This is a genomic window from Luteimonas yanweni (assembly GCF_039548475.1).
Lineage (GTDB): Bacteria > Pseudomonadota > Gammaproteobacteria > Xanthomonadales > Xanthomonadaceae > Luteimonas.
The window spans coordinates 1-56821 of sequence record NZ_JBCLVC010000007.1 but is presented as its reverse complement, the minus strand read 5'-3'; the positions used below and the strand labels follow the sequence as shown (position 1 = coordinate 56821).

Here is a 56821-nt window from a genome sequence, read left to right as displayed (position 1 = left end):
GGCCGGCATCCTCGACGAGTCCGACGTGCTGCTGCACGTCTACGGCGACGAAGCGCGCTTCCGCGACCCGGTGTCGACCGCGATGGTCAGCAAGCTGGAAGTGCTGGACGTGAAATCGCCGGTCGAGGCCCTGCTGCCGGTGTTCGATGCCGGCAAGGTCGCGATCGTGACCGACGGCGACCGCTTCCTCGGCCTGATCACCCGGATCGACCTCCTCAACTGGCTGCGGCGGCGGGCTGGCTGAGGGCGGGCGGAAGTCAGCTTCGGCTCAGTTGCCGGCCGGGGGTGGCGAGCGCCGGATGATACAATTGGCGGTCTTTTCCAGTGGAAATACCGGCATGCAGGACGATCACGACCAGGCGGGCGCGGACCTCGCCCGATGGGGCCACGGCACGCGGGCGATCCATGCCGGGCAGTCGCCGGATCCCTCCACCGGCGCGGTGATGGTTCCGATCTACGCCACGTCCACGTATGCCCAGTCCAGCCCCGGCGTCCACCAGGGCTTCGAGTATTCGCGCACCCACAACCCCACGCGCTTCGCCTATGAGCGCTGCGTGGCCGGGCTCGAGGGCGGCAGCCGCGGCTTCGCTTTCGCGTCCGGCCTGGCGGCGTCCTCGACCGTGCTCGAACTCCTCGACAGCGGCGACCACGTGATCGCCATGGACGACCTGTATGGCGGCAGCTATCGCTTGTTCGAGCGCGTGCGCCGGCGCAGCGCGGGCCTGGACTTCAGCTTCGTCGACCTGACCGACCCGGCGGCCTTCGAAGCCGCGATCACGCCGAAGACGCGCATGGTCTGGGTGGAAACCCCGACCAACCCGATGCTGAAGATCGTCGACCTGCAGGCGATCTCCGCGATCGCTCGCAAGCACGGCCTGTTGATGGTGGTGGACAACACCTTTGCATCGCCGATCCTTCAGCGCCCGCTCGAGCACGGCGCCGACCTGGTGCTGCATTCGGCCACCAAGTACCTCAACGGCCATTCCGACATGGTCGGCGGCATGGTCGTCGTCGGCGACAACGACGACCTGGCCGAGCAGCTGGCGTTCCTGCAGAACTCGGTAGGCGCGGTGCAGGGTCCGTTCGACAGCTTCCTGGCGCTGCGCGGCCTGAAGACGCTGCACCTGCGCATGCGGGCGCATTGTGACAATGCGCTGGCGCTGGCGGAATACCTGCAGGGACACGCGGCGGTCGAGGGCGTGATCCACCCGGGGCTGGCCTCGCATCCGCAGCACGCGCTGGCCGCGCGTCAGATGGACGGCGGTGGCGGCATCGTCTCGGTGCGCATCAAGGGTGGCTTCGACGGCGCCAGGCGGGTGTGCGAGCGGCTGCAGCTGTTCACCCTGGCCGAGTCGCTCGGTGGCGTGGAGAGCCTGGTCAACCATCCCGCGGTGATGACGCACGGCTCGGTCCCGGCCGAGCGCCGCGCGGCGCTGGGGATGGGCGACAACCTGCTGCGCTTCAGCGTGGGCGTGGAAACGCTCGACGACCTGCGCCGCGACCTGGACGACGCGCTCGCATGAGGCAAACGCTGGGGCGCGGTGCGATCGAGCTCCTGCTGGAGCCGATGCACCACCTTGAGGCCCTGCCTGCGGATGGCGCCGCCCAGGCCTGGTCCGCGGTGGGCGTGGACCCGCAGTTCCTGGTGCGCCACCGCGGCGGCGACCGCTTCCGCGCGGGCTGGTACCTGCTGGAACTCGACATCGAAGTCGCCGACGGCTACTTCGACAACCCCTGCTTCTACCCCGACTACGGCGCGGGCGCCGGCGATGGCAGCCGCATCAACTTCGCGCCCACGGTGCAGGGAGGCAAGCCGCTGCGCGCGGTGGTCCGCCTGGACCACGACGTGGTTTCGCTGCGCTTCGACCCGTCGACGGCGCCGTGCAGCTTCACCATCCACCGCGCGGTGCTGGTGCCGATGGGCACGTTCACCGCGGCGGCACGCATGTGCGCCCGCCTGTGGGCGCGACTCAGCCGCGACCGGTCGCTGTGGTCGTTCGCCGCGCGCGAGGCCTTCGACAGCTTCCGCCAGGGCGGCGTGGGCGGCTTCGGCGACTGGCTGTACCTGATGCACGAGGAGCGCGCGCGCGGTGGCGTGGTGTCGCTGGATTACGCCGCCTGGATCGAACGCTTCGACCGGCTGTCGGATGCCGACGTGAACATGGTCCGGCAGCGCTGCGAGCGCCTGGCCCGTCGCCCGCTGGTCTCGGTGCTGGTGCCGGTCTACAACACGCCGGAGGACTACCTGCGCCGCTGCATCGAGAGCGTCCGCGCGCAGGTCTACCCGCACTGGGAGCTGTGCCTGGTCGACGACGCCTCCCCCGATCCCCGGGTGGCCGAGGTGCTGGCCGGGTACGCCGCGCTGGATCCGCGCATCCGCGTGATCCGCCGCGAGCGCAACGGCCATATCTCCGAAGCCTCCAACACCGCGCTGGAAGCCGCCCGTGGCGATTACGTGGCGCTGCTGGACCACGACGACGAGATCACCGCGCACGCGCTGTACCTGGTGGTGAAGGCGATCAACGAGCAGCCCGGACTGAAGCTGCTCTATTCCGACGAAGACAAGCTCGACGCGAACGGGACCCGCTTCGACCCGTACTTCAAGCCCGACTGGAACCCCGAGCTGCTGCGCAGCCAGAACTACCTGTGCCACCTGGGGGTCTACGAGGCATCGCTGGTGCGCGCCGTGGGCGGCTTCCGGCGCGGGTTCGAAGGCAGCCAGGACCACGACCTCGCGCTGCGCTGCGCGGCGCGCCTGTCGCCGGCCGAGATCGGCCACGTACCGCACGTGCTGTACCACTGGCGGGCGATCGAAGGCTCCACCGCGCTTTCGGGCAGTGCCAAGGACTACACCGAAGACGCCGGCCGCAGGGCGATCGAGGACCACCTGGAAGACACCGGCGACCACGGCGCGCGCGTGGAAGCCGTCACCGGTGGCTACCGCGTGCACTACGCGGTGCCGTCCCCCGCGCCGCGAGTCACCCTGGTGGTGCCGACCCGCGACCGGGTGGACCTGCTGCGCACCTGCATCGACAGCATCACCCGGCTGACCCGCTACCCGGACTACAAGCTGCTGGTCGTGGACAACCAGTCCAGCGATCCGGAGACGCTCGAATACCTGCGGGCGATCGACGGCAACGGCCTGGTCAGCGTGCTGCGCGACGGGTCGGCGTTCAACTACTCGCGCATCAACAATGCGGCGGTGCGCGCGAGCGACGGCGCCATCGTCGGCCTGGTCAACAACGACATCGAGGCGATCCACGCCGACTGGCTGGAGGAGATGGTCGGCCATGCCGTGCGCGCGCGCACCGGCGCCGTGGGCGCGGTGCTCTATCACCCCGACGACCGCATCCAGCACGCGGGCGTGGTCATCGGCCTGGGCGGCGTGGCCGGCCACGCCTACGTCGGGCTGCCGCGCGGCTACCCGGGGCAGCAGAACCGGGGCCTGCTCGCGCAGAACCTGACCGCGGTGACCGCGGCCTGCCTGCTGGTGCGGCGCGAGGTCTTCGACGAGGTCGGCGGGCTGGACGAATCGCTGGAGGTTGCGTTCAACGACGTCGACTTCTGCCTGCGCATCGCCGAGCGCGGCTACTACAACGTGTGGACTCCGTGGGCCGAGCTGTACCACCACGAATCAGCGTCGCGCGGCTACGAGGACAACCCCGAGAAGAAGGCGCGCTTCTCCCGTGAGGTGAATGCGATGGTCACGCGCTGGGGCAAGGCGCTGCGCTGGGATCCCGCCTACAACCCCAACCTGGGGCTGGAGGGCCACGATTTCCCGCTGGCGATCCCGCCGCGGCTGCCCCTGAAGCAGGCCCTGCGCGGCAGCGTGGCGGCCTGCGTCCGGCCGGATCCAGCGCTGCGCCGCGGCGTCGACATGTCGAGCCTCCGCCAGGCGGGCGGCTGACATGGGCGCGGTGCGTCCCCTGCCGTGGCCACTGGCGCCGTTCGGCGCGTTCGGCCGCTACCGCGACCTGACCAGGGAGCTCGTCAGGCGGGACATCCTCGGCCGCTACCGCGGCGCCAACTTCGGCATGCTGTGGTCGCTGATCGGCCCGCTGATGCTGCTGGCGATCTACACCATCGCCTTCGGCGAGATCCTGGGCAGCCGCTGGAACCAGGCGTCGGGCGACACGGCCGCGTTCGGCATCGTGCTGTTCCTCGGCATCATCGTGCACGGCTTCTTCGCCGAGTGCTTCTCGCGTTCGCCGCGGTTGATGATGGACAACGCGAACTACGTCAAGCGCGTGGTGTTCCCGCTGGACGTCCTCGCCTGGTCGGTGGTGCTGTCGGCGCTGTTCCACATGGTGATGAACCTGCTGGTGTTCGTGGTGCTGAACTGGCTGTTCTTCGGGCGGTTCTCGCCGACGCTGTGGCTGCTGCCGGCCGTGCTCGCGCCGCTGGTGTTGCTGACCGTGGCGACCTGCTGGCTGGTGTCTTCGCTCGGCGTGTACATCCGCGACATCAGCCAGGCGGTGCCGGTGGTGGTCACCGCGCTGCTGTTCCTGTCCTCGGCGATCGTGCCCGTCGACACCCTGCCGCCGAAGTACCAGTTCGTGTTCTCGCTCAATCCGCTGACCTTCTTCATCGACGAGGTCCGCGAAGTCGCGCTCTGGGGCCGCTACCCGGACTGGACGGGGCTGGCAGGCTACGCGCTTGGCAGCGTGGTGGCCCTCTACCTCGCCTACGCATGGTTCCGCGTCACCAGCAGGGGGTTCGCCGATGTCCTCTGAGGTGGTGCTGCGCCTGCGCGGGATCGGGAAGTCGTTCCCCACTGTCGACAAGCCCTACAAGCGCCTGGCCCAGGTGCTGCTGCCAGGCCTGGACACGGGCGGCGGGTTCCACGCCCTGCGCGACGTCGACCTGGAGGTGCGGCGCGGCGAGGCGATCGGCATCATCGGCCGCAACGGCTCGGGCAAGTCCACGCTGCTGCAGATCATTGCCGGCATCCTGCAGCCGACCACCGGCAGCCTGGAGGTGTCGGCGCGGATCGCGGCGCTGCTCGAGCTGGGCGCCGGCTTCAATCCCGAGTTCACCGGACGCGAGAACATCCGCCTCAATGCCAGCCTGCTCGGCCTTGGTGCGCGCCAGATCGACCAGCGCATGGACGCGATCATCGGCTTCGCCGAGATCGGCGACCACGTCGACCAGCAGGTCAAGACCTATTCCAGCGGCATGTTCGTGCGCCTCGCCTTCGCGGTCGCGGTGCATACCGATCCCGACGTGCTGATCGTGGACGAAGCGCTTTCGGTCGGCGACATCTACTTCCAGCGCAAATGCCACCGGCGGATCGAAGAGCTGCGCCAGCAGGGCTGCACCCTGCTGTTCGTGACCCACGCGATCGACTCGCTGCTCAGGCTGTGCGACCGCGGCGTGGTGATCGACGCCGGCCGGGTGCTGTACGACGGCGAGGTCGGCCAGGCGGTCAAGGAATACCTGCGACTGGTTTTCGGCGACAACAGCGGCGGCGGTGACGTGGACGGTGACCCCGCGCCCGCGCTGCGTGCGGAACCGGACACAGGCGATGGCGCCGCGGGCGGTGGCGACGACGAACTGGCCGCCTTCCTGCGTGGCGGCGGCCAGGATCGCTTCGCCAGCCGCGCCGGCTACAACCGCGACGAAACCAGGGTCGGCACCGGCGAAGCGATCACCTGCGACTACCTGGTCACCGGCAGCCACGGCCACGGGCCGATGGTCGCGGGGCGCGAGCCGTTCACGGTGCGCGCGCGCTACCTCCTGCCGTCCGCGACCGACAACCTCGTGTTCGGCGTCCGCCTGTGCACCATCAGCGGCACGGTGCTGTACAGCTGCAACACCATGATGGCCAGCGGCAACCTCTACCGGGCCGACGCGGGCACGGTTGCCGTTGCCACGTTCGACATGCGCTGCTCGCTGCTGCGCGGGCACTATTTCCTGACGGTGGGCGTGTCGCGCTACGACCGGTCGAGCGACGAATACGTGGCGCTGGACCGCCGCATCGATGCCATCGTGCTGACGGTGACCGGTGCCGGCACCGCTTCGGATGCCGATGGCCTGGCCGACCTGGAGGCCGAGATCGCGATGTCCGCGGCCGGCGCGGGCGCGATTGGAGTGATGCGGTGAGCGGATTGCTGCGGGACGTGCTGCTGGTGTCGTGCCCCAACGCCGGGGGCGGCCTGCTGCTGCTGGAAGGCGAGGGCGTGGAGCGCCTGTCCCGCGTGCCCACCACCGGCATCTGCGCGGTGCCCGGCGGCTTCCTCTGGGCGCGCCAGTCGGGCGACAGCAACGTGCTGCGCCGGGCGGTGGACGGCGGGCTGTCCGCTACTTTGCTGGCCGAGGACGTGCTCGACCTGCACGATGTCGCCTGGCATGGCGGCCAGGCCTACGCCGTGGCCACGGAGCGCAATGCCGTGCTCCGGCTCGACGGCGAGCTGCGCGAGACGCGGCGCTGGGCGCTGCGCGGAGAGCGCGACAGCGCGCACCTCAATTCGATCTGCTTCCACGACGGCCGCCTGCTTGCGTCGCGGTTCGGACGGTTCGACACGCATCGCGGCTACAAGGGCGCGACCGCCGGCGCCGGCGAAGTGTTCGACGTCGACAGCGGCGAGGTCGTGCTGGGCGGGCTGTCGCAGCCGCATTCGCTGACGTCTCACGAAGGCGCGCTCTGGCTGTGCGATTCCGAAGCCCGCCGCATCGTCTGCTGGCGCGGACCGGGCGAGCCGCTGCGGACGGTCGCGCTCGACGGCTATGCGCGCGGCCTGGCCTTCGGTCGCGAGCGCATCTACGTGGGCCTGAGCCGCAGCCGCAATGCGCCGGACCCCGCGCTGGCCCGGGCACGGATCGTGGTCCTGGAGCGGGCGTCGCTGGCCGTGCTCGGCACGGTCGAGCTTCCCGTGGACGAGGTCTACGACATCGCCATCGTCGAAGGCGGCGCGGATGCGCTGCACCGGTCGGCGCTGGCCGAGGCCGATGCCGAGCTGGCCGCCATGGAGCAGCAGCGCGATGCGGCCGATGCGGTCTTGGCCGAGCGCGATGCGCGCCTGTCCGGGCTTGCCGCGCAGCTGGCAGGGGCCAGCGACGCGCATGCCTCCGCACAGGCCCACGTGGTCGAGCTGTTGAACCGCCAGGAAGAGCGGGCGTTCCGCCTGGAATGCCTCGAGGCGGACGCAGCGACGCATGCGCGCTGGGCGGAGCTGCTGGAGGCCGAGGCCGTGCGCCTGCGCCAGGGCGTCGATGCGCTGGAGGAGGCACTGGGCGCGCAGTCCCGGCTGCTGCAGGCGTGGCAGCGCGCGCTCGATGCCGTGCGCGCCTCGCGCTCGTGGCGGATCACCCGGCCCCTGCGCTGGCTCGCGACGGTGCTTGGCCGGCCGGGGGAGGGCGAGGATCCGCCGCGGGCGCTGGCCTTGCCGGCCCCCATGGATCGCACGCAGCCCACGCGTGCCGGCCTGCCGATCCAGGGGCTGGAATTCGAAGCGCACGACGCACCGGTGGCCAGCATCGTGGTGACCGCCCACGGCGGCTTCGCGATGACCCTGGCCTGCCTGCGCGCGATCCGGCGCCACGCCGGCGATATCGCCTTCGAAGTGCTGCTGATCGAGGACGCGTCGGGCGAAGCGGAGATGGCGCGCTTCCGGGGAGTGCCCGGCCTGCGTTACGTCGAGAACGCGTCGAACCTCGGGTTCCTGCGCTCCGCGAACCAGGCGCTGTCGCTGGCGCGCGGCGACTACATGCATTTCCTCAACAACGACACCGTGGTCGGTGCACGCTGGCTGGCGGCGCTGCTGCAGACGTTCGCGCGCTTCCACGACTGCGGGCTTGCCGGCTCCAGGCTGGTCTATCCGGACGGCCGCCTGCAGGAAGCCGGCGGCGTGGTCTGGAACGACGGGCGCGCGCTCAACTACGGCCGCGACGGCGACCCGGCGCATCCCGACCATGCCTTCGTGCGCGAGGTCGACTATGTGTCGGGCGCCTCCATGCTGGTGCGCAGCGACCTGTTCCGGCATCTCGGCGGTTTCGACGAGCGCTACGCGCCGGCGTACTACGAGGACACCGACCTCGCGTTCCGCATCCGTGCGGTGGGCGGTCGCAAGGTGTATTACCAGCCGGAGTCGGTGGTCCACCACGTCGAGGGGGCCTCGCACGGCACCGACATCGACGCCGCCGGCAAGGCGTCGCAGGAGGCCAACCGCGCGGTGTTCGCCGCGCGCTGGCAGGACGTGCTCGCCCGGGAACAGCTGCCCGCCGGCGCGCACCTGTTCCTGGCACGCGAGCGCGCGCAGCTCAAGCCGGTCGTGCTGCTGGTCGACCGCACGCCCCCGCGCACCGACCGCGACGCCGGTTCGCGCGCGATCTGGCAGCTGATGCGGGTCCTCGGCCTGCACGGCATGCTCGTCAAGTTCTGGGCCGAAGAGCACGACGCGACGGGCGTCTACGCGGCCAACCTCGCCGCGCACGGCATCGAGCTGGCGTCGGATGGCGGCGGCGACTTCGACGCGTGGATGGCCGCCAACGGCGCCTATCTCGACCTCGTGGTGCTGAGCCGCCCGCTGGTGGCCGAGCGCCACGTGGATGCAGTGCGCCGGCACAGCACGGCAAAGCTGCTGTTCTACGGACACGACATCCACCACCTGCGATACATCAGCCAGATGCGCGTGGATCCGGATCCGGACCTCGCCGGCTTCGCCCACCATGCGCGCGAGATCGAGGAGTCGCTGTGGCGCCGCGCCGATCTGGTCGCCTACCCCTCGGAGGCCGAGAGCAGACATGCGGGCCAGTGGATGCGGGAGCACGACGCACCGGGCCAGGCCGTGGCGGTGCCGCTGTTCGCCTACGAGGGCCTGCCGGAGCGGGTCGGCGAAGGGCTGTCGGAGCGCCGGAACATCCTGTTCGTCGGTGGTTTCGCGCATGCGCCCAACGAAGATGGCGCGCTCTGGTTCGTGCGCTATGTCTGGCCCGTGATCCACCGCCAGCACCCCGACTACCGGCTGTGCCTGGTCGGGGCCGACCCGCCGGACACGGTGGTCGCACTCTCCCGCTCGGACGTGCTGGTGACCGGGCACATCCCCGAGCATGAGCTGGCCAACTATTACCGCAGCGCCAGGCTGGTGGTCGCGCCGCTGCGCTTCGGCGCCGGCGTCAAGGGCAAGGTGCTGGAAGCCATGCGTCACGGCGTGCCCTGCGTCACCACCAGCGCCGGTGCGCAGGGACTGGAGGCGGCGGACTGCCTGCGGGTGGCCGACGACCCGGCGACCTTCGCCGCCATGGTCGATGCCCTGGTGGTCGACGACGCGGCGTGGACGGCCGCGGCGCGCGGCGGCATCGAGTTCCTGGCTAGGCACTTCTCGGTCGAGACCGTGTGGCGCGCGCTGTCACCCGTGGTCGATGGCGCCGGGCATGCCGACGTCGCGGCCCGCCTGGCCGCGATCGAAGCCGCGCGGTCGCGGTCCGATGCCGGGACGGTCGGTTAGAATCGCCCGCCCGGGCGCCTTTGGCGTCCCGCAATTCCACGACAGGATTCCCGCATGACAACGCACTCCGCAGCACGCTGGCTCGCCCCCCTCGCACTCGCCCTGCTCGCAGGCTGCGGCCCGCAGGATGGCGGATCGGCCACCGGCCCCATGCAGGAGCCGGCGACGCCGGTCGCCGCATCGGCCACGGGCTTCGCCCCGATGACCCTGCCCGCGATGGACCCCGCGGCGGTCGCGCGCTGCTCGGTCGACAAGGTGGACGGACAGCCCAGGCAGCAGGCCGTTCCGGTGGTCGCCGGTGGCAGCGTCGTGGTGGAAGGCTGGGTCGCCGACGCGGCGCTGAAGGTCCCGGCGGCGTTCTCCGTGGTGCTGACCGGCCCTGGAACCTACGCGATCCCCGGCGAAGCCGGCGTCGCCCGCGAGGACGTCGCTTCGGCGCTGGCGTCGCCGGATCTCGCCCGGGCCGGTTTCGGCGTCAGCGGCGCGCTGTCCGCGGTGCCTGCCGGCGAGTACGCCGTCGAACTCCTGGTTGCGCATGGCGACGGCCGCAGCTCGCTGTGCCCCACCGGCGTGCGCTTGGCGGTCGGCCAGGCGGACTGAGCGAGCGGCGCCCGGTCAGCCGGGCGCGTGGCTGGTGTCGCGCGCGGACGGCGTCGCGGCACCGATGCCCTCGTCCCGGGCGTATTCCAGCTGCTGCATCCGCAGGTCGATGCGTTCGAGCAGCTTGCGGTTCACGGTGATCATGTCGGCGATCAGCGCGATCATCACCATCAGCGCACCCAGGATCAGCATCACCGCGCTGAAGATCAGCGACTGCACGTGGCCGCCACCGGAGCCGGTGGCGTAGTAGTAAAGGAAGCGGCAGGCCAGCAGCGTGCCGCCCAGCATCAACCCGAAGCCGGGCAGCATGAAGAAGGTCACCGGCCGGTAGATCACGAAGATCCTGAGGATGGTGACCAGCGAGCGCCGCACGTAGCTGGAGATGCTCTTCACCAGCCGCGAGGGGCGCAGGTCCTCGTTGGTGCGGATCGGCACCGAGACCACGCGCATGTTGCTCTGGCCCGCCTGGATGATGGTTTCCAGGGTGTAGGTGTAGGGATTGAAGACGTTCAGGCGCATGGCGGTCTCGCGCGAGATCGCGCGGAACCCGCTGGGTGCGTCGGTGACGTCGGTCTTGCTGGCCAGCCGCACCGCCCAGCTGCCCAGGTGCTGGAGCTGCTTCTTGATCCACGAGAAGTGTTCGGTGTCCGCGATCGGGCGCCCGCCGATGACCATGTCGGCCGTACCGGCGAGGATCGGCGCGGTCAGCTTGGGGATGTCGCGGGCCTCGTACTGGTTGTCGGCGTCGGTGTTGACGATGACGTCCGCGCCCAGGGTCAGGCAGGCCTTCAGCCCGGTCATGAACGCGGTTGCCAGGCCGCGGTTCACCGGATGGCGCACCACGTGGTCCACGCCCAGCCGGGTCGCGAGTTCGGCGGTGCCGTCGACCGAACCGTCGTCGATCAGCAGCCATTCCACGCGGTCGAAGCCGGGCACTTCGCGCGGCAGGGCGCCGATGGCGATGGCCAGGGTGCCCGCTTCGTTCAGGCACGGCATTTGGATGATCAGCTTCATCGCGCGTGGAGACCCGGATTCAAGGGGCGGACATGGTAGCCGATCAGTTGCAGCCCATCGGGCGCATGGCCAGGCGGCTGCCGTCCGCGGCCTCCACCGTCAGCGCGAGGTCGCAGGCGCCGGTGCCGGCGGGAACGTCCTCCACCACCACCTCGAATCCCGCCGTCCCGGCTTCCGCGCTGCCCAGGGCGGTGGCGACGTCGGGGCGCGGCATCCCGGTGCCGAAGCGGCCAAGCGCCCTGCCGCCGGCCTCGACCAGCACCGCGTCGACCGCGCACATGCAGCGGGTGTCGAAGGCCCAGCCCCGCAGGCGGGCGCGGCCATCGGTGACGTCCGCCTCGTCGACGTGGCCCTGCAGCCGCGCGGCCGGCGCCGCGGCCGGTGCGCTGGCGGATGTGGTCGCGCGTGCCTGGGCGATGGCCTGGTCCTGGTCCGCGAGCAGGCGCGGCGCCGACGACCAGAACGCGACGATGGCGCATGCGGTGAAGGCGACCGCGAACAGGCGCCGCGGCCGGCGGCGCGTCTCGAGCAGGAACGGCGGCATCCACAGCCCCGGCAGCAGGAACAGGAAATAGCGCGGCTGCAGGCCGGCCAGCAGTCCGCTGGCGCGGTAGCCCGCGTAGGTCACGTACCAGTGGACCAGGGCCATGCCGAGGATCGCCAGGCCGAAGGCATCGGTGGCGCGCGCGACGGCGGGCACCACGCCGCGCCGGGCCGCGCGCGGGCGCGCGTACAGCCATGCCAGGACCGGCAGGACGAACATCAGCTGCAGCACGTGTTCGGCGGCGGGCGTGAACGGTTTGAACGGCGCGTGCGACATCACCAGGCCCAGGCGGTCGAACATGATCTGGGCGTAGCGCTGGGCGAAGCGCGCGGGGACCATCGGGTCGTCGCCCGGGACGGCCGCGGCGTACAGCGTGCCGGGAGCCGGCAGGAACGAGCCATGGGCGATCCAGGCGTAGGCATACCATGCCGCGCACAGGAGGCTGGCCGAGCCCAGCCACGCCACGCTGGCGGCATGCCGGCGCAGCAGCGCGGGCAGGTCCCGCCACAGCGGCGCCAGGCTGGCGGCGACGAACATCACCATGAACACCGCGACGGTCGCCTTGGTGAGCACGGTGACCACCAGCCCGGCGGCCATCGCCATGCGCGCGCTCCGGCCGGGCCGGCCGGACACGAATTCGCGGGCCGCGCCCAGCAGGAACAGCGGCGGCCCAACGGCCGCCAGGGTGTCGTTGTTCACGCTGCCGGCCAGGAACCCGTACATCGGCACGGCGGCGGTCGCCAGCGCCAGCAGCCACTGCACGCCGGGTCGCAGGCCCAGCTCGCGCCCGAGCAGCAGCCACAGCGCGAACGCGCAGGTGGCGAACAGGGCGCTGGCCGCGCGCAGCGGCACGTAGGCGGAGAAGGGATCGAAGCCGCCCACCGCCGCCACGGCACCGATCACGCTGTAGTACAGCGGCGGGTGCGTCAGGTAGTTGGCCTGCGCCGAGTCGTTGATGCGGCCCGCCGCGTAGTCCGGCAGGCCGCTCGCCGCGGCGTCGCGCACGTAGGACATGTGCGCCAGCTCGTCCGGTGGGATTCCCGGGGGCGTGGCGTGCAGCAACACCCAGGCCTGCATCAGGATGAACAGCGCGGGCAGGAGCACCCACCAGGCGGGCCAGCGCCGGGCGGGCGCGTCGGGGATCGGGTTCATCGGGCGGACTCGGCAGCGGAGCGGCAAGGATGCCGGGAAGCCCGGGTCAAGTCGAACCGCGGCATTGTCCGAAGGGGCGATGGGCGCCGCGGCGTGCACGGCTAGAATGTGCTGTCCGGTCACTCGAGGATCCACCATGGTTGAAGCCAGCTCCCAGCCGTCCGCCGGAAAGGTCCGGTCCGGCGCCGCCGCGGCCCTCGCCGACATCGTCGCCGACGGCCAGACGCTCGCGGTCGGCGGGTTCGGCCTGTGCGGCATTCCCGAAGCGCTGATCGCCGCCCTGCGCGATTCGGGCGTGAACGGCCTGACCGTGATCTCCAACAACGCCGGCGTCGACGGCTTCGGCCTTGGCCAGCTGCTGGAGACGCGGCAGATCCGCAAGATGATTTCGTCCTACGTGGGCGAGAACAAGGAGTTCGAGCGCCAGTTCCTGGGTGGCGAACTCGAGCTCGAGTTCAACCCGCAGGGCACGCTGGCCGAGCGCCTGCGCGCCGGCGGTGCCGGCATCCCGGCCTTCTTCACCGCCACCGGCTACGGCACGGTGGTCGCCGAGGGCAAGGAGACCCGCGAGTTCGACGGCAAGCACTACGTGATGGAGACCGCACTGGTCGCCGACGTGGCGCTGGTCAAGGCCTGGAAGGCCGACCACGCCGGCAACCTGGTGTTCCGCAAGACCGCGCGCAACTTCAACCCGGCCTGCGCCATGGCCGGCAAGGTCTGCGTGGTCGAGGTGGAAGAGCTGGTCGAGACCGGTTCCATCGACCCCGACCAGGTCCACCTGCCGGGCATCTACGTGGACCGCATCGTGGTCAACGCGACGCCCGAGAAACGCATCGAGCAGCGCACCGTGCGCGAAGGAGGCAAGTGATGGCCTGGACCCGCGACCAGATGGCGGCGCGCGCCGCGCGCGAGCTCGCCGACGGCATGTACGTCAACCTCGGCATCGGCCTGCCGACGATGGTGGCCAACCACATCCCCGACGGCGTGGACGTGTGGCTGCAGTCGGAGAACGGCCTGCTCGGCATCGGCCCGTTCCCCACCGAGGACGAGCTCGACGCCGACCTGATCAACGCCGGCAAGCAGACCGTGACCGCGCGCAAGGGCGCCAGCTACTTCGGCAGCCACGACAGCTTCGCGATGATCCGCGGCGGCCACATCGACCTGGCGATCCTCGGCGCGATGGAGGTGACCGACAAGGGCGACCTCGCCAACTGGATGGTGCCCGGCAAGATGGTCAAGGGCATGGGCGGCGCCATGGACCTGGTGGCCGGGGTCAAGCGCGTGGTCGTGCTGATGGAGCACTGCACGAAGAAGGGCGAGCCCAAGATCCTGCCCGAGTGCACCCTGCCGCTGACCGGCGTGGGCGTGGTCAGCCGGATCATCACCGAACTGGCGGTGTTCGACGTCACTCCCGACGGACTGGTGCTGGTGGAAACCGCCGAAGGCGTGGACCAGACCCAGCTGCGCGAGCGGACCGGGGTGCCCTTCACGCCGGCAGGCTGAGGCCGCGCCACCGGCAGCGCGACAGCGCCTCCCGGAGCCCGGTTGCAGCCGGGGCGTGACCGGAGTCCGCCCTCGCGGCGCAGACGCTGCAGATGGATCCGGGGGCAGGTACTCTTGAAGGACCAGCCCCGTGGATTCCTGCCATGTCCTCCCGCTTACCTTCTTTGCTTGCGACGGCAACGGCCGTGGCCCTGCTCGCCGCCTGCGCCCCCGCACCGTCCGGCCAGGCCGCCCTCGCGACCGATGCCCCCGCGCCCGGTCTTGCCCCGGCCCTGGCCGCCACGCGCGGCGCGGCGGGCGTGGCGCATTCGATCGCCCGGCTCGGCGGCAGCGCGATCGCCGCGTACCCGGATCGCGGCGACCTCGTGGGCTACGACAAGGTGCGTGCGGTCCAGCGCCGCGGCGCGAATACCTTCTATCCGGTGCGGGTCAGCGAGGCGCACGCGCTGGATGCGATCGGCAGCGGCACCTTGCTGCTGACCGGCCCCGACGGCGGCCACGTGCGCCTGCAGTACGAACACCATGTCGAACATCCCAGCGGCGACTGGAGCTGGATCGGCCGTGACGAACACGGAATCGAAGGCATCCTGACCTTCGGCGAGAAGGCGGTGTTCGGCGTCATGCCCTACGGCGAGGGCACCTCGCTGCGGCTGACGACCAGCGGCGGCCAGGCCTGGATGTCCACCACCGCGCCGGACGTGCTGTCGCCCCTGGACCAGCGACGGCGCGCCGGCATCACCGGCCCCGATTTCAGGATCCCGGGGCCGCTCGACGACACCCCTGGCGTCCAGCCCGCCGCCACGCCGGCCGTGGGCCACGCCGCGGCGCCGGCACAGGCCGCGGCCGCCGCCGCCGGGACCACGGTCGACCTGCTGCTGGGCTATACGCCCGGCTTCGCCAGCATGCTTGGCGGCGCGTCCCAGGCGCAGACCCGACTCAACCACCTGGTCACGGTTGGCAACCAGACCCTGGCCAACAGCGACGTGGCGGCCAGCTTCCGCCTGGTCGGCACGCTGCAGGTGAACTATCCCGACACCGGGAGCAACAAGACCGCGCTGGAGCAGCTGACGGGCAGCACCGGCAGCGCGAACGTGCCGGTTCCGGCCTCGCTGCAGCCCCTGCGCGCCGCGCGCGAGACCTACGGCGCGGACCTGGTCTCGCTTGTCCGGCGTTTCCGCGACGCCGAGCACGACGGCTGCGGCATCGCCTGGCTGGTGGGCGGCGGGCAGGTCGCGATCACCCCGGGCTACGAGAAGTTCGGCTATTCCGCCGTCAGCGACTCCAACGGCATGGGTGCACCGGACAACGGTCACTTCTGCCGGGACGAGACCCTGGTCCACGAGATCGGCCACAACATGGGTTCGCAGCACGACGATGAAGCCGCGCGCGACGACGACGGCGAGCTCAGCTACGGGCGCTATCCGTATTCCTTCGGTTACAAGACCACCGCCGCCGCCGGCAATTTCTACACCGTGATGGCATATGGCGACGCCGGCCAGACCGCCTGGCGGATCTTCTCCAACCCGCAGTCCACCTACTGCGGCGGCCGCCCCTGCGGCGTCGCCAACCAGGCCGACAACGCGCGCAGCCTGCGTGCGACGGTGCCGCTGATCGCGGCGTTCCGAGCCAGTGTGTCCGATGGCAACGCACGTTTGGACTTCAATGGCGATGGCGTCTCGGACCTCCTGTGGCGCAAGTCCAGCAACGGCAGCAACTCGATCTGGCTCGGCGGCAACTCGGCGACCCAGCAGCCGATCCTGGCGGTGACCGACCGGGCGTGGCGGGTGGTTGGCGCCGGCGACTTCGACGCCGACGGCCTGGCCGACATCGTCTGGCGCCACGACGCCAGCGGCCGCAACACGATCTGGCGTGGAGGCAACGGCAATACCTCGATCAATGTGGCCACGGTGGGCAGCCGCTCCTGGCAGGTGGCGGGCGTTGGCGACTTCAACGGCGACGGACGTGCCGACCTGCTGTGGCGCGACGCTGCCAATGGCCGCAACGCCATCTGGCTTGCGGGCAATGCCGCCACCCAGCAGAACATCATCGATCTTCCCGATCTGCGCTGGCGGGTCGCGGGTGTGGGTGACGTCGACGGTGACGGCGTTGACGACATTGTCTGGCGCCATGCGCACGGTGGCCGCAACGTGGTCTGGCGCGGTGGCAACGGCAACTCCACGATCGCGATGTCCACGGTGGCGGATGGCAACTGGCAGGTCGTCGCGGTTGACGATTTCAATGGCGACGGTCGCGCCGACGTGTTCTTCAGGCATGTGGTCGGCGGCCGCAACGCGCTGTGGCTGAGTGCGAACTCAAACACCCAGCAGGCCACGCCCGACGTCCCTGCGGTCTGGAACGTCGAAGGGAGCGGAGACTTCAATGGTGACGGCAGGGCAGACCTGGTGTGGCGCAAGAGCACCGGCGAAAACACCATCTGGCTGTCGGCAAACCCGAACAACACGATTTCGCCGGCGACGGTCGCGGACCCGGCCTGGGACATCGTGCCCTGAGGGCCGGACGCTACATGGCGCCCCCGGGTGGCGCGGCTTCCAGGAGGGGGGAACGGGCGCGCAGGCGGCGCAGCAATGCGCCGCCTGCGGCGAAGTGGATGAAATCGCCAAGGGTGGTAACCGCTCGCAGCAGCGCGATCATCACGACCGCGTCCGTGGCTGGCATGACCTCGCCGACCAGCGCGAACAACACGCCCTCGCGGACGCCCAGGCCCGCGGGAGCGCCGGGGACCAGCAGGCCGATCACCCACGCGGCTGCGAACGCGCCGCACAGGGTGAGGTAGGGGAAGCCGGCGCCGGGCGTGATCATCGGCGCCATGGCCGTGAATCCGAGGCCGACGACCAGGAAGCTGGACAAGGCGATGCAGTAACAGGCGAACAGGGTGCCGGCATCCGGCGTGATGTCCCTGCCTGGCGTCGCATCGGTGGCGCCCCGGAGCCGCTGCACCCACGCCACCAGATGTCGCAACAGCACAAGGCCGGCCACAGCGCCGACGGTTGCGGCGAGCAGCAGCCATGGGCGCCACGCACTGGGCAGCCACTGTTCGAGCGCGGGGACCGGCCGCACGGCCAGCAGGACCACGGTGAGGTGCGCCGCCGCCAGGGCATTGAGCAGGTTTTCGTACACCACTGAAAGCGAGAGGCGGGTCAGGTCGCCACCCACGGGGCGCGCCACGACCACCCGGCCGATGTGGTGGGCCACGTTGCCCGGGAGGTATTTTCCGAACTGCGTAAAGGCGACGATCCCGTAGGCCCAGGCCGGCGTGAACGCGACGTCGACCGCGCGCAGCAGTCGTCGCCACATCAGCGCTGCCAGCGGCACCGCCATGAGGTAGGCGGGAAGCATCACCGCGGACGCAGCTGCCAGGCGGCCCGGCGACAGCTCGGACGCGCGCACCGACCCGAATGCGGCCACGGCGTGGCGGAGGAAGTAGGCACCGGCGAGAATCGCCACGGCGAACCCCAGCCAGCGTGCTACCCGCTTCATCGCGCCTTGGCCATCACCAGGTAGCCGTTGCCGAGTTCGGTGGAGAGGAACGGGCGCTGAGCGAGTTCAGCCAAAGCGATGGCCGTCTTTCCCAGCGGGTTGTTGATCAAAGGAAACCACTTCATCACGTGCCCGCGCTCGATGCCGCTCCGGTGCGAGTTGGCCTGCTTGCCCTCGACCGTATCGTCGTCGCCGGGATTGGTGGCGCGCGCGTAGCGACCCGCGGTGAGCTTCTCGGACACGGTGGCCAGCGGGAACCCGTAGCACTCGATGATCTCCGGTTCGAACCCGGCGTCGCGCAGGAGGGTCGCAAGCGCGCTGCGTTCGTATCTCCGGAAATGGCCGGCCCAGACGTCGGAAGGATTCCATTTGGCCATGTGCGCGGGGACCGACAGCAGCAGCGTGCCGCCGGCCGGCATCCAGGAGCGCCAGACGTCCAGCGCCTGGCGGTCGTGCTCGATGTGTTCCAGCACCTCGAAGGCCATCAGCAGCGGAAACCGCCCCTTCCAGTCGGCTCCGGGAGCGTCGACGACCGGAATGTCGATGCCGGCGTCGGCCGCGAGGCGCTGCGCCAGCGCGCGCGCGTCGGGTGAGCTCTCGAGCGCGGTGCAGCGGAATCCGCGTGCGGTCAGCTCGTGCAGCAGCACTGCGGCGCCGCAGCCGATCTCCAACGCTTCGCAGGGTGCGATTTTCTCCAGCTGGCGCATGATCCGCGCACGGCGCAGCAGGTAGCGCGGGGCCGGGACCCAGCCCGCTTCGGGGGCCGCCGGGCCCAGGTTTCCATATGTCTGCATTTGCTTCTTTTTCCAATCGCTGTGCGTCACCGGGTCGATGCCAGTCTACTTGCTGGCAGGTCCGGCCCGTAGCAGTGCGAGGACCTGCGCGCCGATGGCCGGCATGCTCGTCGCCTCCGCGATGGCGGGGCGGGCAGGGTCGACCACGGGGGGGGTGACATGCCACTCCGCGACCGCGGCTGCGAGCGCCACGGCGTCGCCGTGCGGAACCAGCCGGACGTCGTCGAGCCCCACCACGGGTAGCTCCCGGACCGCCGGTGAGTCGCGGCTGATGAGCGGCCTGCCGGCGGCGAGGATCTGGAAGACCTTGTTGGGGATCACGCTGGCCGCCTTGTCCGACGACCCGAAAATGCCCAGGCAGATATCCGCGGCGCCGATCGCAGTCACAAGTTCCGGATACGGAATCCAGTCGTCCCACGCCAAGCGCTCCAGCGGCTGCTCCTCCAGCATGGCGCGGATGCGGCCTGCTTCCTGGCCCCGGCCGACGATCCGCCACTGCACGGGACTGTCACGCAGGATGCGTGCGGCCTCGATGATCGTGCCGATGCCGTGGAGCGGGATGAACTGGCCGTAGAACAGCACGCGCGTCGGCGTGTCATGGGCCTTCGTGGCGGCTGCCGGCCTGCCGCCGCCCGGGTGGAAGGCCGCCAGCTCCACTCCGACCCAGACCCGACCGCAACGCCCGGGCGCGAGCCCGAACAGCGTCTCCATCCGCCGCGCATGCGCCGCGGTATCCATGAACGGCGCATCCGCCAGTCGCACCGCCACCCATTCCGCCGCATACACCAGCCATGCCAGCGGGTGGCGGGGACCGACCAGCCGCCGGTCCAGCACGATCGTGTCGTAGGCGGACAGGAACCAGTCCATGGCCACGCGCGCGCCGCGCATCCATGCCAGCAGCCGGATCACGAAGATGTCGGGGATCGCCGGATATCCGAGCAGGACCCAGTCGTGCGCCGGTGCCCGCAGGTAGGCCCATGCGAGCCTGGGATAGGCAATCGCGATCCGCGCCAGCAATCCAAGCCAGCGGCCGATGCCTTTGACCTGGCTCTTGTCCTCGATCCCGCGCCACGGATCGGCGCGGATTTCGATCACCTCGACGCCCTGCGCGCGCAGGCCGTCGATCAGGATCCGCACGCGCGGCTTGCCCGTGTCGCAGGTGCCCCACAGCACCACCCGGCCGATGCCGGGACTGGCGTGCGGGGCTTCGCTCAAAGCGCGGCTTCCAGCTCCGGCAGCACCTGGAACAGGTCGCCCACCAGCCCGATGTCGGCGATCTCGAAGATCGCCGCATCGGCGTCCTTGTTGATCGCCACGATCGTGCCGGCGTCCTTGATGCCGGTGAGGTGCTGGATCGCGCCGCTGATGCCGATCGCGACGTACAGCTCCGGCGCGATGATCTTGCCGGTCTGCCCGACCTGCATCTCGTTGGGGCAGTAGCCGGCGTCGACCGCGGCGCGCGAGGCGCCCACGGCGGCACCGAGCCTGTCGGCGAACTTGTAGATGACGTCGAAGTTCTCCGCCGAGCCCACGCCGCGGCCGCCGGAAACCACGCGCTTCGCGCCCTGCAGGTCGGGACGGTCGGAGCTGCCCGCGGCGAGGCCGACGAAGCGGGTGTGGCCGGGCAGGTCGGCGTCGACGCTGGTGGCCTCGACGTTGGCGCTGCCGCCCTTGCCGGCTTCCTTCCAGGAGGCGGTGCGCACGGTGGCGACCACGGTCTGGTCCGCGGGGGCCTCGACGGTGACGATGGCGTTGCCGGCGTAGATCGGGCGCTTGAAGGTGTGCTCGCCCTCGACCGACATCAGGTCGGACACCTGCGGCACGCCGAGCAGCGCGGCCACGCAGGGCATCAGGTCCTTGCCGAAGGTGGAGCTGGGACCGAACACATGGCTGTAGCCGTCCGCGAGCTTCGCCACCTGCGGCGCAAGCACCTGGGCGATCGGGTTGGCGTTGGCCTCGTTGGCGATGGTGAGCACGCGGGACACGCCGGTGATCTGCGCGGCCTCGGCGGCCACCGCGGCCGGGTCGGCGGCCAGCACCACGATGTCGATGGCCTCGGGCGACAGCGCCTGCGCGGCGGTGACGCACTTGGCGGTGGAGCCGTTGAGCTTGCCGTCCAGGTGTTCGGCGACGATCAGTACCTTGGCCATCAGAGCAACCCCTTGTCCTTGAGCGCGGCAACGAGCTCGGCCGCATCCTTCACCATCACGCCCTTGCTGCGCTTTGCCGGCGCGGCGTGCTGCGTGGTCCTGAGCCCCTGGCCTTCCTCGACGCCAAGCTCCGCCCAGGCAATCGACTCCATCGGCTTGGACTTGGCCTTCATGATGTCGGGCAGCTTGATGAAGCGCGGCTCGTTGAGGCGCAGGTCGGTGGTGACCACGGCGGGCAGGTCCACCTCCAGCGTTTCCAGGCCGGCGTCGACCTCGCGGGTGACCGTGGCCTTGCCGTCGGCGACCTCGAGCTTCGATGCGAACGTCGCCTGCGGGCGGCCCCAGAGCGTGGCCAGCATCTGGCCGGTCTGGTTGGCGTCGTCGTCGATGGCCTGCTTGCCGAGGATCACCAGGTCCGGCGATTCCTTCTCGACCAGCTTCAGCAGCGCGCGCGCGGCGGCCAGCGGCTGCACGTCCTGGCCGGCATCGGTGACCACGTGGATGGCCCGGTTGGCGCCCATGGCCAGGCCGTTGCGCAGGTGGGCCTGGGCGTCGGCCGGGGCGATCGTGGCGACCACGACCTCGGTGGCGATGCCCTTGTCGCGCAGGCGCAGGGCCTCTTCGAGGGCGATTTCATCGAAGGGGTTGGCCGACAGCTTGACGCCGTCGGTGACCACGCCGGAGCCGTCCGGCTTGACCTGGATGCGGACGTTGTAGTCCACCACTCGCTTGTAGCCGACGAGGATCTTCATCGTTGCGGTGAATCCTTGGGGGAAAAAGGGCGGAGCCCGGCGATTTTAGCCGGCGGCGGACGCGTGTGCGAATGCGGCCCGGACGCGGCGGTCAGCCGCGGGCGCCGCCGGGCCCCATCACGCGGCGGCCGAGCAGGAACGTGACCGGAACGCTGGCCGCCACCGACAGCAGCGGTGCCAGGCGTGGATCGACGCCAAGTGGGCCAATGGCGAGCTCCAGAACGCCCGCGCCGACGGCCCAGCCGGCCAGGCAGACCAGCGGCCACGCCGCGAAGCTGCGCCAGCTGCGCCGCGCGCGAAACGCGTAGCGGCTGTGCAGCAGGTAGCCGAAGCAGACGCCGAAGACGAAGCTGGCCGCATAGGCGCCCTGCGGCGGCAGCCACGGCAGGAGCAGCCAGTACACCACCAGGCACGAAAACGTATTGACCGCGCCGACGGCCACGAAGCGCAGCAGGATGGCGGTGCCACCGTCGCCGCGCAGCGCAGACAGGATCCCGCTCATGGCCCGCGGTCCGCGACCAGGGCCAGGAACTCGCCGTAGTCGCGGATGTAGTCGTCGGCGTCGTAGGCCTGCGATGCGAAGACCAGCAGCACGGCGTCGGGCGAGTACTGGAACTGCGTGCCCCAGGTCATCGGCGGCAGGTGCAGGCCGCTGTCGGGCGAGTCGAGCAGGAATTCGCGGCGCTGGTGGCCGTCGTCGGCCAGCACCCGCACCGATCCATGCGTGCAGACCAGGAACTGGTGGCACGCGCGGTGCGCGTGTTCGCCGCGGGTTTCGCGCGATGGCACGCCGTACACCAGGAAGTATCGCCGCGGCGCAAATGGCAGGTCGGCCCCGAAGTCTCCTACCGACAGCGAGCCGCGCAGGTCCATGAAGCGCGGCATGCGGTGCAGGCGCGCGCCGCCGTCGCCGTGGGCCGCACGGGGCCACGGGCCCGCGGCCTCCGCCATGCCGGCACCGGCGGCACCATCGTCGCCTTCTTCGGCATCGGTGACATAGCCCACGATGCGCGCCGGGTTGCCGACCACGATCGCGTTCGCCGGCACCGAGCGCGTGATCACCGCGCCGGCGCCGATCATCGCCCCGCGCCCGATCCGCAGGCCCGGGAGCAGGGTGGCGTTGGCGCCGATCGAGGCGCCGTCCTCGACCACGGTCGGACTGTAGGCCCCGGGGCGCTTGCGGCTGCGCGGGAACGGGTCGTTGCTGAAGGTCGCGTTGGGGCCGACGAAGACATCGTCGCCCAGGCGCACGCCGTCCCAGAGCTGCACGCCGCACTTGATGGTGCTGCGGTCGCCCACCACCACGTCGCCTTCGATGAACACGCCGTCGCAGATGTTGCAGTCGCGGCCGATGCGCGCACCCGGCAGCACGTGGGCGAAGGCCCAGATCCTGGTGCCTGCGCCGATGTCCTCGCTTTCGCACAGCGCGTTGGGGTGCACGAAATGATCCATCAGTCATCGCCCTCGAAGATTTGCTCGGAATGCACCAGCGCCAGCGGACGCGCCTTGGTGTTTTCGAACGTGCGCCAGGCATAGCTGCCGACCACGCCTAGGCCCAGGGTGTTGATGGCGCCGAAGAACAGGATGGTGAACAGCGTTGCCGCGTAGCCGGGGACGGTGACCCACCCCGAAGAGCGGGCCACCAGCACCACCAGCGCGAGCAGCGCGGCCGTGGCCAGGGCCAGGGCGCCGGTCAGGAACAGGATCCGGACCGGCAGGTCGCTGAAGGCGAACACGCTGTCGGAGAAATAGCGCAGCTTCTTGCGCAGGGTCCAGGCGCTGCGGCCGTGTTCGCGGCGGCGGCGCGAATAGGGCAGGAACACGCGGCGGCCACCGAGCCAGAACAGCTGGGCCACCAGGCTGGTGTTGGATTCCTGCAGCGCCAGCAGGCGATCCCGGAAGTCGGCGGTCACGGCGAAGATGTCGACGCCGCCGCACGGGATGTCGGGCATCACCAGCCGGCGATAGAGCGACCAGAACAGGTTGGAGGCGAGACGCGACAACGCCGGATCCTCGCGGCCGTCGCGCACGCCGAAGCCGACGTCGGCACGACCGTCGCGCAGCGCCTCGAGGAAGCGGGGCGCGAGCTCCGGCGGTTCCTGCAGGTCGGCGGCCATCACCGCGATCACGCGTCCGCGGGCGCGCCCCAGGCCGACGCGGATCGCGGGGAACGCGCCGAAGTTGCGCGTCAGTTCGACCAGCTGCGCGGTGAAGCCCGCGCCGGGCAGCGCGGCGCCCAGCAAGGCGTGGCTGTCGTCGGGGCTGCCGTCGACCACGAACACCGCTTCGAAGCCGCCCTCCACCTGCCGTGCCAGCCCGGCCAGCGCCTGCAGCAGTTGCGGGATCGAGCGGGCGTTGCCGTACACCGGCACGACCACGCTCAAGGCCGGGTTCAGAAGCGGTTGCATGCGTCGATCACCCTTTCGACCTCGCGATCGGTCAGTTCGGGAAAGCAGGGCAGGGACAGCGCCGTGCGCGCGTGGCGTTCGGTGACCGGCAGCGACAGCGCCGCGTGGCGCGAACCGAAACAGGGCTGCCGGTGGTCGGGCACGGGGTAGTGCACGTCGCTGGCGATGCCGGCCGCCGCAAGGTGCGCACCGAGCCGGTCGCGCGCGTCGCAGTGCACGACGTACAGGTGGGCGACGTGGTCCTCGTCGATGCCCCCGGGCACTGTGATCGCCGGATTCCGGATGCCGTCGGAGTAGCGGTTGGCGATTCCGCGCCGGCGCCGGTTCCAGCCGTCGAGCAGCGGCAGCTTTTCCGACAGCACCCGCGCCTGCAGCTCGTCCAGGCGACTGTTGCGGCCGCCGCAAGTGGCATTGACGTACTTGCGTTCCCAACCGTACTGCCTCAGCGCGCGCAGCCGCGACGCGACCGCGGCGTCGCCGGTGGTCACCGCGCCGGCATCGCCCAGCGCGCCGAGGTTCTTTGTGGGGTAGAAGCTGAAGGCCGCGGCGTCGCCGAACGCACCCGCGCGGCGTCCGTCGCGCGCACGCGCGCCGTGCGCCTGCGCGCAGTCCTCGACCAGTGCGATGCCGCGCGCGCTGCAGGTCGCGGCGATCGGCTCCATCCGCGCAAGGCGGCCGTACAGGTGGGTGGCCACGACCGCGCGCAACGGGCGGTGTCCGTCGCAGGCGCGTTCGACCGCGGCGGGATCCAGCGTCGCATCTTCGCCAACGTCCACGAACACCGGCTCCGCACCGCAGGCCATGGCGGCGGTGGCCGCATACATCGCGGCGTTGGCCGCCATCGCCACGCGGTCGCCCGGACCCACGCCCGTCGCCTTGAGGGCCAGCTCCAGCGCATCGCTGCCGTTGGCCACGCCGACGCAGTGCGTGGTGCCGCAGTACGCGGCGAACTCCGCCTCGAACGCGTCCACGCCTGCACCGAGCACGTAGTGGCCGCTGTCCAGGACCGACGCCATCGCGGCAAGCAGCGTCGCGCGCAGCGGCGCGACATGGCGGGCCAGGGAGTTCAGCGGGACGTGTTCGACTTCCATGCGTCATGCCGGGACGGTGGTCCCGCATTCTGCCAGAAGCGATTGCATGCTCCGCCGGCGCGGCGGCGCGCGGAGGTCGATCGATGTCCAAGCTATGATCCGCCGGGGCCGGCAGGCGGCGGGGACAGCATGCGACAGCGGAACATGGACATCGATGCGCGCGCCGCGCAGGGCCTGCACGCGGGCGTGCTGCTGCTGGTGCTGGCCGCCGCTTACATCGTGTTCGCCTTCGGGCTGACAGCCAACAGCCCGTTCCCCTTCTACCCGGACGACTTCTCGTTCCTGGCCGGCTCGCTGGCCGACATGGGCTGGAACTGGAAGCGCCCGGTGTCGACCAACATCATCTTCCTGGTGGCCGCCTGCGGCCAGGTCGCCAGCTACGCGATCCTCGCCGCGTCCACCGTGCTGGTCGCATGGCTTGTGCTGCTGCTCCTGCGCGATGTCTTCGGCGTCGGCATCGGCGCGCTGCCGGCGGCCGCCTGCGGCGTGGTGCTGTTCAGCCATGCCGGCGCCTTCGAGCACGGCAAGTACCTCGGGCTGATGACCAACCTCGTGTCCCATGGCTTCGGCCTGGCCAGCCTGCTGCTGCTGTGGCGCGGCTGGCGTGGCGGCAGGGCGTGGCCCTGCCTCGTCGCCGCGCTGGCCTACCTGGCCAGCGCGTTCGCCAAGGAGGACTTCCTGCTGCCGCCGCTGCTGCTGCTGGCCCTGCTGTGGATGCTGGACCGCGACGCGGGCAACGCGCAGCCACGGCGCCTGGGCGTGCGCGCGCGGATGGTGCTGTCGCTGCTGTTCGTCACGATCACATGCGGTTCGATGGCCTGGAGCGCATACGATCGCAATCCCTTCGTCGCCGGGCTGTTCTCGCCGGACACCAGCAGCGCGTCGTACGCGGTGGAGCTGGCCCCCACGGCGCTGGTGGGCGCGCTGCGCACACTGTTCATCGGCTACACCGGGGTGGCCACGCTGCTGTCGGCCGCTGCGTGTGTGGCGCTGTGCATGGTCCCGGCCCTGCGGCTGCGGGTGCTCTGGTTCGCCGCCACCTTGCTGGCGCTGGCACTGCCCTACGCGGTGATCCCGAACAACATGCCCGGGTATCGCGCCTATGCGTGGCTACCGTGGATGGCGGCGATGCTCGCGGTCGCGCTGGCGTACTGGCAGCGGTCGCGGGCCGGCAGGGCTCGGGGGGAGCGTGCGGTACCCGTCGTGGCCGCGCTCCTGGTCGCACTGCTGGCGGCCTGGGGCCACCACGATGCACGCCTTGCGCTTGCCCAGCGGTACGCGGCCGGCGAGTCGGTCAACCGGCGCATGCTGGAGCTGCTTGAATCGGCACGCGCGGAGCTTCGGGGCGCGCCGCTGGTCGGGCTGCAGGGGCTCGACGGTCCTTCGCCATGGTGCGGAAACGGCACCCTGTTCCTGCACCGCAAGCGCGGCTTCGACCAGCGCTGGCTGGTGTTCGCGCCGGGCCCGACGCCCTGCTACCAGAATCCCGTCGCGGGCCGCCTTGCGCGCCACGACCTGCGGCTTTTGGTGGCGTCGCCGCTGCAGGCCTGCGCGATGGACGGGCTGCCGGTGCTGGCGTTCGAAGCCGACGGCAGTGGCCGGCTGGTAACCGCGCGCGAGGTTTGCGCGGCGGCACGCGGGCCGGGCGCCGCGCGCTAGTCCAGCGGCACGCGGCCGGGGCCCCGCCACGGACGCGCCGGGCGCTCGATGCGCACGGCATGGCTGCCGGCTGCGGGGATGGCGATCGCCGACTGGTAGCCGTTCACGCGGAACACCGCCGCCGGTCGTCCATCGAGGCTTGCGTGCCAGCGGGCGGCAGGGTCCTCGTTGAGGACCAGCAGGCCCGGACCCGGCGCCTGGACGGTCGCCTCGAGCAGCGTCCTGTCATTGCGCGTGCTCGTGACCCGGCCGTCCAGCCGCCCCGGGCCGGCATGGGAGCCGACATCGAAACCGGGCGGCAGGTCGGCGGCGCGGACCATGGCGCGCAGCGGGGACGCGTTGCCGAGGCGGCGCAGCGCTTCGACCGGGGAATCGACCACGTCTACGCCCGCCGACAGGAAGAACAGCCGCGGCAGTGCCTGCGGATCGGTGCGCAGCACCAGGCCCGGGCGCAACGCCTCGTCGCCGGCGCGCGCAGCGTCTTCCGGCCAGAGCGACCAGCGGACGCCGTACAGCGCCGACACGGTGGGATTGGCCTGCGAAAGCAGCTGGTACTTCGCGTATTCCGTCGGGCCGATGCCGCCGTGGATCGAGCGGAACCCGTGCACGGTCCAGGCGTGCGTGAGCAGGTGGGCGTTGGGGGCGCCGGGGCCCAGCACGAAGCGGTACCGGTCGAGCCCCTCGAGCCGCGCCGCGAGCGCCGCGGCATCGGCGTGCGCCTGAACGCGGTCGGGATGGAACAGCATCGCGTCGTCGTGCGCGAACGTGATGTTGTGCCGGAACGGTGCCCAGGCCGTGGCGAAGAACAGCAGCGCGCTCGCGGCCACGAAGGGCGTCCGGCCGGCAAGCCGGCTACGCATGCACCATGCCAGCGCGGCGAAGGCCAGCAGCAGTGCCGCCAGGGCACTGGCCCGGTAGCCGGTGCCGGACGCCAGGATGGCGGCGATCCCGGCCGTGAAGGCCAGCGCTGCGAACCAGGCCCAGCCATCGCGTGCCAGCCCGGGGGGGGTGCGCTCGCGCAGTGACTGTATGCCCAGCGCGGCCACCGGCAGCAGGAGCACGACCGCCAGGCAGGACCACCAGATGAGCTCGCGCACCTTGTTGGCAAGCGGGAGCGTTGCCAGCAGCGGCGCCAGCGGCGCGAAGCAGGATGTCGCCGCGAACAGGCCGCAGGCGAGCAGCGCGCGCGCGCTGCGGGTGGCGGCCGTTGCCGGCAGGTGGCGCGCGAACATGCACAGCGCCGCGACCACCACCGCGGCGCCGAGATAGGCGTTGCCGATGCCGCGCCGGTACTCGAAGGACAGCAGCAGACTGGCGTCGGCCGGCGCCAGCGCGTGGTGGCGCAGCGCGGCCAGGGGCACCGGCTGGTGGCCGATGACATGCCCGCCGCCTTCGCCCAGCCAGCGGATCGAGCGGCCGTGGAACGCGAGGATCTCGGAGAGATAGGGCCAGCTTGCGGCGAACACGGCCAGCGCCGCCGCCGCCAGCCAGGCGCTGGTCGCCGCCAATGCGCGCAACGCCCCGGCATCGCGCGCGGCCGCCGCCTGCGCGGCCACCAGCAGCCATGCCCAACCGGAGGCCCAGGCCGCGAACACCAGGTTCTGCGCCGGATGCGCGTGCACCAGCAGGATCGCGGCCACAGCCAGCAGCAGTGCCATCGGCGCCTGCCGCTGCCAGCCCGCGCCCAGGTACAGGCGAACCTGCGCCGCCAGTACCCAGGGCAGCCACGCCATGCCGGCGATGATGTGCGGCCAGCCGGCGGCGGCGCGCACCGCCGGGAACCAGGGGATCGACAGCGCCACCACCACGGCGAGGGCAGTGCGGACGCCCAGCGCCCGGGCCAGGGCGTACGTGCCTGCGCCGAGCAGCGCGAGGTGCAGCAGGATGATGGCGTTCAGCCGGTCGAGGGTGGCCGCCGGCGAGGCGTCCGCGCCGGCCCAGTTGAAGTACAGCGGGTAGAGCACGTGGTAGTTCGGGTTCGACCAGTTCGACTCGCCGGCGCGCACGCGCTCGGTGTACATGGCCGCGAGCAGCCCTTCTTCCTCGATGGCGTGGCTCGCCTCGTTGAAGAACGCCAGCAGCATGTCGGCCTGGTCGGGGCCGCGGGCGAGCGTCTGGCCGGCATAGTGCATGCGCGCGATCGCGAACACGGCGAGCGCGACCAGCACGACGAGGGCGATTTCGCGCAGGAATCCGCGCGTCCGGGCCTGGGTCGGGATGCCGGGCGAAGCGATCGCCACGTCTCAGTCCAGCGCGCGCAGGGCGCGGTCGACGGCCTCGAGCACGTGGTCCATATGCGGTTCGAGGCCGATCCACATCGGCAGCCTGAAGATCCGCGCGGCGATGTCGTCGGTGACGTCGAGCCCGCCGTGGGGCCGGCCCAGGCGCGCGCCGGCCGGCGACGAGTGCAGCGGCACGTAATGGAACACCGACAGCACGCCGTCGGCGCGCAGCGCGTCCAGGACCCGGCCGCGCGCCGCGATGTCGGGCGCCAGCAGGTAGTACATGTGCGCGTTGTGCTCGCAGTGCGCGGGCACCACGGGCCGGCGCACCCGGCCGGCGCGCTCGTGCGCATCGGCCCAGTCGTGGTAGCGCCGCCACAGGGCGAGGCGCCCATCGGTGAGTTCGCGGGCGTGGTCGAGCTGGGCACTCAGGAAGGCGGCGGTGACTTCGCCCGGAAGATAGGACGAACCGAGGTCGCACCACGTGTATTTGTCGACCTCGCCGCGATGGAAGCGGCCGCGGTTGGTGCCCTTCTCGCGGATGATCTCGGCGCGCCCGGCCAGCGCCGGGTCATTGACCAGGAGCGCGCCACCCTCGCCGCACATCACGTTCTTGGTCTCGTGGAAGCTGAAGGTGCCCAGCGCGCCCAGGCTGCCCAGCGGGCGGCCGCGATAGCGCGACATCACCGCCTGTGCGGCATCCTCGACCACCAGCAGGCCGTGGCGCGCGGCAATGTCGAGGATGGCGTCCATCTCGCAGGCGACGCCGGCGTAGTGCACCACGCAGATCGCGCGCGTGCGCGGGGTCACCGCGGCTTCGACCAGGGTTTCGTCGAGGTTGAGCGTGTCCTCGCGCACGTCCACGAAGACCGGCGTCGCGCCGCGGAGCGCGAACGCGTTTGCGGTGGAGACGAAGGTGTAGGAGGGCATGATCACTTCGTCGCCCGGGCCGACGTCGGCCAGCAGCGCCGACATCTCCAGCGCGGCGGTGCAGGAATGGGTCAGCAGCGCGCGGGCCGCGCCGGTCTCGCGCTCCAGCCAGGCGTGGCAGCGGCGGGTGAAGGCGCCATCGCCGGACAGGTGCCCGCTCGCGTGCGCCGCGTCGATGTTGGCGAGCTCGCCGCCGGTCATGCACGGGCGGTTGAAGGGGATCATCGGATGTCTCCACGGCGTGCGACGACCACCCGGCTGCCGCCGGCGGGGAAGCGCAGGCCGATGGCATGCAGGGCATCCTCCGCGCGCATGACACAGTCGAAGGCGGCATCCAGCGGACGCGGCAGGGCGAGCTCGGCCAGCGCATCGTGCTCCGCGTCCGCGCGCTGCGGCCGCAGCCGGGACAGCGCCATCATCGGCAGCAACAGCGCGGTGAAACTGCTGCTCCACGCGGGTTCGAAGCCCGTTCCGCGCAGCTTGCGCTCGAGCTCGCCGCGGGCGTAGCGGCGCACGTGGTGCGCGGCGTCGTCCTGCCTGCTCCACAGCCAAGGGTGCTGCGGAACGCTGAGCACCACGATGCCGCCGGGCCGAAGCGCCCGGTGCAGGCTGCGCAGGGCAAGCACGTCGTCATCAATGTGCTCGAGCACGTCGTAGGCGCCGATGGCGTCGAAGGCCGCGTCGAAGGGCAGGGCGCGGGCATCCAGCCGAAGCAGCCTGGCCCGTGGCACCCGCTGGCGTGCGAACTGCAGGCTGCCGGGAAGGTATTCGCTTCCGCTGACCTGCCATCCGGGGAAGCGCGTGGCCACGGCCGAGAGCACGAAGCCGGTGCCGCAGCCCACCTCCAGGTAATCACGCACGCCGCCGCCGTGGCGGCCGAGCAGTCGCAGCAGCAGGCGGTTTCGGGCCCGGAACCAGAAGTTGCCCGCTTCCAGCGCCGCCAGCCTGGGGAAGTACGCGGCGTCGAATCCACCGGCGCGCATGCTCATGCCGCCACGCACCAGGCCTGGGAGAATGCGCAGGCGCGCCCGTGGTCGTCGTGCAGCCACGCGTTCGCACGCAGCGTGCCGCCGATCGACGGCCAGCCCGCGCGCACGGTGAGCACGTGGCCGCTCCCGGCGGCGATATCCGCCAGCCGCAGCGTCGACCGCAACACCGGCGCCAGAGGGATGCCCGCGGCTTCCGATGCGAGCGCCGCGAACGCCGCCGCGGGCAGCTGGCCCTCCACGTCGATCACCGCCACGCCCGGTGCGTGGCGGCGCGTGGCCACGGGGCGCGTCGTGGCCGAGAGCATCGCGTTGACGTGCAGGGTGTCGAAGGCGGCATACAGGTGGAAACCCTCGCGGCCCCACACCTTCTGCACCGCGAAATTGTCGACCTTGGTGGACATCCGCATTTCGCCGAAGCCGAGTTCGCGGTAGTGGGCCTGGGTGTGGCGGATCAGGTCGGAGAACAGGCCGCCGCCCGCTTCGGAGGGCAGCACCCCGAAGACGCCGCCGTTCGCGATGCCCGCGTGCCGGTCGGCCTCGCAGCTCGCGAACGCGATGGCGCGGCCCTGGCGGCGCGCGATCCAGGTCGTCGTGCCTGCGTTGCTGCGGTGGCGCAGCGCCCATTCGCGATAGCCGGCCAGCGCCAGCGAACGCGTGAACAGCGGATTGGCAAGGTAGTGGCTTGCATAGTTGCCGAAGCTGGCGTCCACCAGCGCGCCCACGACCTCGTCGTCATCCGCCGTGGCCAGCGAGATCGTGACGTCGCGGTTCACCACCGGACGCGGGCAGGAGCGGGCGAGGTCGACGGTGTAATAGACCAGCACGCCGGCGTCGATGACGTCGAAGCCCTGCGCGGCCAGTGCGCGGACGGGGGTGGTGCTGCCCACCGGCAGGCGATAGATGGCGACGTCGGCGGCGCTGTGGAGGAGCCCTGGAAGCGGGTCGTCGTCGAGTCGTGTGGCGCGCCAGACCTCGAGGCCGAAGCGGGCGCTGTCGGGTTCCGAGCGCGCGAGCGCGGCCCGCTCAAGCATCGCCGGGCTCCGGCGCGTTGAGTTCGCGCTCCACCACGTAGGCGGGGCGGCGCTTTCCGTCCTTGAACACCTGGCCCACGTACATGCCCACCACGCCCACGCAGAACATCAGGATGCCGCACAGCAGCCAGATCGACGCGATGATGCTGGTGTAGCCCGCCACGCCGGTGCGCCCGCTGGCCCAGAGGAAAACGGCTGCCGCCACCACGCCGAACGCGAACAGCGACACCGCCATGCCCGCCTTCACCACCAGCCGCAGCGGTTTGTCCGAATGCGAGAGCACCACGCCAAGGGCGAGTCGCGCGGCCTTGCGGAGGCTGTAAGCACTGCGTCCCTGCGCGCGCGGGGCGTGGGTGACCGGGACCGATTCCGACGGCAGGCCGGTCCAGCGCACCATCAGCGGGAAGCAGCGGTCGCTTTCGGGCATGGACAGCAGCAGCTCGACCACGCGGCGCGAGTACACGCCGAAATTGGCCACGCGGTGGTCCTGGGGGACGCCGGTCAGCCAGGCGAGGAAGCGATAGAAGCACCATGAGCTGAAGCGCTTCCCGATCCCGTCGCGTCGCGCGCTGCGCTGCGCATGGACGATGTCGCTGCCCGCGCGCGCGCGCGCGAGCAGCGCGGGGATTTCCTCGGGCTGGTCCTGCAGGTCGCAGTCCATGACCACCACGTGCGCGCCGCGCGCATGCTCGAGCCCGGCATAGATCGCGGCGTGCTGGCCGAAGTTGCGCGACAGGCGCAGGCCGCGCACTTCGGGATGCAGGCGCGCGAGCTCGTCGATCCGCTGCCAGGCATCGTCAGGGCTGCCGTCGTCGACGAGCAGGATCTCGATCTGCCCTGATGCGGCAAGCGCGCGCTTGCTGCGCTCCACGAGTTCCTCCAGGCAACCTGCGCAGCCGTAGACCGGTGACACGATGCTGAGCGTGGGCGTGAGGTCGGTTGCGGGCATGTCCGCAATAGTGCCGCAACGCGGCAGGGTTGGACATGCCCGGTCGATGGCACGTCGCTATACTCCCGGGCCGACAGGACGCTTGCCGCGGACACCATGGCGCCGAGTCCATTTTTCGTTTCCGGGTCGAACCCGGCGCTGCGCGCGCTTCCGTGGATGCTTGCGCTGGCGGTGCTGGCCAATGCATTCGCGTTCGCCGGGCAGATGGCGAATCCGCTGGTGTATTCGGACAACTGGACCTTCATCGACACCTTCCTGCGCGTGGCGCTGGAGGAGGGCGCGGGCTTCGGTGACTTCCTGGTCAAGCGCGCCGGCGTCGACCACGCCCAGCCCCTCAACAAGCTGTTGATGCTGGCCAATGCGCGCTGGTTCGGCCTGGATTTCAGGCTCGAATCCTGGTTCGGCCTGGCCTGCGCGGCGGGCGGCTGGCTGCTGCTGTGCGCGGTGGTGCTCGGGGAGCGACGCCAGGCCCGGGCGCATACGGTCGGCCCGTGGGCGGTGGCGCTGCTGCTGGCCGCCATCGTCGCGGTGCAGGTGTCGCCGGCCACCGCCGACGTCTACGTCTATCCCATGGTCACCATGGCACACGCGTTCTACCTGCTGGGCTTCGCGACGCTCGCCGGCGCATGGCACGCGTACCGCGGCACTGCCGCCTGGCCGATGGTCGTGGCGGCCGCTGCCGCCGGCATCGTCGGCGACGACTCCGCCGTGCTGCTGGTGGCGGCGGTCGCGCCGGCGCTCGTCCTTGCGGGCCTGCGCGAAGGGCGCATGCGTGACGCGACGCGCGTGGTCGTGCTCCTGGCGCTGGTGCTGCTTGCGTGCCGCGGCATCTACATGGCGTTCGGCGAGATCAGGGGCAGCACCCACCCCGACTTCAACGTCGGCTTCGCCGCGCGCGTCGCGGGCCTGGCCGGGCAGTGGCGCGAGGCCTGGCGGTGGCTGGTGACGCCGCTCACCGCGGGCCTGGTGCCGGCGTCGACCCTGCGCCTGGCATTCGGCGGCGGCTGGGACACGGCGCGCATCGCGCTGGCGCTGCTGGTGGCCGCCGCGCACGGCTGGTTCTGGTGGCGCGCGCTGCGCCTGCGTCCCGGCGCCACCTGGTTCGTCGCGGTGGCGCTGATGCTGCTGTTCTACGCCATGGTCGCCGGAATCCTCTACGGCCGGGTGTTCGTGCGAGGCGCGGACTTCCTGGAGCAGGGGCGCTATGCGGTCTTCTACCAGCTTGGCATCGTGGCGCTGCTGCTGATGGCGCTGGCGCCCGGCGCCCTGCGCGGCGCGCGTGGCGCCGCGGTCGCCACCTGCGTGGCGCTGGCGCTGCTGGCAAGCCAGGCCGTGCTCGCGGTCCATGCCTGGGACCGCTTGCCCGGATACCGCGCGGCCTACGTGGTGATGGCGCGCGACATGGCGGCGGTGGCGCGCGACCCGCGAACGCCGCCGGAACCGTGCGCGATCGGCATCGACATCTGCGTTCGCCCGGAGGCGACGCGCATCGCGCTGATGGCGATGCTGGTGGAGCATCGCCTGAACCTGTTCTCGCCGCGGTTCCGCGCGAGCCATCCGGACCTGGCCGAGGCCGCTGGCCCGCGCCAGGAGGCGCCCGTGCGCTGACTTCAGAGGTTCTGGTAGTTCGGCCCGGAGCCGCCTTCCGGCGTCACCCAGGTGATGATCTCGTAGGGATCCTTGATGTCGCAGGTCTTGCAGTGCACGCAGTTGGCGGCGTTGATCTGCAGGCGCTTGCCGGTGTTCGCGGGGCCGTCGGGATCGTCGACGATCTCGTAGACGCCGGCCGGGCAGAAGCGCGTGCAGGGGTTTCCGTACTCAACGGTGCAGCGGGTCACGCAGACCTCGGTGTCGTGCACCAGCAGGTGCACCGGCTGGTCTTCGTCGTGCTCGGTGGCGGCGAAATAGACGCCGGCCAGGCGGTCGCGCGGGGCGAGCTCGCGCTGGCCCCAGTCCCGTTCCGGCTGCACGCGCGTGCCGAGTCTGTCGAGCGACGACCAGTCCGGCGCGACCTTCAGCGTCCACGGCGTGTGGCCGCCGAGCGCGGTCTCCAGCGCGGCGTTGGCGAGGCCGAACCACAGGCCCTTCTTGAAGCCGGGCTTGACGTTGCGCACGGCGCGCAGCTCGCGCATCGCGTCGGAGTCGCGGAGCCTGGCGTCGAAGCCTTGCGGCGCCAGACCACCGGCGGCCAGGTGTTCGGCGGCCAGCATGCCGCTGCGGATCGCCTGGTGGGTGCCCTTGATCTTGGGCACGTTGAGCAGCCCGGCGGTGTCGCCGATCAGGAGCGCGCCCGGCATCTCCACCTTCGGCAGCGACTGCCAGCCGCCGGTGACGATGGCGCGCGCGCCGGCGGACAGGATGTTGCCGCCCTCGAGCAGCGGCTTCACGGTGGGATGGTTCTTCCATTGCTGGAAGGCTTCCCATGGCTTGAAGTCGGGGTCGCTGTAGTCGAGGCCGCTGACGTAGCCCAGCGCCACCTGGTCGTTTTCCAGGTGGTAGAGGAAGCTGCCGCCGTAGGTATGGCTGTCGGCGGGCCAGCCCAGCGAATGCACGATTTTTCCGGGCGTGGCGCGGCCGGCGGGCAGCTGCCACAGCTCCTTGATGCCGATCGAATAGGCCTGCGGGTCACTATCGGCATCCAGCCCGAAGCGCTTCACCAGGCGCTTGGTCAGGTGTCCGCGCGCGCCTTCCGCAAGCACGGTCACCTTGGCGCGGATGTCGATGCCGGCGGTGTAGCCCGGTTTCTCCGAACCGTCGCGAGCGACGCCCATGTCGCCGATGCGCACGCCGATCACGGTGCCGTCGTCGGCGTGCAGGGTCTGCGCGGCGGCGAAGCCGGGGTAGATCTCCACGCCCAGGGCCTCGGCCTGCGGCGCCAGCCAGGCGCACATCGCACCCAGGCTGACGATGAAGTTGCCGTGGTTGCGCATGCCCGGCGGCACGATCGGGAACTTGCGGCCGCCGTCCTTCGTCAGGTACCAGAGTTCGTCTTCGGTGGCGGGCACGCAGACCGGCGGCGGATTGTCGCGCCAGCCTGGCAGCAGGGCATCGAGCGGTTCGGGCTCGATCACCGCGCCGGACAGGATGTGGGCGCCGATGGTGCTCGACTTCTCGATCACGCAGACCGAGATGTCCGGGTTGACCTGCTTGAGGCGGATCGCGAACGCCAGGCCGGCGGGTCCGGCTCCGACGGTGACGACGTCGTACTCCATGACGTCGCGCTCGGGCTCGGGCACCTCGACGGTGGCATTGGGATCTGCGTGCGGATTCATGCGGGAGGCCCGTGTGGTGATGCACGGATTGTCGCGGCTGGGCGCGCAGGCGGCAAACCCGGGCCGATGGCCGCAGCTACAGCTGCTCCGGCCGGGGAAGGGTGCGGGCGTGGGCCTCGCCGGTTTCCAGGGTCCAGGCTGCGACGTCGTGGCCGAGGGTTTCCAGTGCGCGGGTATAGGCCTCGGCCACGCTGGCCACGTCGGTGGCGGTCGCGGGCTCGGCCACGGTGAAGGTGCGGGCGGCGCTGATGCCCTGCGCGCGCGCATGCAGCAGCTTGGCGTGCAGTTCGATGGTCGCGCGGGGCACGGTGCCGCCGGCATAGTCGGCCTCGAAGCGACGCAGGTCCAGCAGCAGCCGGTAGTCCGGGGCGATGCCGCTGCCGCGGCGTGCCACGCCGGGTGCATGCCCGGAATCCTCCAGCGTGCGCAGGATCACTTCCTCGACCATGTCCGAGGGCGCGCGCGCCCAGCTGGCGCCGCTGTAGACCTGCAACTCGCCTGGCGTGGGCCGCACCGCGATACGGAAGGTGTCCACGGTGCGCGCCGCCGTTGGCGGGTTGATCGAAAGCTGCCAGTCCACGCGCGGCCACGACGGGTCGGCCGGGACCCGCGGGTCGGGGGCGAAGATCGCGCCGCGTTCGCGCTCGCCGCCACCAAGGATGGAGCAGGCGCCCAGGGCCAGCGCCGCCGCGACCAGGGCGCCGCGGGCAAGGAGGGTGGTCGGCTTCATTCGGGTTCGAACTCCTTGGGTGCGTCGCGACCCAGCAGGTAGCGTGCGGGGTTGGAATCGAAGCGGTCGCTGATCCGGCGCAGGTCGCGCACCAGCGAGCGCAGCTCGCCCAGCGTTGGCCCGAGCTGGGCCAGGCCGTCGTTGGCGAAGCTGTTGATGGCGTTCCGGTTCTCGCCAAGGATCGCGTCGGCGCTGCCGGCCGCGGAGTCGATCCGTGCCAACGTGGACTCCAGGCGTTCCACCATGCCCGGAAGCTTCTGCACCAGCTCGCGGTCGATGCCGTTCATGGCGCGATTGGACGTTTCCACGGCCTCGACCAGCTTCTCGCTGGCCACCCGGGTGTTGGTGATCAGCGACTTCAGGTCCTCGCGCTGGCCTGCTACCGCGCCGGTCATGCCTTCGATGTGTTCGAGCGTATTGGCGATGCGCTCCACGTTCTCTTCGCTCAGCACCTGGTCCAGGCGCGCCACCAGGCGGTTGGCGGTGTCGGCGATGTTCTGCAGCGCCGAGGCCTCGGTCAGGATCACCGGGATGTCGTCCTTGTCCTGGGGCAGCAGTCGCGGGGCCTCCGGGCTGCCGCCGGTGAGCTGGATGAAGGGCGCGCTGGTGAGGCCTGCGATCGACATCTTTGCGCGCGTGTCGATCTTCACCGGGACGTCGGCGTTGACCCGGATCCGCGCCACCACGCGGCGCGGGTCCTGCGGCGCCAGCGACAGCGAGTCCACCGTGCCCACCGCGATGCCGTTGTACTGCACGGTGCCGCCTTCGGTGAGGCCGGTGACCGGCTCGTCGAAGACGACGTGGTAGGCCTGCCAGTTGCGGTCGCTGGAGTACTTCGCCGCCCACAGCCCGAACAGCAGCATGGCCACCGCCACCGCCAGGGTGAAGGCGCCGATGAGGACGTAGTTGGCCTTGGTTTCCATCGATCAGGGTTCCACGGCGGCGCGTTGGCCCGCCTCTCGTGCCGCGCGGCCGCGAGGGCCGTTGAAGTATTCCTGCACCCATGGGTGATCGAGGCGTTCGATGTCCCCGATGCTGCCGGTGGCCACCACCTTCCTGTCGGCGATCACCGCGACGCGGTCGCAGACAGCGTACAGCGTGTCCAGGTCATGGGTGATGATGAAGACCGTCAGGCCGAGCGCCTGGCGCAGGGTGAGGATCAGGTTGTCGAAGGCCGCCGCGCCGATCGGGTCGAGCCCCGCTGTGGGTTCGTCCAGGAACAGCAGCGGCGGGTCCAGGGCCAGCGCGCGCGCCAGCCCGGCGCGCTTGCGCATGCCGCCGGACAGCTGCGAGGGCAGCTTGCCGATCGCATCCGCCGGCAGTCCGGCGAGCTTGACCTTGAGCAGGGCCAACTCTCGGCGCAGGCCGTCCTGCAGCCGGGGGTGGTGCTCCTTCAGCGGTACCTCGACGTTCTCGCCGACGCTCAACGACGAGAACAGCGCGCCGTCCTGGAACAGCACGCCGGTGTTGCGCTCGATGTGCAGCCGGCCGGCGGCATCGTCGGCACGGGCATCGACGCCGAGCACTTCGATCGTGCCGGCGTTGGGCGTACGCAGGCCGATGATCGAGCGCATCAGCACCGACTTGCCGCTGCCCGAGCCCCCCACCACGCCGAGGATTTCGCCCTGGCGCACGTCCAGGTCGAGGCCGTCATGCACCACCTGCGCACCGAAGCGGTTGACCAGCCCGCGCACGCGGACGATGGCGTCGTCGGCGCTCACCAGCCCACCTGCATGAACCAGATCGCGGCCACCGCATCGAGCAGGATCACCAGCGAGATCGTCTGCACCACGCTGGAGGTGGTGCGCTCGCCCAGCGACTGCGCGGTGCCCTCGACCTGCAGCCCCTCCAGGCAGCCGATCAGCCCGATCACGATCGCGAACACCGGCGCCTTGGACATGCCGACGAAGAAGTGGCGCAGCTCGATGGTGTCCTGCAGGCGCACCAGGAAGGCCTGCGGCGGGATGCCGACCTCGAACGCGGCCACCGCCATGCCACCCAGCAGGCCGGAGATCATCGCGATGAAGGTCAGCAGCGGCAGCATCACCAGCAGCGCCAGCAGCCGCGGGATCACCAGCAGGTCGATGGGGTCCAGGCCGAGGGCGCGGATGGCGTCGACCTCCTCGCGGCTGACCATGACGCCGATCTGCGCGGTGAACGCGCTGGCGGTGCGGCCGGCGAGCAGGATCGCGGTCAGCAACACGCCGAACTCGCGCAGGAAGGCGAAGCCGACCAGCTCCACCACGAACATCGATGCGCCGAAGTCGGCCAGGATGGTGGCGCCGAGGAACGCGATCACCGCGCCGACCATGAACGAGAGCAGCGCGACCAGCGGCATCGCGTCCAGTCCCACCTGCTCCATGTGGTGCACGGTGGACGTGAGGCGCAGGCGCCCCGGCTGGCGCACGATGCGCCCGACCTTGGTCAGGCTCTCGCCGAGGAAGCTCACCAGGGCCACGATCTCGCGGCCGTTGTGGTGCATGGTCTCGCCAAGGCGCGCGAGCGCGGCGGCCACGCCGTACTCGCGACGCTTCTTCGGACGGTCGTCGGCCACGTCCTCGATCGCGGCGACCAGGGCCAGGTGGTCTTCGCGGAATCCCAATGCATCGTCCGCCAGGCCGCGCCGGTGGGCGAAGCGCAACAGCAGCAGCACGCCCATGGTGTCGAGGCGCTCGATGCCGGTGGCATCCACCTTCGACGCGCCGTCGGGCGCGCCGCCCAGCGCCTGGGACACCGCTTCGGCATTGTCGAGCGTCCAGCCGCCCGACAGGTGCAGGGCGTCGCCGTCGAGGGCGAGCGTCGGTGGGCTGGCGTTGGCGGCGGGCATCGGGCGGGTGCGTGGGTGGTCGGCGGAGGACTGCAGGCGAGGATACCGAACACTGAGCGCTGCGCGCGTGCCATCCTTTGCACATGTCGCGCCCGATCCCGCAGGAAGCCTACGCCCCCAGAATCGCCTTCATGGTCGAATTGGCCGAGCACCTGCATGCCTACGGCACCACCGGGCCGCGCCTGGAAGCATCGCTGGAAATGGTGGCGGAGAAGCTGGGCCTGGAGTGCGAGCCATGGACCAATCCCACCGGCATGGTGCTGTCCTTCAGCGACCCGATGCGCCCGCCCGGAGACAGCGACACCACGCGCGTGATCCGGATGCCCCCCGGCGAGAACGACCTCGGCCGGCTCTGTGACGTGGACTCCATCGTCGAAGACGTGGTGGCCGGAACCCTGGGGCTGGGCGAAGGACACGCCGCGCTGCGCGCCCTGGACCGGCCGCTGACGCGTCGCCAGAACCTGATGCAGGTGCTTGGATTCGGCATGGTCGCCGCCGGCGTTGGCGGCCTGTTGCGCCTGCCGTGGCTCGACATCGCCACCACGACGGCGGTCGGCCTGATCATCGGGCTGCTGCAGGTGGCCGCGCGCACGCGGCCGCGGCTGCGCGAGGCGGGCGACGCGATCAGTGCGATGGTCGCCGCCGCGATCACCATCCTGGTGGCCGCCTACGTCGCGCCGCTCAACCTCAATACGGTGATCATCTCCGCCCTCATCGTGCTGATGCCTGGCCTGGCGCTGACCAACGCGGTCAACGAACTGACCAGCCAGCACCTGATGTCGGGTACCGCGCGCTTCGCCGGCGCGGTGGCGACGATGCTGATGCTCACCGTGGGCACGATGGTGGCGATGGCGGCCGCGGGCATGGTCGGCATCGAGCCGCAGGTCCGCCCCTGGCGCCCGCAGCCCGACTGGGTGGAGTGGTGCGCGCTGGGGCTGGCTTCGTTCGCGTTCGCCGTGCTGTTCCGCGCCAAGACGCGCGATTACCTGCTCGTGGCCGCCGCCGCCGCCACCGGCTACCTGGTGTCGCGCTTTGGCGGGCAGGCCTGGGGCAGCGAGGTGGGGATCTTCCTGTCGGCGCTGGTCATCACCGCCGCCGGCAACGGGTATGCGCACTGGGCGGGACGCCCGGGCGCGGTGGTCCGGGTGCCGGGCATCATCCTGATGGTGCCCGGCAGTTCCAGCGTGCGCACGCTGATCACCTCGGTGCAGCAGCAGGACCTGGTGGTCGGCCAGACCGCGGCGCTGGCGGTGGTCAACATCCTGCTGGCGATCGTGGCCGGACTGATATTCGGCAACCTGCTGTTGCCCGCGCGGCGAAGCCTGTAAGCCGACAGCGCCGGGGACTGCCGCAGGCCGCCCGGAGGGGCCGGCGGAGCGATCCGCCGGACAGCCTTACTTCGCGATCAGGAAATCCTCGCGGGTCTTCCCCTGCGCGACCTGTTCGGCCAGCCAGCGCGGCTGCTTGCCGCGGCCGGTCCAGGTCTGCTCCGGCTGCGCCGGGTTGCGGTACTTCGGTGCCACCTTGATGCCGGTCTTGCGCGGCGCGCGGGCGGTCTTCGTTGCACGGCTGCCGCTGGCGGCTGCGCCGGACGCCGTTCCGAACAGCTCCTCGATCGTATAGCCCTCGGCGGTCGCGGCGGCCTTGAGGCGCGCGCGCACGGTGCTGATCGGCTTGCGCTTCTTGAGGGTGGTCTTGCGCTTCTTCGCCTTGTTGATCAGCGAATCGAGTTCTTTTGCAGAAAGGGTGTCGAGGTCGATGGCCATGCTGTCTCCGATTGGGTCGTGGAGCGGTGCCGGAATCCGGCGAATCGCCGATCATAATCGCCGCGGCGCCGTGCGGCCATTATCTGCCGGGCCACTGTCGATAATCCCGCGGACCGCGGGGCGATGCGTGGCCGGTTGATTTCCTCGCCGCCGCCGTCTGCCCGGGCATATTCCGCCGCACGCAGGGGAATATGCCGTTCCCGGCGTTTCGACGCCTCAGGAAGCGAGGCGCGCCAGCAGCGCGCCGCGATCCAGGTTTTCCGATTCCGCCGCGCTGCGCGCGCGGTATTCGAAGGTGCCGGCCTCCAGCCCGCGCGCCGAAACCACCACCCGGTGCGGGATGCCGGCCAGCTCCATGTCGGCGAACATCGGGCCCGGGCGCAGTCCGCGATCGTCCAGCACCACGTCGATGCCCTTCGCGGCGAGTTCGTCGTGCAGCGCGGCGGCGGCCGCGGCCACGGCGGGGTCGTTTTTCGGATTGATGATGCACACCGCGACCGACCACGGCGCCATCGCCTCGGGCCACAGGATGCCGGCGGCGTCATGGTTCTGTTCGATCGCGGCGGCGACGATGCGCGACACGCCGATGCCGTAGCAGCCCATCATCGGCACCGCGGCCTTGCCGGCGGCGTCGAGCACGGTGCAGCCCATGTCACGGGCGTACCTGTCGCCGAGCTGGAAGATATGGCCGACCTCGATGCCGCGCATGATGCGCAGGGTGCCGCCGTCTTCGGCACGGTCGCCGTCGACCACGTTGCGGATATCGGCGATCGTATCCGGCTCGGGCAGGTCGCGGCCCCAGTTGACGCCGGCGATGTGCTCGCCGGCGCGGTTGGCGCCGACGACGAAGTCCGCCATCGCCGCGACCTCGAGGTCGGCGACCACGCGCACGGGCTTCGCCGGCGCGACGGGTCCAAGGAAGCCGGGCTCGCTGCCCAGGTGCTCCAGGATCTCGGCCTCGGTGGCCATGCGGTAACCGCCCAGGCCGGGCACCTTGCCCAGCTTGATCTCGTTGACCTCGTGGTCGCCGCGCACCAGTACCAGCACGAACTGCGGCCGGCCCCCGGTGTCGTGGCCCATGACGGCGACCGACTTGGCGGTGCGTGCCAGCGCGATGCCCATCAGCGCCGCCACCGCCTCGCAGGTCTTCTGCGTGGGGGTGTCGATGCTGCGCATGTCCTCGGCCGCCGCGGGGCGCGGGCCGGGGGCCGCGGCGCGCGCGGTCTCGACGTTCGCGGCGTAGCCGGCGGAGTCGTCGCCACCGGTATCCGACCAGGCGATCGCATCCTCGCCGGAGTCTGCCAGCACGTGGAACTCCTGCGAGGCGTCGCCGCCGATCGCACCGGTGTCGGCCAGGACCGCGCGGAAGCGCAGGCCCAAGCGGGTGAAGATGCGGGTGTAAGCCGCGTGCATCTTCGCATAGGAGGTGGCCATGCCCTCGGCGTCGATGTCGAAGGAATAGGCGTCCTTCATCAGGAACTCGCGCGCGCGCATCACGCCGAAACGCGGGCGGATCTCGTCGCGGAACTTCGCCTGCACCTGGTAGAAGGTCACCGGCAGCTGCTTGTAGCTCGCCAGTTCCTGGCGGGCGAAGTCGGTGACGACCTCTTCGTGCGTAGGGCCGTAGGCGTACTCGGCGTCCTTGCGGTCGCGGATCTTCAGGAGCTGGCCGCCGAACTTCTCCCAGCGCCCGGTTTCTTCCCACAGTTCGCGCGGCTGGATCGAGGGCATCAGCAGCTCGATCGCGCCGGCGGCGTCCATTTCCTCGCGCACCACGGCCTCGACCTTGCGCAGCACGCGCAGGCCAAGCGGCGACCACGTGTAGATGCCGGCCGCGAGCTTGCGGATCATCCCGGCCTTGAGCATCAGCTTGTGGCTGACCAGCTCGGCTTCGGCGGGGGTTTCCTTTTCGGTGTGGAGGTGGAACTGCGACAGGCGCATCGGCGGCATCATCGTCATGGCGGGGCCGCTGATTGTGCCATGCAGCACGCCCTTGGCCGGCGTCGCGGCCAGGCCGCGGCGCGGGGACGGCTAGCGGCGGTCGCCGTGGACCTCGATCCCTGGGCGCGGCTGGATGTCGACCTTCTCGTAGCGCGTGCCGCGCGGCGGCGGTTGCTGGGTCACCTGGACCACGCCGGTGGCGTCGGTCCAGCGGTAGAGCACCGGGCGCGCATCTTCATAGGACGCATCGGCGGCTGCCTGCGCGCGCTCGCCACGGGCCTCGGCGACGCCCGGCGCTTCGCGCGAAAGCCACCAGGCCAGGGCGATCCCCGCGCCCAGTCCGGCGACGATGGCCCAGCGCGCCTGCATGGCGTTGCCCGGTCCGGTCCGTCAGGGCGTGCAGTAGGCCTTGACCGCGGCCTGGGCCAGTTCGAGCTGGCTGGCGCGCTGGTCGGCGTCGAGCACGGCATCGGGCTTGCCGTCGCCATCGGTGTCCTGCATCACGTCGCCCTGGCCCTGCAGCGCGGTGATGTTGGCGCGCGCCGCGGTGCAGTTCGCGTTCCCGGCCGCGGCGGCCGCGGGCTCGGACGTGGTCGGCGCGGCGGCGCCGGACGACGTGATCAGGCGGTGTTCGTAGCTGCCCTTTTCCGGTGGCGTCTGCGAATAGTGGGTGACGCCGTTGGCGTCCTTCCACTGGAAGACCTCGCCGGCGGTCTGCTGGGCGAAGGCCGGGCTGGCGGCGATCACCAGGATGGCGCCGAGGACGATGCGGTGCATGTGGAACTCCTGCCTTGGAGGGCGATGACCCGCGATTGCAGCACCGGGGCGTCGGCGGCGCAAGCGGCGGATCGCGGTTGTGTGACCGGGCGGCACGCCGCGGCAGACGCCGTGGCGGCGGTACACTTGCGCCATGGACCCGACACCCCAGCCGCCGCGCCGCGCCCGCGGCATCTACCTGCTGCCGAACCTGTTCACCACCGGCGGCCTGTTCGCGGGCTTCTTCGCGATCATCGCGGCGTCGCAGGGGCGGATCGAGGCGGCGTGCATCGCGATTTTCGTGTCCGCGATCCTCGACGGCCTCGACGGCCGCGTCGCACGCCTGACCAATACCCAGAGCGACTTCGGCATGCAGTACGACTCGCTGGCCGACCTGGTGAGCTTCGGCATGGCCCCGGCGCTGGTGGTGTACCACTGGTCGCTGGTGGCGATGAAGCTCGACGGCAACACCCTGGGCAAGATCGGCTGGCTGGCGGCCTTCCTGTACGCGGCCTGCGCCGCGCTGCGCCTGGCGCGCTTCAACAGCCAGGTGGGCACGGTCGACAAGCGCTGGTTCATCGGCCTGGCCAGCCCTGCCGCCGCCGGCATCGTGGCCAGTTCGGTGTGGACCATGCACAGCCTGGATCTGAGCGGCGAGTCGATGCGCTACGTCGCGCTGGCGGTCACGGTGCTGAGCGGCCTGTTGATGGTCAGCATGTTCCGCTACACCAGCTTCAAGGGCAGCGGCAGCGGGCCGGGTGCCGACCGGGTTCCGTTCTTTTCCACGCTGTTGATCGTGGCGGCGCTGATCGCGCTGTGGATCGACCCGCCTAAAACGCTGCTCACGGTGCTCGGCATCTATGCGCTGTCCGGCCCGGTGATGTGGCTGTGGCGCCTGCGCGGCCGCCGCGGCGCGCGCGTGGAGTGAACGCGGTGGCCTGGGACCCGTGGCAACGCGACGTTCTGGAGGCCCTCGGCCACCAGGTCTACGCGCGAGCGCCGCGGGCGGAAGACCTGGTGCCCGACGATCCGCTGGCCCACGCGCTGCTGCGCGCGGCCGGGCGTGGGCCCGATTCGGCCGGCGCCGCCGAGCTGCTGCGCAGCCTGCCGCCACTGGCCACACTGCGTGCCGATCCCGCCGCCAAGCGCGCACTGTGGCCGCGGCTGCGTGCCCTGCGACGCGGGACCGTGCAGGGATGAGCGCGGTGGTGGTGGCCGACGCGGCGCAGCGTCCGGTCATGCGGCCGATGCGCGTCGAAGACCTCGATGCGGTGATGGCGGTCGAGCTCCGTGCCTATCCGTACCCGTGGTCGATCGGCATCTTCCGCGACTGCCTGTTCGCGGGCTATCCGGCCTGGGTGCTGCTGGAGGGCGGGGCCTTCATCGGCCACGGTGTGTTGAGCGTGGCCGCCGACGAGGCCCACGTGCTCAATATCTGCATCGATCCTGCGCGCCAGGGGCGCGGCCACGGCCGCTGGCTGCTGCGCGGGATGGTGGAGGCCGCGCGCGGGCACGGTGCCTGCCGGGTGTTCCTGGAGGTGCGACCGTCGAACCCGGCGGCCATCGCCCTGTACGAAGACGAGGGCTTCAACGAAATCGGCCGCCGCCCGCGCTATTACCCGGCCGACAAGGGTCGGCGCGAGGACGCGATCGTGATGGCCATGGAGTTGCTGGCGGACTGAGGCGCTTGCGCTCCGTTGGGGCTTGCGCCGCCCGCCGCGGACGCAGGGGGGATGCCCAGCCGGAATATGCGCATCCTGCTCCCGGTTCCGGCCGCCGGCCGTCCCGGGAAAGCCGCGGTGCGTGGGCGCGCCCGGTCAGAGGCGGGCGCGCTGCGCGCTGAGGGCCTCGTGCTGGGCGGTCCAGTCGGCCAGGCGGGTGCGCTCCTGTTCGACCACGGCGGCGGGGGCGTTGGCGACGAAGGTGTCACTGGCAAGCTTGCCCTTCGATTTCGCCAGCTCGCTCGCGACGCGCTTGAGCTCCTTGTCCAGGCGCGTGCGTTCGGCGTCGAGGTCGACCAGGCCTTCCAGCGGCACGAACAGCTTCAGCTCGCCGACCAGCGCAGCGGCGGCCGGTGGCGGATCGCCGCTGATCGCTTCGACGCCTTCGATCCGGGTCAGGAAGCCGAGCTGCGAAGAGAAACGCGCGAGGCGGTCGGCGTCCGCGCTGCTGCCGCCCGACACCAGCAGGCGAACCGGTTTGCCCGGCGATACGCCGAGCTCGCTGCGGATGCGGCGCAGCGCCGACACCATGGCTTTGAGCCATTCGACGTCGGCGGCGGCGTCGGCATGGTCCTGGCCGGCGAAATCGGGCGCCCGCGGATATGCGCGCGTCATGATGCTGGCGTCATCGATGCCCAGTCGCGGCGCGACCTGCTGCCACAGCTCCTCGGTGACGAAGGGCGTGAGCGGATGCAGCAGGCTGAGCAGGCGCTCGAGCACGTGCAGCAGGGTGTGGCGGGTGCTCGCGGCCGCGGCGGCATCGCTGCCGTTGAGCGCGGGCTTGGCCAGCTCGACGAACCAGTCGCAGTACTCGTGCCATGCGAACTCGTACAGGCACTGCGACAGCAGGTCGAAGCGGTAGCTGGCGAAGTGGGACTCGGCCTCGGCGGCGACGGCGGCCAGGCGCGACAGGATCCACTTCTCCGGCGCGGTCACGGGCTGCGGCGCGCCCGTCAGCGTGCCGGCGTCCCCGGTGTTCATCAGCACGAAGCGGGTCGCGTTCCAGAGCTTGTTGCAGAAATTCTTGTAGCCCTCGGCGCGCGCCAGGTCGAACTTGATGTCGCGGCCGGGGCCGGCCAGCGCCGCCATGGTGAAGCGCAGGGCGTCGGCGCCGAACGCGGAGATCCCGTCGGGGAACTCCTTGCGCGTGGCCCTGGCGATCTTCTCCGCCATCTTCGGCTGCATCAGGCCGGCGGTGCGCTTGGCCACCAGGTCGTCCAGCGCGATGCCGTCGATGATGTCGATCGGGTCGAGGATGTTGCCCTTCGACTTCGACATCTTCTGGCCGTCCTTGTCGCGTACAAGACCGGTCATGTAGACGTCGTGGAACGGTACGCGCCCGGTCAGCCGGTCGGTCAGCATGACCATGCGCGCGACCCAGAAGAAGATGATGTCGAACCCGGTGACCAGCACGCTCGACGGCACGAAGTCGTCGAAGCCGCGCTCGCGCATGGCCTCGGCGTCGGGCCAGCCCATGGTGCTCATCGGCCAGATGCCCGACGAGAACCAGGTCTCGAGCACATCGTCGTCCTGGCGCAGCGCCACGTCGGCGCCAAGGCCGCTGCGCGCGCGTGCGTCGGCCTCGTCGCGGCCGACGTGGGCGTTGCCGGCATCGTCGTACCAGGCCGGGATGCGATGGCCCCACCAGAGCTGGCGGCTGATGCACCAGTCCTGGATGTTCTCCATCCAGTGGCGGTAGGTGTTGATCCAGTTCGGCGGCACGAAGCGGATGTCGGGTTCGGCGCCGTCGCGACCCTCGAAGCGCGCGAGCCCGCGCTCGGCCAGCGTGTCCATGCGCACGAACCACTGGTCGGTGAGGTAGGGCTCGATGGCCTGGCCGGTGCGGTCGCCGCGCGGCACCTGCAGCGTGTGCGGCTTCGTCTCCAGCAGCAGGCCGAGGGCTTCGAGGTCCTCGAGCACCGCCTTGCGCGCGACGTAACGGTCCATGCCGCGATACTTCTCCGGCGCGTTGGCATTCAGCGCGGCATCGGGCGTGAACAGGTTGATCATCGGCAGGCCATGGCGCTGGCCGACCGCGTAGTCGTTGAAGTCGTGCGCCGGCGTGACCTTGACCACGCCGGTGCCAAACGCGCGATCCACGTACGCGTCGGCGATCACCGGCACCTCGCGTCCGGTCAGCGGCAAGGTGACCGTCTTCCCGATGAGGCCCACATAGCGCGCGTCATCCGGGTGCACCATCACCGCGGTGTCGCCGAGCATGGTTTCCGGACGGGTGGTGGCGACGATGAGATGGTCGCGGCGTTCGCGCAGGATCTCGTTGCCGTCGGCATCGTGTTCGACGTGCTCGTAGCCGGCGCCATCGCCGAGCGGGTAGGCGATCGACCACAGGAAGCCGTCCTCCTCCTCGTTGAGCACTTCAAGATCGGAGATCGCGGTCTTCAGCACCGGGTCCCAGTTGACCAGCCGCTGGCCGCGGTAGATGAGTCCTTGCCCGTGCAGCCGCAGGAAAGCCTCGACCACCGCCTCCGACGGCCCCGGGTCCATCGTGAACACCTTGCGCGTCCAGTCGCCCGACGTACCCATACGGCGCATCTGGCGCTCGATGGTGTCGCCGGACTGGCCCTTCCACTCCCACACCTTGTCGACGAAGGCCTCGCGCCCGAGCGAATCGCGGGTGTCGCTGCTGCCGCTGGCGGCGAGGTTGCGCGACACCACCATCTCGGTGGCGATGCCGGCGTGGTCGCTGCCCATCTGCCACAGGGTGCGGAAGCCGCGCATGCGGTGGTAGCGGATGAGCGCGTCCTGCAGCGTGTGCTGGAACGCGTGCCCCATGTGCAGGGTGCCGGTGACGTTGGGTGGCGGCAGCAGGATCGAATACGCCGGGCCGTCGCCGGCAGGCGCAAATGCACCGCTGGACTCCCACTGCGCATAGAGGCGGGATTCGAAGGACTTGGGGTCGTAGCCGGTGGCGAGGGTCATCGGAGGGCTCTGTGTCGGGGCAGGGCGGGGGCGGGCCCCCGCGTCACATGTCGAATTTCTTCAGGTCGAAGCCGCGCGCCTTGTACTGGGTCCAGCGTGCGCGCAGCGGGCCCCGCGCGGACTCGTCCGCCGGCACCACCTCCAGCACGCGCTCGAAGGCGCCCTCGACCGGCGCATCGCGCAGGTTGAGCACCAGCGGGCGCAGCGGCACGTCGGCTTCGGGCGGGGCGATGAGCACGTCGGCGTCCTCTTCCTCGCCGTCCCCCTCGTCGTCGAAGCCGGCACCGGCGATCTGGTGCGGCACGTAGGCGTCGGGGTCGAACGACCACAGCAGGTCGTCGAGCTGCTCGGCCTGGGCCATGTCGCGGGCCAGCACCAGCATCGGCTGGCCGGCGGCCAGGGCTTTCTTGGCCAGCTCGCAGACCAGCAGCAGGGGCTGGTCGCGGAAGCGGGGCTTGGCAATCAGGTAGAAGTCGGCGCGCATGCTCGGTCCCGGGTCAAAAGCCGGGCCGGGGGCGGCTTCCGCGTGCGAAAGCCGCCCCCGGCCGCGTGCGTCCTACTTGGCGGCCTGGTCCAGCAGCCACTGCGACAGCAGGCCGACCGGGCGACCGGTGGCCAGTCCGTTCTTGCCGCTGTGGCTGGCGCTGCCGGCGATGTCGAGGTGCGCCCAGCGCTGGCCCTCGGTAAAGCGCGACAGGAAGCAGCCCGCGGTCACCGCGCCGGCCCAGCGGCCGCCGATGTTGTAGACGTCGGCGAAGCTGGAATCGAGCATGGTCTGGTACTCGTCCCACAGCGGCAGGCGCCAGGCGCGGTCGAACACTTCCTCGCCCGCGGCCAGCAATTCCTGCGACAGGTCGTCGTGCTTCGACATCAGGCCGGTGGCGAAGCTGCCCAGGGCGACCATGCAGGCGCCGGTGAGCGTGGCCACGTCCACCAGGGCCTGCGGCTTGAACCGCTCGGCATAGGTCAGCGCGTCGCACAGGATCAGGCGGCCCTCGGCGTCGGTATTGCCGACTTCGATGGTCCTGCCGGACATGCTGGTGACGATGTCGGACGGGCGGTAGGAATTGCCGTCGATCGCGTTTTCGACCGCGGGCACCACCACCACCAGGTTGACGCCCAGGTCCATGCCGGCCGCGGCCACGAAGGTGCCCAGCACCGAGCCGGCGCCGAGCATGTCGTACTTCATTTCCTCGATGCCGCCCTGGGTCTTCAGGTTCACGCCGCCGGTGTCGAAGGTGATGCCCTTGCCGACCAGCACGTAGGGCTGCGCGTCGCCGCCGTTGTTCCACTTCAGCACGATGAGCTTCGGCGCGTTGGCCGAGCCGCGGGCGACCGCCAGCAGCGAGCCCATGCCCAGCTTTTCCATGTCCTCGCGCTCGAGGACCTCGCAGGAGGCCTTGTCGAACTTCGCGGCGAATTCCTGCGCCTGGCTGGCGAGGTAGGCCGGGTTGCAGATGTTCGGCGGCAGGTGGCCGAGCTCGCGGGTGAACTCGACGCCCGCGGCGATCGCCTGGCCCTGGGCCAGCGCGGCAGCGTCATTGCCTGCGATGTCGAGGCGCTCGAGGCCCTTCTCGTCGCGCTTCTTGTTCTTCTCGCCCAGGGTCGCGGTGTAGCGGTAGGCGGCGTGGCCGGCGGCGATGGCGGCCTGGCGGATGGCCCAGGCCGCGTCGCGGCCGGACACCTCGACCCCGGACAGGGTCAGCAGCGCCGAACGCACCGGACCGGTCCGCAGCGCGCGCACGGCGTCGGCCACGGCCTTCAGGTACTGCGGGACCGCGAACTTTGCCGATTCGCCCAGGCCCACGACCAGCACGCGCGGCGCAGCCACGCCGGGAACGTCGTGCAGCAGCGAGGTGCGGCCGGTGGCTCCGCTGATATCGCCGCGGTCGGCGAGGGCCGACAGGCGGCCGCCGCTGGCCTCGTCAAGGACGCGGGCGGCGGGCGTCAGGGTCTTGTCGGCATAGGCGCCGACCACGATGCAGTCGACGTCGGCCGTGGCCGGAGAGGCGCTGTTCAGGGCTAGTTTGAGGGTCATGGGGTCCTGTACTGGGGTTTGGCGTGAAGTGTTCCTTACAATCCGCGGTCCAGAATGCGGCGATGCGCCGCGGCGCCAGCGTGCTGGCGCGGCCTGGCGGTGTATGGACGAACCCCCGATTCTAATGCAAGGCCGCATACGGATGCCGAAGCTCGACAGCTACCTGTTCCGCGAATTCGCCCAATCCACGTTCGCGGCCCTGGTGGTGCTGATGATCGTGAGCCTGGGCGGGGTGTTCGCCGACGTACTCGGCGACATCGCCCGCGGCCGGGTCCCGGCGGGGCTGATGCTGTCCCAGCTGGGCCTGCAGGTGCTCAACTACCTGCCGCTGATCCTGCCCCTGGGCCTGATGCTGGGCCTGCTGCTGGCCGTGGGCCGCCTGTACCGGGATTCGGAAATGCCTGTGCTGGTGGCGACCGGCGTCGGTCCGCGGCGGCTGCTGCGGCCGCTGATGATGCTGGTGCTGCCCGTGGTCGGCTTCATCGCCGCCTGTTCGCTGTGGCTGGGGCCCTGGGCCAATGACTATTCGCAGCGGATGGTCGCCGAGGGCAACCGGAACCTGCTGCTGGCCGGGCTCGAGGCCGGGCGTTTTGTCGAGCTGCCCGGCGGCAGCGGCGTGGTCTACGTGGGTGCGATGTCCGGCGAGGGCTCGGCCCTGGGCCGCGTCTTCGTCTACCGCCAGGACGGGGAGCGCATGGACGTCACCACCGCGCGCAACGGCCGGCTGGCCGTCGATGGCGCGGAGCGCTACCTGGACCTGGGCGAAGGGTTCCGCGTGGAGGGCCCGCTGGCCCAGGGCCTCGATTTCCGGATGATGCGCTACCAGCGCAACGAGATGCGCCTGCCCGACGCCGAGACCCGGCCCGCGGACGAAGACCCGGAATACGACAGCACCCTCGCCCTGCTCGGCGATCCGCGCGCCGAGGCGCAGGCCCAGCTGCATTCCCGGATCGCGCCGCCGCTGCTGGCGCTGGCCTTCGCCCTGCTGGCGGTGCCGCTGGCGCGCAGCCCGCCGCGACAGGCCCGCTACGGGCGCATCGCGCTCGGGTTCCTGGCCTACGTGGTCGGGACCAACCTCATGCTGCTGGGCACGAAGTGGCTGGCCGACGGCAAGATCCCGCTGCCGCTGGGACTGTGGTGGCTGGTGCTGCCGCTGCTCGCCTTCGGTGCGTGGATGTATTTCCGTGACGGCCACGTTGGCGTGCCGCGCCCGGCGCGCGGCGCGGGAGCGGCGCGATGATGCCGCTGCCAAAGATCCACGACCTCCACGTCGCCCGCGTGGTGGTGGTGACCGTGCTCCTGGTCTGGGTGGTGCTGGTCGGGCTGGACGCCGTGCTGGCGGCGGTCGACGAGATCGACAACATGGGCCAGGGCGAGTACGGCTTCGTCAGCGTGCTGACCTACGTCGCCTACACGCTCCCGCGGCGCGCCTACACCATGTTCCCCACCGCCGCGGTGATCGGCACGCTGATGGGCCTGGGCCAGATGGCGGCGTCGTCCGAGCTCACCGCGCTGCGCGCGCTGGGCGTGTCGCGGCGCCGGCTGAGCGTATCGGTTGCGGTGCCGCTGGCCCTGCTGACCGGGGTGATGATGCTCAGCGGAGAGACCCTGGGCCCCGCCGCGCAGCGCAGCGCCGATGCGATGCGGGCGGCCGCGCGCTCCAGCGACATGATCGTGGCGCAGTATTCGGGGCTGTGGGCGCGGGAGGGCAACACCTTCCTCAACGCCCGCGACGGCCGCGAGCGCAGCGAGGACGGCGAAGTCTGGCTCGAGCTCAACGACGTGCGCCTGTTCGAATTCGACAACGAGGGCCGGCTCGAGTCGGTCGCGCAGGTGGACGTGGCCGAACACCGCAGCGGTGGCTGGCTGTTGCGCGACGTGCGCCGCGTGACCTTCGAGGAGCGCTCGGTGGCCGAAGTGCGCGTCGACGAGGAGCGCTGGGACTCCCAGCTCGACGCCGCCGCGCTGGCGGCCAGCGCCGGTGGCGCCTTCCGCCCGCGCTACATGGCCGCGCGCGACCTCGCCCAGGGCATCGACTACCGCCACCGCAACCGGCTGGATGCGAGCGAGTTCGAGGAGCACTACTGGGGACGCTGGTTCTATCCGGTCAACGTGCTCGCGCTGTGCCTGGCCGCGATGCCCTTCGCATTCGGCTCGCTGCGCAGCGGCGGGTTGGGGCGCAGGCTGTTCATCGGCGTGGTGTTCGCGCTGATGTTCTGGATGCTGCAGAACCAGGTGGCCAAGCTGGCGGCGGTCTACGGCTTCGATTACCGGCTCGCCTACGCCATCCCGCCGATGCTGATGCTGACGGTGTCCTGGCTGCTGTTCCGGCGGCGCAGCGGCTGACTCCCCGATTGCACGCACGGCGCGCACGTTGGAGAATCCGGCCCGACGCAGCGGGTGCCGCCCCGGCCCGCGGTGGGGACGTCTGCAGGGATGGGGCACACACATGGAGAGAAGCAATGCATGACAGCATGCGAGTGATCGCCGCCGCGGCGGTGATCGTCGGCGCCGGCCTGTTCGCGGCCGGGGACGCCGATGCGCGCCGCGGTGCGAAGGCCAAGGAAACGCCGGCCTGGATGAATGCCGAAGGTGAGGTGACCGATTCCTCGGCCGTCGAGGCGGGCTATGGCGAGACGGTCACCGGCCTCAACGACTGGGAGGGCGAGATCACCGGCAAGCCGGCACCCGGCAGCAAGTTCACCGGCATCCAGATCGGCATGCCGATGAAGCAGGTGACCGACATCGTGGGCGAGCCCACCGACCAGGGCGTCTACGTCACCGGCAAGGCCTTCATCCCGTTCTACTTCGGCTCCGACCGCCACCGTTACGAGATGGCCTACAAGGGCCAGGGCCGGCTGATCTTCGCCGGCAAGGGCTGGGACAGCGGCGGCAACCTGATCTGGATCATCCACAACAAGGACGAATCCGGGTACCGCGATTGATCGTACGCAATACCGGGATACCCAAGGCCCCGCTCCAGGCGGGGCCTTTCTTTTGGTTCTTCGCCCGGGTGTGGAATCGCGCGTTGTGCTGGTTCCGTAAAGGCGGGAAGCGGGTGCGGGACGTTTGGCGGTGTTGCGGTGAAGTCCCGGCGCGGGGGGCAGGAACCTGGTGCCGCGTCGTTCCGACCAGGTTTGAATCCGGCGCCGGCCACGTCGACAATGGCGACCCCTCACAGCCGGCGGCCTCTTCCATGTCCATCCTCCGCATGTCCGACCTCGACCTTGCCGGGAAGCGCGTGCTGGTGCGCCAGGACCTCAACGTGCCGGTGGCCGACGGCCGCGTGACGTCCGACCAGCGCATCCTCGCGTCGCTGCCGACCCTGCGCGCGCTGCTCGACGCGGGCGCCGCGGTGATGGTGATGTCGCACCTGGGCCGTCCGACCGAAGGCCGCTGGAGCGAAGCGGATTCGCTGGCGCCGGTGGCGGCGCGGCTGTCGGAGCTGCTCGGTCGCGAAGTGCCGCTGGTGCGTGATTACCTCGACGGCGTGGATGTCGCGCCGGGCCAGCTGGTGCTGCTGGAGAACTGCCGCATGAACGCCGGTGAGAAGGCCGATGATGAGGCGCTTTCGAAGCGTTACGCCGCGCTGTGCGACGTGTTCGTCATGGACGCCTTCGGTACCGCGCACCGTGCTCAGGCCTCCACCCATGGTGTGATCCGGCACGCCGCGCAGGCCGCCGGCGGGCCGCTGCTGATGGCCGAGCTCGACGCCCTGGGCAAGGCTCTCAAGGAGCCGGCGCGTCCGCTGCTCGCGATCGTGGCCGGTTCCAAGGTCTCGACCAAGCTCGAGCTGCTGTCGTCGCTGGTCGGCAAGGTCGACCAGCTGATCGTCGGCGGCGGTATCGCCAACACCTTCATCGCCGCCATGGGGCACGGTGTCGGCAGCTCGCTGCACGAGGCCGACCTGATCGATACGGCGAAGCAGATCATGGCCGACGCCCACGCCCGCGGCGCCGACATCCCGGTGCCGACCGACGTGGTGGTGGCGCCGGCCTTCGCAGCCGACGCACCGGCGACCGTCAAGGCGGTCGACGCCATCGCCGAGGGCGAGATGGTGCTCGACATCGGCCCGGAAACCGCCGCGCGCTATGCGGAGATGATCGCTTCGGCCGGCACCGTAGTGTGGAACGGGCCGGTGGGCGTGTTCGAGTTCGACGCCTTCGGCAAGGGCACCGAAACCCTGGCGCGGGCGATCGCGGCGTCGAAGGCGTTCTCGATCGCGGGTGGCGGCGACACCCTGGCCGCGGTCGACAAGTACGGCATCGCCGGTGGCGTGACCTACATTTCCACCGGCGGCGGCGCCTTCCTGGAGTTCCTTGAAGGCAAGGCGCTGCCGGCGGTCGTGGCGCTGGAACAGCGCGGCGGCTGACTGGAACGGCCCGGCGGCCCGGGCCGGGCCAGGTCGGAGCGCGGCATCCCGATCGCCATGTGGCTCGGCTAGCATTGGGGGTCCGTTCCCGACGCGCCCAGCGCAAGGCCCAGCATGTCCGAATACCGCCGCGGTACCCGCATCCTCGCCACGCTGGGTCCGGCAAGCGATGCACCGGGCGTGCTCGATGCGCTCGTGCGCGCGGGCGTCAACGCGGTGCGGCTGAACTTTTCCCACGGCGTGCCGGCCGATCATGTGCGGCGCGCGCAGGAGGTCCGCGAGGCGGCGGCCCGGGCCGGGGTCGAGGTCGGCATCCTGGCCGACCTGCCGGGTCCGAAGATCCGCATCGACCGTTTCGAAGGCGGGCGCGTGCAACTGCGCGCGGGCGACCGCTTCGACCTGCATGCCCGTGACGACGCGCCCCCGGGCGATGCCAACGGCGTCGGTGTCAGCTACCTGGGCCTGCCGGGCGACGTCGCGGCGGGCGACGTGCTCCTGCTCGATGACGGCATGGTGCAGCTGCGCGTGCTGTCGGTGGAGGGCGACACCATCGCCACCACCGTGCTCAACGACGGCGTGCTCTCCGACCGCAAGGGGCTGAACAAGCAGGGCGGCGGCCTGTCCCTGGGTGCGATCACCGAACACGACCGCGAGCTGATCAAGGTCGCCGCCGACATCGGCGTCGATTTCATCGCGGTGTCCTTCTGCCGGACCGCCGAAGACATGCACGAGGCGCGCCGGGTCGCGCGTTCGCACGGCTGCGACGCAGCGCTGGTGTCGAAGATCGAGCGTGCAGAGGCGATCGAGAACCTGGGCGAGATCATCGACGCCAGCGACGTGGTCATGGTCGCGCGCGGCGACCTGGGCGTGGAGATCGGCGACGCCGAGCTGCCGGGCATCCAGAAGAAGATCATCCGCGAAACCCTCGCCCGCGACCGCGTGGTGATCACCGCCACCCAGATGTTGCAGTCGATGGTCGAAAGCCCGATGCCGACCCGTGCCGAAGTGCTGGACGTGGCCAACGCGGTGATCGACGGCACCGATGCGGTGATGCTGTCGGCCGAAACCGCCGCCGGTGCGTATCCGGTGGCGGCGGTGGAGGCGATGAGCCGGATCTGCGTCGGCGCCGAGAGGCAGTTCGAGCACGACACCGATTTCGAGGCGGCCCAGCGCGGGCTGCAGCGCGCCGACCAGGCGATCGCGATGGGCGCCATGTTCCTCAGCGAGCACATCGGCGTGGCCGCGATCGTGGCCATGACCGAATCCGGCGGCACCGCGCGATTCCTGTCGCGCTTCCGTTCCAGCGCGCCGATCTATGCATTCTCGCGCCATCCCGGCGCGCGCCGGCGCATGAGCCTGATGCGTGACGTGTTCCCGATGGCCCATGACAGTCGCGGCCAGGGTGCGCGCGAGGCTGCGCGCGACGCCGTGGGCCTGCTGGTGGCCGCCGGCCTGCTGTCGTCCGGCGACCGCGTCGTGTTCACCAGCGGCGAAACCATGGAAACCCACGGCGCGACCAATACCCTGCGCCTGCTGCAGGTCGGTGAAGACGGCGGCGCGCAAGGGCTCGGAACGCTCTGAAGGAGAGCCGCCGGCCTCTTTCGTGGAAGAGTCCCTTGTTGAGCACTCCTTGTGCGAGCGGCCATTGTGGGAGCGGGGGGGGGGGGGAGGGGGGGGGTGATCCGGGCTGGTCTCCCCCACCCCCCCCCCCACAAATGCCCCCAAC

At 70.8% G+C, this 56821-nt stretch carries 49 protein-coding genes (1 of these 49 cut by a window edge); 21 read left to right on the top strand and 28 right to left on the bottom strand.

The annotated features are described in order from the left end of the window. The 7 genes from WCE39_RS03215 to WCE39_RS03185 form a co-directional block, all read left to right on the top strand. Positions 1-244, top strand: the final stretch of a protein-coding gene (locus WCE39_RS03215; protein WP_343275277.1) for a pyridoxal-phosphate dependent enzyme. The gene continues 1133 nt to the left of window position 1, outside the view; only the last 244 of its 1377 coding nucleotides appear in the window; its start codon lies off the left edge, out of view; its stop codon occupies positions 242-244. 94 nt (positions 245-338) lie between these two features. Next, positions 339-1523 carry a trans-sulfuration enzyme family protein gene (locus WCE39_RS03210; RefSeq protein WP_343275276.1) on the top strand — a complete coding sequence of 395 codons (1185 nt, stop codon included), beginning with the start codon at positions 339-341 and terminating at the stop codon, positions 1521-1523. Then, the gene (locus WCE39_RS03205) at positions 1520-3907 is read left to right on the top strand and encodes a glycosyltransferase family 2 protein (RefSeq protein ID WP_343275275.1); all 2388 of its coding nucleotides are present in this window, start codon (positions 1520-1522) and stop codon (positions 3905-3907) included. Before WCE39_RS03210 ends, WCE39_RS03205 begins: the two co-directional genes overlap by 4 nt. A 1-nt stretch (position 3908) precedes the next feature. Then, positions 3909-4733: an ABC transporter permease gene (locus WCE39_RS03200; protein ID WP_343275274.1), complete on the top strand. Its 825-nt coding sequence runs from the start codon at positions 3909-3911 to the stop codon at positions 4731-4733. Then, positions 4723-6102 carry an ABC transporter ATP-binding protein gene (locus WCE39_RS03195; protein WP_343275273.1) on the top strand — a complete coding sequence of 460 codons (1380 nt, stop codon included), beginning with the start codon at positions 4723-4725 and terminating at the stop codon, positions 6100-6102. The genes WCE39_RS03200 and WCE39_RS03195 overlap by 11 nt, the downstream gene beginning before the upstream one ends. Next, positions 6099-9446 (top strand): glycosyltransferase, encoded by a 3348-nt coding sequence (locus WCE39_RS03190; RefSeq protein ID WP_343275272.1) that lies wholly within the window; start codon positions 6099-6101, stop codon positions 9444-9446. Before WCE39_RS03195 ends, WCE39_RS03190 begins: the two co-directional genes overlap by 4 nt. Positions 9447-9500: 54 nt before the next feature. After that, on the top strand, positions 9501-10046 hold the full coding sequence (locus WCE39_RS03185; protein ID WP_343275271.1) for a hypothetical protein: 546 nt from the start codon (positions 9501-9503) through the stop codon (positions 10044-10046). 15 nt (positions 10047-10061) lie between these two features. Here the strand turns inward: WCE39_RS03185 and WCE39_RS03180 are convergent, their stop codons facing one another. Together WCE39_RS03180 and WCE39_RS03175 are read right to left on the bottom strand one after the other, a co-directional pair. After that, positions 10062-11060, bottom strand: coding sequence for a glycosyltransferase family 2 protein (locus WCE39_RS03180; RefSeq protein WP_343275270.1), 999 nt, complete (start codon positions 11058-11060; stop codon positions 10062-10064). Between the two features lie 43 nt (positions 11061-11103). Next, entirely contained in the window at positions 11104-12756 is a 1653-nt protein-coding gene (locus WCE39_RS03175; protein WP_343275269.1) for a DUF2142 domain-containing protein, read from the bottom strand. A 136-nt stretch (positions 12757-12892) separates the two neighbouring features. On the opposite strand from WCE39_RS03175, the gene WCE39_RS03170 reads away from it, so the two are divergent. From WCE39_RS03170 to WCE39_RS03160, 3 genes are all read left to right on the top strand, one after another. Continuing rightward, complete coding sequence (locus tag WCE39_RS03170) at positions 12893-13624, top strand: CoA transferase subunit A (protein ID WP_343275268.1); 732 nt, start codon at positions 12893-12895, stop codon at positions 13622-13624. Beyond that, positions 13624-14259, top strand: a complete 636-nt coding sequence (locus tag WCE39_RS03165; protein ID WP_343275267.1) for a CoA transferase subunit B — start codon at positions 13624-13626, stop codon at positions 14257-14259. The genes WCE39_RS03170 and WCE39_RS03165 overlap by 1 nt, the downstream gene beginning before the upstream one ends. Before the next feature lie 143 nt (positions 14260-14402). Beyond that, positions 14403-16769, top strand: coding sequence for a reprolysin-like metallopeptidase (locus WCE39_RS03160; protein WP_343275266.1), 2367 nt, complete (start codon positions 14403-14405; stop codon positions 16767-16769). Between the two features lie 10 nt (positions 16770-16779). Here the strand turns inward: WCE39_RS03160 and WCE39_RS03155 are convergent, their stop codons facing one another. From WCE39_RS03155 to WCE39_RS03115, 9 genes are all read right to left on the bottom strand, one after another. Continuing rightward, complete coding sequence (locus tag WCE39_RS03155) at positions 16780-17757, bottom strand: lysylphosphatidylglycerol synthase domain-containing protein (RefSeq protein WP_343275265.1); 978 nt, start codon at positions 17755-17757, stop codon at positions 16780-16782. After that, positions 17754-18551, bottom strand: a complete 798-nt coding sequence (locus WCE39_RS03150; RefSeq protein ID WP_343275264.1) for a class I SAM-dependent methyltransferase — start codon at positions 18549-18551, stop codon at positions 17754-17756. Before WCE39_RS03150 ends, WCE39_RS03155 begins: the two co-directional genes overlap by 4 nt. Positions 18552-18596: 45 nt before the next feature. Beyond that, a complete protein-coding gene (locus WCE39_RS03145; protein WP_343275263.1) occupies positions 18597-19724 on the bottom strand; it encodes a glycosyltransferase in 1128 nt (375 codons plus the stop codon). Between the two features lie 38 nt (positions 19725-19762). Beyond that, positions 19763-20701 (bottom strand): electron transfer flavoprotein subunit alpha/FixB family protein, encoded by a 939-nt coding sequence (locus tag WCE39_RS03140; RefSeq protein ID WP_343275262.1) that lies wholly within the window; start codon positions 20699-20701, stop codon positions 19763-19765. After that, a complete protein-coding gene (locus WCE39_RS03135; RefSeq protein WP_343275261.1) occupies positions 20701-21453 on the bottom strand; it encodes an electron transfer flavoprotein subunit beta/FixA family protein in 753 nt (250 codons plus the stop codon). The genes WCE39_RS03140 and WCE39_RS03135 overlap by 1 nt, the downstream gene beginning before the upstream one ends. A 91-nt stretch (positions 21454-21544) precedes the next feature. Next, positions 21545-21955, bottom strand: coding sequence for a GtrA family protein (locus WCE39_RS03130; RefSeq protein ID WP_343275260.1), 411 nt, complete (start codon positions 21953-21955; stop codon positions 21545-21547). Beyond that, positions 21952-22905: a WxcM-like domain-containing protein gene (locus WCE39_RS03125; RefSeq protein ID WP_343275259.1), complete on the bottom strand. Its 954-nt coding sequence runs from the start codon at positions 22903-22905 to the stop codon at positions 21952-21954. The genes WCE39_RS03130 and WCE39_RS03125 overlap by 4 nt, the downstream gene beginning before the upstream one ends. Beyond that, entirely contained in the window at positions 22905-23861 is a 957-nt protein-coding gene (locus WCE39_RS03120; RefSeq protein WP_343275258.1) for a glycosyltransferase family 2 protein, read from the bottom strand. Before WCE39_RS03120 ends, WCE39_RS03125 begins: the two co-directional genes overlap by 1 nt. Next, a complete protein-coding gene (locus WCE39_RS03115) occupies positions 23846-24952 on the bottom strand; it encodes a DegT/DnrJ/EryC1/StrS family aminotransferase (RefSeq protein ID WP_343275257.1) in 1107 nt (368 codons plus the stop codon). The genes WCE39_RS03120 and WCE39_RS03115 overlap by 16 nt, the downstream gene beginning before the upstream one ends. A 129-nt stretch (positions 24953-25081) precedes the next feature. Between WCE39_RS03115 and WCE39_RS03110 the strand changes: the two genes are divergently transcribed. Beyond that, entirely contained in the window at positions 25082-26611 is a 1530-nt protein-coding gene (locus WCE39_RS03110) for a hypothetical protein (protein ID WP_343275256.1), read from the top strand. Here the strand turns inward: WCE39_RS03110 and WCE39_RS03105 are convergent. From WCE39_RS03105 to WCE39_RS03085, 5 genes are read right to left on the bottom strand one after another with little or no spacing between them, the layout of a single operon-like run. Then, a complete protein-coding gene (locus WCE39_RS03105; RefSeq protein WP_343275255.1) occupies positions 26608-28851 on the bottom strand; it encodes a hypothetical protein in 2244 nt (747 codons plus the stop codon). The genes WCE39_RS03110 and WCE39_RS03105 overlap by 4 nt on opposite strands. 3 nt (positions 28852-28854) lie before the next feature. Then, the gene (rffA, locus tag WCE39_RS03100; RefSeq protein WP_343275254.1) at positions 28855-29988 is read right to left on the bottom strand and encodes a dTDP-4-amino-4,6-dideoxygalactose transaminase; all 1134 of its coding nucleotides are present in this window, start codon (positions 29986-29988) and stop codon (positions 28855-28857) included. After that, entirely contained in the window at positions 29985-30752 is a 768-nt protein-coding gene (locus WCE39_RS03095) for a class I SAM-dependent methyltransferase (protein WP_343275253.1), read from the bottom strand. The genes rffA and WCE39_RS03095 overlap by 4 nt, the downstream gene beginning before the upstream one ends. After that, positions 30749-31783, bottom strand: coding sequence for a GNAT family N-acetyltransferase (locus tag WCE39_RS03090; protein WP_343275252.1), 1035 nt, complete (start codon positions 31781-31783; stop codon positions 30749-30751). Before WCE39_RS03090 ends, WCE39_RS03095 begins: the two co-directional genes overlap by 4 nt. Next, positions 31776-32732: a glycosyltransferase family 2 protein gene (locus tag WCE39_RS03085; RefSeq protein WP_343275251.1), complete on the bottom strand. Its 957-nt coding sequence runs from the start codon at positions 32730-32732 to the stop codon at positions 31776-31778. The genes WCE39_RS03090 and WCE39_RS03085 overlap by 8 nt, the downstream gene beginning before the upstream one ends. A gap of 96 nt (positions 32733-32828) precedes the next feature. Between WCE39_RS03085 and WCE39_RS03080 the strand changes: the two genes are divergently transcribed. Further along, positions 32829-34340 carry a hypothetical protein gene (locus WCE39_RS03080; RefSeq protein WP_343275250.1) on the top strand — a complete coding sequence of 504 codons (1512 nt, stop codon included), beginning with the start codon at positions 32829-32831 and terminating at the stop codon, positions 34338-34340. A gap of 2 nt (positions 34341-34342) precedes the next feature. Here the strand turns inward: WCE39_RS03080 and WCE39_RS03075 are convergent, their stop codons facing one another. From WCE39_RS03075 to WCE39_RS03055, 5 genes are all read right to left on the bottom strand, one after another. Then, a complete protein-coding gene (locus WCE39_RS03075) occupies positions 34343-36004 on the bottom strand; it encodes an electron transfer flavoprotein-ubiquinone oxidoreductase (protein WP_343275249.1) in 1662 nt (553 codons plus the stop codon). A 76-nt stretch (positions 36005-36080) separates the two neighbouring features. Beyond that, positions 36081-36734: an ABC-type transport auxiliary lipoprotein family protein gene (locus WCE39_RS03070; protein ID WP_343275248.1), complete on the bottom strand. Its 654-nt coding sequence runs from the start codon at positions 36732-36734 to the stop codon at positions 36081-36083. Next, positions 36731-37657, bottom strand: a complete 927-nt coding sequence (locus WCE39_RS03065) for an MlaD family protein (RefSeq protein ID WP_343275247.1) — start codon at positions 37655-37657, stop codon at positions 36731-36733. Before WCE39_RS03065 ends, WCE39_RS03070 begins: the two co-directional genes overlap by 4 nt. Positions 37658-37660: 3 nt before the next feature. Further along, positions 37661-38455 carry an ABC transporter ATP-binding protein gene (locus WCE39_RS03060; protein ID WP_343275246.1) on the bottom strand — a complete coding sequence of 265 codons (795 nt, stop codon included), beginning with the start codon at positions 38453-38455 and terminating at the stop codon, positions 37661-37663. Continuing rightward, complete coding sequence (locus tag WCE39_RS03055; RefSeq protein ID WP_343275245.1) at positions 38452-39561, bottom strand: MlaE family ABC transporter permease; 1110 nt, start codon at positions 39559-39561, stop codon at positions 38452-38454. The genes WCE39_RS03060 and WCE39_RS03055 overlap by 4 nt, the downstream gene beginning before the upstream one ends. Positions 39562-39692: 131 nt before the next feature. On the opposite strand from WCE39_RS03055, the gene WCE39_RS03050 reads away from it, so the two are divergent. Next, positions 39693-40889: a threonine/serine ThrE exporter family protein gene (locus tag WCE39_RS03050; RefSeq protein ID WP_452299555.1), complete on the top strand. Its 1197-nt coding sequence runs from the start codon at positions 39693-39695 to the stop codon at positions 40887-40889. A 66-nt stretch (positions 40890-40955) separates the two neighbouring features. On the opposite strand, the gene WCE39_RS03045 is transcribed toward WCE39_RS03050, so the two are convergent. From WCE39_RS03045 to WCE39_RS03030, 4 genes are all read right to left on the bottom strand, one after another. Continuing rightward, positions 40956-41327: an H-NS histone family protein gene (locus tag WCE39_RS03045; protein WP_449283933.1), complete on the bottom strand. Its 372-nt coding sequence runs from the start codon at positions 41325-41327 to the stop codon at positions 40956-40958. Positions 41328-41543: 216 nt separating this feature from the next. Further along, positions 41544-43268, bottom strand: a complete 1725-nt coding sequence (locus WCE39_RS03040; protein ID WP_343275429.1) for a proline--tRNA ligase — start codon at positions 43266-43268, stop codon at positions 41544-41546. 90 nt (positions 43269-43358) lie between these two features. After that, positions 43359-43637: a DUF4124 domain-containing protein gene (locus tag WCE39_RS03035; protein ID WP_343275243.1), complete on the bottom strand. Its 279-nt coding sequence runs from the start codon at positions 43635-43637 to the stop codon at positions 43359-43361. A gap of 21 nt (positions 43638-43658) precedes the next feature. Further along, positions 43659-44045 carry a DUF4124 domain-containing protein gene (locus WCE39_RS03030; protein WP_343275242.1) on the bottom strand — a complete coding sequence of 129 codons (387 nt, stop codon included), beginning with the start codon at positions 44043-44045 and terminating at the stop codon, positions 43659-43661. Between the two features lie 133 nt (positions 44046-44178). Between WCE39_RS03030 and pssA the strand changes: the two genes are divergently transcribed. The 3 genes from pssA to rimI are packed head-to-tail and all read left to right on the top strand — an operon-like array spanning position 44179 to position 45706. Continuing rightward, the gene (pssA, locus tag WCE39_RS03025; RefSeq protein ID WP_343275241.1) at positions 44179-44952 is read left to right on the top strand and encodes a CDP-diacylglycerol--serine O-phosphatidyltransferase; all 774 of its coding nucleotides are present in this window, start codon (positions 44179-44181) and stop codon (positions 44950-44952) included. Between the two features lie 5 nt (positions 44953-44957). Then, positions 44958-45224: a hypothetical protein gene (locus tag WCE39_RS03020; protein WP_343275437.1), complete on the top strand. Its 267-nt coding sequence runs from the start codon at positions 44958-44960 to the stop codon at positions 45222-45224. Beyond that, entirely contained in the window at positions 45221-45706 is a 486-nt protein-coding gene (gene rimI, locus WCE39_RS03015) for a ribosomal protein S18-alanine N-acetyltransferase (protein WP_343275240.1), read from the top strand. The genes WCE39_RS03020 and rimI overlap by 4 nt, the downstream gene beginning before the upstream one ends. Positions 45707-45841: 135 nt before the next feature. Here rimI and WCE39_RS03010 read toward each other — a convergent pair whose 3' ends face one another. The 3 genes from WCE39_RS03010 to WCE39_RS03000 all read right to left on the bottom strand — a co-directional run bounded on the left by WCE39_RS03010 (position 45842) and on the right by WCE39_RS03000 (position 50723). After that, entirely contained in the window at positions 45842-48685 is a 2844-nt protein-coding gene (locus WCE39_RS03010) for a valine--tRNA ligase (protein WP_343275239.1), read from the bottom strand. Positions 48686-48728: 43 nt separating this feature from the next. After that, positions 48729-49169 (bottom strand): DNA polymerase III subunit chi, encoded by a 441-nt coding sequence (locus WCE39_RS03005; protein WP_343275238.1) that lies wholly within the window; start codon positions 49167-49169, stop codon positions 48729-48731. 72 nt (positions 49170-49241) lie between these two features. After that, the gene (locus WCE39_RS03000; RefSeq protein ID WP_343275237.1) at positions 49242-50723 is read right to left on the bottom strand and encodes a leucyl aminopeptidase; all 1482 of its coding nucleotides are present in this window, start codon (positions 50721-50723) and stop codon (positions 49242-49244) included. 142 nt (positions 50724-50865) lie between these two features. Between WCE39_RS03000 and lptF the strand changes: the two genes are divergently transcribed. The 5 genes from lptF (at position 50866) to pyk (ending at position 56676) form a co-directional block, all read left to right on the top strand. Beyond that, positions 50866-51963, top strand: coding sequence for an LPS export ABC transporter permease LptF (gene lptF / locus WCE39_RS02995; protein WP_343275236.1), 1098 nt, complete (start codon positions 50866-50868; stop codon positions 51961-51963). Then, positions 51960-53069 carry an LPS export ABC transporter permease LptG gene (gene lptG / locus WCE39_RS02990; protein ID WP_343275235.1) on the top strand — a complete coding sequence of 370 codons (1110 nt, stop codon included), beginning with the start codon at positions 51960-51962 and terminating at the stop codon, positions 53067-53069. The genes lptF and lptG overlap by 4 nt, the downstream gene beginning before the upstream one ends. Before the next feature lie 170 nt (positions 53070-53239). Continuing rightward, the gene (locus tag WCE39_RS02985) at positions 53240-53668 is read left to right on the top strand and encodes a hypothetical protein (RefSeq protein WP_449283934.1); all 429 of its coding nucleotides are present in this window, start codon (positions 53240-53242) and stop codon (positions 53666-53668) included. A gap of 251 nt (positions 53669-53919) precedes the next feature. Further along, a complete protein-coding gene (locus WCE39_RS02980; RefSeq protein ID WP_343275233.1) occupies positions 53920-55095 on the top strand; it encodes a phosphoglycerate kinase in 1176 nt (391 codons plus the stop codon). A gap of 114 nt (positions 55096-55209) precedes the next feature. Next, entirely contained in the window at positions 55210-56676 is a 1467-nt protein-coding gene (gene pyk / locus WCE39_RS02975; protein WP_343275232.1) for a pyruvate kinase, read from the top strand. The last annotated feature ends 145 nt before the right edge of the window (positions 56677-56821 follow it).

Excerpts from the sequence above, each read along its gene's own strand:
- WCE39_RS03205 (WP_343275275.1), top strand. The coding sequence starts at position 1,520 with ATGAGGCAAACGCTGGGGCGCGGTGCGATCGAGCTCCTGCTGGAGCCG.
- WCE39_RS03010 (WP_343275239.1), bottom strand. The coding sequence starts at position 48,685 with ATGACCCTCGCCACCGGCTACGACCCCAAGTCCTTCGAATCCCGCCTC.
- lptF (WP_343275236.1), top strand. The coding sequence starts at position 50,866 with ATGCCGAAGCTCGACAGCTACCTGTTCCGCGAATTCGCCCAATCCACG.
- WCE39_RS03165 (WP_343275267.1), top strand. The coding sequence starts at position 13,624 with ATGGCCTGGACCCGCGACCAGATGGCGGCGCGCGCCGCGCGCGAGCTC.
- WCE39_RS03175 (WP_343275269.1), bottom strand. The coding sequence starts at position 12,756 with ATGAACCCGATCCCCGACGCGCCCGCCCGGCGCTGGCCCGCCTGGTGG.
- WCE39_RS03150 (WP_343275264.1), bottom strand. The coding sequence starts at position 18,551 with ATGCAGACATATGGAAACCTGGGCCCGGCGGCCCCCGAAGCGGGCTGG.
- WCE39_RS03095 (WP_343275253.1), bottom strand. The coding sequence starts at position 30,752 with ATGAGCATGCGCGCCGGTGGATTCGACGCCGCGTACTTCCCCAGGCTG.
- WCE39_RS03050 (WP_452299555.1), top strand. The coding sequence starts at position 39,693 with ATGGTCGAATTGGCCGAGCACCTGCATGCCTACGGCACCACCGGGCCG.
- WCE39_RS03180 (WP_343275270.1), bottom strand. The coding sequence starts at position 11,060 with ATGAAGCTGATCATCCAAATGCCGTGCCTGAACGAAGCGGGCACCCTG.
- rffA (WP_343275254.1), bottom strand. The coding sequence starts at position 29,988 with ATGATCCCCTTCAACCGCCCGTGCATGACCGGCGGCGAGCTCGCCAAC.
- WCE39_RS03130 (WP_343275260.1), bottom strand. The coding sequence starts at position 21,955 with ATGAGCGGGATCCTGTCTGCGCTGCGCGGCGACGGTGGCACCGCCATC.
- lptG (WP_343275235.1), top strand. The coding sequence starts at position 51,960 with ATGATGCCGCTGCCAAAGATCCACGACCTCCACGTCGCCCGCGTGGTG.
- WCE39_RS03120 (WP_343275258.1), bottom strand. The coding sequence starts at position 23,861 with ATGCAACCGCTTCTGAACCCGGCCTTGAGCGTGGTCGTGCCGGTGTAC.
- WCE39_RS03140 (WP_343275262.1), bottom strand. The coding sequence starts at position 20,701 with ATGGCCAAGGTACTGATCGTCGCCGAACACCTGGACGGCAAGCTCAAC.
- WCE39_RS03185 (WP_343275271.1), top strand. The coding sequence starts at position 9,501 with ATGACAACGCACTCCGCAGCACGCTGGCTCGCCCCCCTCGCACTCGCC.
- WCE39_RS03170 (WP_343275268.1), top strand. The coding sequence starts at position 12,893 with ATGGTTGAAGCCAGCTCCCAGCCGTCCGCCGGAAAGGTCCGGTCCGGC.
- WCE39_RS03030 (WP_343275242.1), bottom strand. The coding sequence starts at position 44,045 with ATGCACCGCATCGTCCTCGGCGCCATCCTGGTGATCGCCGCCAGCCCG.
- WCE39_RS03195 (WP_343275273.1), top strand. The coding sequence starts at position 4,723 with ATGTCCTCTGAGGTGGTGCTGCGCCTGCGCGGGATCGGGAAGTCGTTC.
- WCE39_RS03070 (WP_343275248.1), bottom strand. The coding sequence starts at position 36,734 with ATGAAGCCGACCACCCTCCTTGCCCGCGGCGCCCTGGTCGCGGCGGCG.
- WCE39_RS02980 (WP_343275233.1), top strand. The coding sequence starts at position 53,920 with ATGTCCATCCTCCGCATGTCCGACCTCGACCTTGCCGGGAAGCGCGTG.
- WCE39_RS03210 (WP_343275276.1), top strand. The coding sequence starts at position 339 with ATGCAGGACGATCACGACCAGGCGGGCGCGGACCTCGCCCGATGGGGC.
- WCE39_RS03035 (WP_343275243.1), bottom strand. The coding sequence starts at position 43,637 with ATGCAGGCGCGCTGGGCCATCGTCGCCGGACTGGGCGCGGGGATCGCC.
- rimI (WP_343275240.1), top strand. The coding sequence starts at position 45,221 with ATGAGCGCGGTGGTGGTGGCCGACGCGGCGCAGCGTCCGGTCATGCGG.
- WCE39_RS03160 (WP_343275266.1), top strand. The coding sequence starts at position 14,403 with ATGTCCTCCCGCTTACCTTCTTTGCTTGCGACGGCAACGGCCGTGGCC.
- WCE39_RS03135 (WP_343275261.1), bottom strand. The coding sequence starts at position 21,453 with ATGAAGATCCTCGTCGGCTACAAGCGAGTGGTGGACTACAACGTCCGC.
- WCE39_RS03040 (WP_343275429.1), bottom strand. The coding sequence starts at position 43,268 with ATGCGCCTGTCGCAGTTCCACCTCCACACCGAAAAGGAAACCCCCGCC.
- WCE39_RS03075 (WP_343275249.1), bottom strand. The coding sequence starts at position 36,004 with ATGAATCCGCACGCAGATCCCAATGCCACCGTCGAGGTGCCCGAGCCC.
- WCE39_RS03055 (WP_343275245.1), bottom strand. The coding sequence starts at position 39,561 with ATGCCCGCCGCCAACGCCAGCCCACCGACGCTCGCCCTCGACGGCGAC.
- pyk (WP_343275232.1), top strand. The coding sequence starts at position 55,210 with ATGTCCGAATACCGCCGCGGTACCCGCATCCTCGCCACGCTGGGTCCG.
- WCE39_RS03200 (WP_343275274.1), top strand. The coding sequence starts at position 3,909 with ATGGGCGCGGTGCGTCCCCTGCCGTGGCCACTGGCGCCGTTCGGCGCG.
- WCE39_RS03155 (WP_343275265.1), bottom strand. The coding sequence starts at position 17,757 with ATGAAGCGGGTAGCACGCTGGCTGGGGTTCGCCGTGGCGATTCTCGCC.
- WCE39_RS03005 (WP_343275238.1), bottom strand. The coding sequence starts at position 49,169 with ATGCGCGCCGACTTCTACCTGATTGCCAAGCCCCGCTTCCGCGACCAG.
- WCE39_RS03065 (WP_343275247.1), bottom strand. The coding sequence starts at position 37,657 with ATGGAAACCAAGGCCAACTACGTCCTCATCGGCGCCTTCACCCTGGCG.
- WCE39_RS03085 (WP_343275251.1), bottom strand. The coding sequence starts at position 32,732 with ATGCCCGCAACCGACCTCACGCCCACGCTCAGCATCGTGTCACCGGTC.
- WCE39_RS03045 (WP_449283933.1), bottom strand. The coding sequence starts at position 41,327 with ATGGCCATCGACCTCGACACCCTTTCTGCAAAAGAACTCGATTCGCTG.
- WCE39_RS03125 (WP_343275259.1), bottom strand. The coding sequence starts at position 22,905 with ATGGATCATTTCGTGCACCCCAACGCGCTGTGCGAAAGCGAGGACATC.
- WCE39_RS03080 (WP_343275250.1), top strand. The coding sequence starts at position 32,829 with ATGGCGCCGAGTCCATTTTTCGTTTCCGGGTCGAACCCGGCGCTGCGC.
- WCE39_RS03000 (WP_343275237.1), bottom strand. The coding sequence starts at position 50,723 with ATGACCCTCAAACTAGCCCTGAACAGCGCCTCTCCGGCCACGGCCGAC.
- pssA (WP_343275241.1), top strand. The coding sequence starts at position 44,179 with ATGGACCCGACACCCCAGCCGCCGCGCCGCGCCCGCGGCATCTACCTG.
- WCE39_RS03115 (WP_343275257.1), bottom strand. The coding sequence starts at position 24,952 with ATGGAAGTCGAACACGTCCCGCTGAACTCCCTGGCCCGCCATGTCGCG.
- WCE39_RS03090 (WP_343275252.1), bottom strand. The coding sequence starts at position 31,783 with ATGCTTGAGCGGGCCGCGCTCGCGCGCTCGGAACCCGACAGCGCCCGC.
- WCE39_RS03110 (WP_343275256.1), top strand. The coding sequence starts at position 25,082 with ATGCGACAGCGGAACATGGACATCGATGCGCGCGCCGCGCAGGGCCTG.